This is a genomic window from Microbaculum marinum, from assembly GCF_037855135.1.
Taxonomy (GTDB): domain Bacteria; phylum Pseudomonadota; class Alphaproteobacteria; order Rhizobiales; family Tepidamorphaceae; genus Microbaculum; species Microbaculum marinum.
Map to the genome: position 1 here is coordinate 1 of NZ_JAZHOF010000012.1, position 57,050 is coordinate 57,050.

Here is a 57,050-nt window from a genome sequence, read left to right on the forward strand (position 1 = left end):
GTCTTGCCATGGTCAACATGACCAATCGTCCCGATGTTGCAGTGCGGCTTCGTCCGCTCAAACTTCGCTTTGGCCATCGCCCAGAATTCCTGTCTGCCTTGTCGCCCGCACTCGAACGTCCGCCCGGGCCTCGTTTCGTTTCATCGCCGCCGGCGGTCTGTTGCCGACATTTCGCCCCGTTCGATCACACCGCAACGTGGAGCGGGTGAAGGGAATCGAACCCTCATCGTCAGCTTGGAAGGCTGCTGCTCTACCATTGAGCTACACCCGCGTAAAACCTCACTGGTCCAATGCAATGGTGGAGGGGGTTGGATTCGAACCAACGTAGGCTAAGCCAACGGGTTTACAGCCCGTCCCCTTTAACCACTCGGGCACCCCTCCGATTTGCATTGTGATTCGAAGACACAGCAACCCGCCCGCGGCAACCGCTCGGCGCAGCGTGGGGCGCTTTATGGGAATGATCCGCAGCGTTGTCAACAGCCCCCTTCCGGAATCTCGCCGGACATGCGCGTAATCGACCCATGACCACTGACAGAAAGCCTCACCGCCACCGAAACCGCCCGGGGGGCGGCAGCCGCCCCGCGAATCGGCCCGGCCGCCGGTCCGGATCCGCCCCCGCGGCGGATGCCGACCACGTCATATATGGACTCCATCCGGTTTCTGCAGCCCTCGCCAATCCGCGGCGGGTTCGGCGCCGGCTGGTCGCCACGGCAAATGCGCTGCGGCGGCTGACCGATGCCGGCGCAGTGGTCGACGTCCCCGTTGAAGAAGCCAGCAGCAACGCGATCAGCCGCCTGGTCGGCGATGAAGCCGTGCATCAGGGCTGCGTCCTGTACTGCGATCCCCTGCCCGAGCAGCCGCTCGCGGATCTCGATCAGCCGAACCGGCTGTTGCTGCTGGACCAGGTGACCGATCCGCACAACGTCGGCGCGGTATTGCGCAGCGCCGCCGCCTTCGACATGGGCGCGGTTGTCGTGACCGCCCGGCACAGCCCACGCGAAACCGCGGTGCTGGCGAAATCGGCGGCCGGAGCCCTCGACGTCGTGCCTCTCGCCAGGGTGCGCAACCTTTCGGGGACGATCGAGGAACTGAACGGCCGCGGCTTCACCACGATCGGCCTCGATGCCTCCGCGGACTCGACGCTCGAGGCGCTTGCGCCCACAGAGCCCTACGCGCTTGTGCTCGGCGCGGAGGGAAAAGGCCTTCGCCAGAAGACCCGCGAGACCTGCAGCCACCTTGCCCGCATCGACATGCCTGGTCGAATGCCGAGCCTGAACGTGTCGAACGCCGCCGTGCTGGCGCTCTACATTGCCGACCGTCTCGCCCGCCGCCCCTGAACAGGCCCGGGTTCCGCCGGACTTGCTCCGGCGGCCAAATCGCCGGAAAGTGGGATCGCGTGGTCCGGTGCCAAGGCCAATCGGCGACATGCGCGATGAACACCGAAGTTCGGGAGAGGGTGACATGCACTTGCCTGGAATGGTTCGGGCCGCCTTGGTGGGCGGCATGATCATGCTGTCGGCGACCGGAACGGCAACGTCCGACCCCGCAGGTCCGCCGGCGACCGCGCCCGCCGATCGCAGCGACCTGGAGAATGCCTATCTCCAGTCGATCTTCCAGTCGGCGGTGAAGCGTCCCAGCTACCGCAAGCGGCTCGTCCCCATCAACGCAACCCGGCGCAAGGTGACGGTGATCACCCTGGCCCGCACGGCCGACGTTCCCGACGATTTCGAGAACCCGTTCCCGCACACGAAGGGCATGCTCAGGTTCGCTTCGCGCGACGACGACACCGCCGTTCTGGGCCACGACACCTGGATTTCGCTGCCCCGGGAAATCGGCCCCAAGTGCAAGGCGGCCGCCGATCCGCTCCTGAAACTGCACATGATCCTGGGCATGCCGCCGCAAACGGGCGGCTGGGAGATGGTCCGGTTCCGGGTCTCGCCGCAGTACATCTTCAGGCCCTGCGCCAGCGACCCTTCAATCACCACGCGCCACTGCTCCTTCGATATCCCGGCACGACCGTCCGGGCCGATCGGCCTGGAAGGCACGCAATCCTTCGTCTTCCAGCAGATCTGGTCTTCCTACACCGAAGGCTTCAAATGGCCGGGCTACCCGTTCACCGGCATGGGGTGGAGCTACAACTGGGATCCGGATGCCCGCACGCCCTACGGGATCTCGGAATATGTCGTGCGGGCGGGCTCGCCGGTCAGCAATATCAGGACCTTCACGCCGAAGGGTTTCTGCGCGGCCTCCTGACGCAAATCCGTCGGATGCGACCCGAGGAGCGGCGCTGCCCTCACCCCGGAAAGTCGGGCTACCGGTAGCCACCCGCCTTCTGGTTCGCGCCGTAATAGTAGCGGTATTGCGGCACCGGCGGATAGTAGACGAAGCGCTGCGGCGGCACGACGAAATACGGCGGCGGCGCGTAGACCGCGTCGCGGTACTGGTACCAGTGCCGCCAGTTCGGGCCGACATAGATGTAGCCCCCGGCCGGCGCGTACCAGCGATAATAGGAGACGGGATAGCGGTAGGCACTGGTGTCGCGGACGTACCAGTAGCCGGTCGGATGGTACTGGTAGCCATAGGCGAACGGGAACAGCGCGCCGAGCGCCAGACCGGCGACGCCTGCCGCCACCACGCCGCCGTCGGCTCTTGCCGTTTGCACAGGCCCCGCGGCGGCGCCGACCGCCAGCACCGCCACGGCCGTTGTGAGGATGCGTTTCATGGGATTGCCACTCCTGTCGCAATTCTCCGCCCCGCGGGACAATCATCCTACACGGATGCGGGTTACGGAAAGCCGAATTCGCAAAGCCCGGGCGATTTTGCCGACGCGGGCAGTCGACAGGAGTCCGGCGATCGGTCTATTGTCCGCCCGCCCGACGAGGGCGCGCAGCCGTAAACGAACGGCTTCTGTCCGCAGGCCGGCTTAGCTCAGCTGGTAGAGCAACGGTTTTGTAAACCGTGGGTCGGGGGTTCGAGTCCCTCAGCCGGCACCAAGGCCCCAATCGCTGCAATCGCCAATTTTGCATTTTCTCCGCCAATCCACCGGGTGGCGGCGGTAGCAAAAAGGGGCCACCGGACCCGGTCAGATCCAGCGCTTCCTGCGCTTGAAGGACTTGAGGTTCTTGAACGAGTGGCGCTCGGCGTCGCTTCCCTGGCCGAGGTAGAACTCCCGCACGTCCTCGTTGCTGGTCAGCTCTTCCGCCGGCCCGTCCAGCACGATCTTGCCCTGCTCCATGATATAGCCGTAGTGCGCGGTGCGCAGCGCCATCTGCGCGTTCTGCTCGACCAGCAGGACGGTCAGGCCGAGCTCGGCGTTGAGGCGCCTGATGATCCGGAACACCTCGCCGACGAGCAGCGGCGACAGGCCCATCGACGGCTCGTCGAGCAGCATCAGCGAGGGCTTGGCCATCAGACCCCTGCTGATCGCCAGCATCTGCTGTTCGCCGCCGGAGAGATAGCCGGCAAGGCCGGTGCGTTCCCGCAGGCGGGGGAAGTATTCGTAGACCTTGTCGATGTCGGCGGCGATCTGTCCCCTGTCGGTTCGCGTGAAGGCGCCGAGCTTGAGGTTCTCGAGCACGGTCATGTCGGCGATGATGCGCCGGCCCTCCATCACCTGGAAGATGCCGCGCCGCACGATGTTGTCCGGCTGGAGATCGTTGATGCGGTGGCCGCCGAAGACGACGCTGCCGCGCGTGATCCTGCCGTCCTCCGACTTCAGCAGGCCGGAGATGCTCTTCAGCGTCGTCGACTTGCCGGCGCCGTTTGGGCCGAGCAGCGCGACGATCTTGCCCTTCGGAACGCTCAGGCTCAGGCCGCGAAGCACCAGTATGACGTCGTTGTAGACGACCTCGATGCCGCTCACGTCGAGCAGGTTGTCGTCTGCCGGTTCCGCTTGCGCTGCCGCGTTCACATCGTCCTCCCGTCGACGGAAGCGCCGGCCGACCCCGACGCGGGGACCGGCCGGCGTCTGCTGCCCGTGCTCAGTGGCCGTGCCAGTCGTCGCGGCGCGGAAGCTCGACGGTGGCGATCTTGTCCATCTTCACCGCCCCGCTCTCGATCGCCTTGTTCAGGTCGTTGTCGGGCTGGCCGGTCACGTGGATCTGGTACAGCGAGACCTCCGCGGTCGGCCGGTGATCCGTATCGGTCCAGGTCATCGGCTTGCACACCCCGTCGGTCCCTTCCGGGAACCAGTCGGCCTGGGCGTACATCGCCTTGCGGACGTTCTCGCCGTCGATGCCGCCATTCTCGTCGGCCCACTTCAGCGCGTCGCGGACGAACAGCGCCGAGCAGATGCCGGCAAGGTAGTGCACCGGGCGATACTGCTCGCCGGAGCTGTCAGAAACCTTGGCGACCTCCTTCATGACCGCAAGCCCGGGCGCCTCGTCGGTCCAGACGGCGGCGGTGCGGACGGGAATGACGACGCCATCGGCAGCCGTGCCGGCGGCCTTGGCGGCCGCTTCGTCCATGCCCCAGACGTTCGACAGGAACTGCACGTCGGTGCCGACCGTCTCGCAGGCCTTCAGCAGCGACACGCTGGAGTTGGTGGTGTTGGCGATGAAGGCGTAGTCGGCGCCCGATTCCTTCAGCGACAGGCACTGGGCGGTGAAGTCCGCCGGCGCCAGCGAGAACTGGATGGCCGGCAGCACCTCGAAGCCGAGTTCCTTGGCGTACTCCTCGGCCGCCGCCTTGGGCGAGTTCGAATAGGGATGGTTGGCGCCCATGTGGACGTATTTCGGCGTGCCTTCGCCGCCCTTGGCCTTCCAGTCATCCGCCGCCCACTTCACCAGCGCGCGGGCCGCGTCGGAGTACGAGGGGCCGTAGAAGAAGTTGTAGGGTGCCGCCCGTTCCGCCTTATCCCCGACAGGGTCCGTCAAGGTCGCCGCGTAGGATCCGGAGAAGTACGGCACCTTGTCCTTGGTCACGAAGGTGATCAGGGCCTCGGTGTCGGCGGTTCCCCAGCCCATGATTGCCGCCACCTTGTCGCGCTGCGCCCACTTCTTGTAGGCGGCGATGGCGCGGGGGACCTGATAGGAGTAGTCGATCGTTTCGATGTCGACCTTCTTGCCGTTGATGCCGCCGTTCTCGTTGATGTATTCGAAGGTATCCGCGACGCCCTGGCCGTAGGGCATGCCGACATCGGAGGTCGCCCCGGAATAGTCCGCCAGATGACCGATCGAGATTGTTTCCTGGGCAAGAGCGGGGCTCGCCAGAATGTATCCCCCGGCAAGCACCACAGCAGTCCATTTAAGTATGCTCATCGTTCACTCCCTAGTTTTCACCTGTTTTCGCGTTTGTATTTTCAGTAAGAGAAAGGATAGAGCTTCCAGTAGGCCTTGATTTGCCGCCACCGGTGCGCCAGCCCGTCCGGTTCGAGGATGAGGAACAGGACGATCACCAGGCCGATCGCCATCTCGCGCAGAAAGGCGGTACCCTCGTTGAGGTGCAGCGTGGTGTCGATCCAGCTGCCGTCGAGGGCGGCCGTCAGCCACTCCATGACCTGCGGCAGCAGCACCATGAAGGCGGTGCCGAGGATCGAACCGGACACCGACCCCAGCCCGCCGATGATGATCATCGCCAGGAACTGGATGGAGAACAGGATGTCGAAGCCTTCGATCGAGACGTAGCCGAGATAGTGGGCGTAGAGGGCGCCGCCGAGCCCGGCATAGAAGGAGGAGATGCCGAAGGCGAGCGTGCGGTAGTACCGCAGGTTGATGCCCATCATCTCCGCGGACAGGTAGTGGTCGCGCACCGCCACGAAGGCGCGCCCGTCGCGGGTGCGCAGCAGGTTGGTCACCAGAAGCAGCGAGAGCACGAAGAAGACCGCCAGGACGTAGAAGAACTTCTCGTCGGTGTCGGCGACCCAGCCGAAGATCGTTATCGGCTCGGCGATGCTGCCCGACACGCCGCCGGAGAACCAGTGCGCCCGAGCGAAGAAGTCCTGCAGGATGAACTGGGCGGCCAGCGTCGCGATCGCCAGGTACAGGCCCTTCAGCCGCGCCGCCGGCAGACCGAAGACGAGACCGACCAGCGCCGTGGCGAGCGCCGCCAGCGGGATCGAGAAGATGACGGGAATCCCGAGCCGGTTGTTCAGGCAAGCCGAGGCGAAGGCGCCGAAGCCGAAGAACACCGCGTGGCCGATCGAGATCTGCCCGGTGAAGCCGACCAGCAGGTTGAGGCCGAGCGCCGCAATGCCGAGATAGCCGATCTGGATGAGCAGGTTCAGGGCGTAACTTCCCGCAAACAGCGGCACGAGCGCCAGCACGATCAGCGACAGCACCGCCGCGTAGCGGGTGTTGCGCGTGCGGAAGATCTGGGTGTCGAGCCGATAGCTCTGAACGAACTCGCCGCTGGGGCGCAGCATTGCAGTCATCGGCCTTACAGTCTCTCGATGTCGCGGGTGCCGAACAGGCCGTAGGGCTTGACCATGAGGATGATGATCAGCACGTAGAACGGCACGATCTCGTGCAGGTTGCCCCAGTTCAGGAACTGCCGGTCGACGTAGTGGGCGAGGTTTTCCAGGATGCCGATCACGAGCCCGCCGATCACGCCGCCGACGATGGAGTCGAGGCCGCCGAGGATGACGGCGGGGAAGACCTTGATGCCGTAGAGCGACAGCCCGGCCGACACCCCGTTGACGACGCCGATGACGACGCCGGCGACGGCGGAGACGGCCGCCGAGATCGCCCAGGACAGGGCGAAGACCTGGCGCACCGAAATGCCGAGCGACTGGGCGACCTGCTGATCGAACGACGTCGCCCGCATCGCGAGGCCCATCCGGCTGTATTTGAAGAAGTAGGCGAAGCCGGCCATGATCACGGCGCTGGCGAGCGTCGAGGCCGCGTACTCGGTCTGCACCTGCAGGCCGAGCACTTCGATCGTCCCCTTGCTGAACACCGGCGGGAACGGCTGCGCCGAGACGCCGAAGATCCACTTCATCAGCGCCTGCAGGAAGATCGACAGGCCGATCGTCGCCATGATCACCGAGATGATCGGCTCGCCGATCATCGGACGCAGCACCACGACCTGGATGAGAATCCCGAGCACGACCATGAACGCGAGGGTGATCGGAAAGGCGAAGTAGAACGGCAGTTGGTACTTCACCACGAAGAACCAGCAGACCCAGGCGCCGACCAGCAGCAGTTCGCCCTGCGCGAAGTTCACGACATGGGAGGCCTTGTAGATCAGCACGAAGCACATCGCGACGACGCCATAGAGCGCACCGACCATGACGCCGTTGACCATGAGCTGCAGGAAGAGATGGCCGTCCATGTGATGTCCTTTCTCGGCTAAGCGGCCTGCTCGCCGGAGGCGCCGGTCATTCCGGTTTCCACCGTCTCGACCTTCAGACGCGTGCGGATGCGCTGGTTGGTGCCGTCCTGGAACGTGATCACGGTGTCGATGTCGATGGCGGGCTCGCCGGCGTAGATCGCCGAGATGATCTGCCCGTACTTCTCCTCGATGACGCTGCGCCGCACCTTGCGGGTGCGCGTCAGCTCGCCATCGTCGGCGTCGAGCTCCTTGTAGAGGAGCACGAACTTGGCGATCCGCTGATTGGGCTGGAGCGTCGCGTTGATCCGCTCCACCTCGTCCCGGATCAGGCGATAGACCGCCGGATTGGCGGAGAGGTCGGAGTAGGTTGTGAAGGGGATCTGCTTTCGCTCCGCCCACTTGGAGACGATCGAATACCGGATGCAGATCAGCGCCGAAATATATTCGCGGCCCTTGCCGAGGGTCACCGCCTCGGCGACGTAGGAGCTGAACTTCAGCTTGTTTTCCAGGAACTGCGGCGAGTAGCGGTCGCCCGAGGCCATCACCGCGAGATCGGCCATCCGGTCGATGACCACCAGGTGCTGCTTGTCGTCGAAGTAGCCGGCGTCGCCGGTGTGGACCCAGCCGTCCCGCATCGTCTCGGCGGTGCTCTTCTCGTTCTTGAAGTAGCCGGCGAAGCGGTTCGGGTGGCGCGTCACGATCTCGCCGACCCCCTGCCGGTCCGGCGCCTCGATCCTGACCTCGATCGCCGGGTCGATGACCACGCCGACAGTGTCGAAATCGACGTCGTTCTCGCGATGAAGCATGTAGGTGCCCATCAGCTCCGTCTGGCCGTAGACCTGGCGCAGCGGCACGCCGAGGGCGTGGAAGAAGCGAAAGGTGTCGGGGCCAAGCGCCGCGCCGCCGGTTCCCGCGGACCGCAGGCGCGAGAACCCCAGCCGGTCGCGCAGCGCCCGGAAGGCCAGGAAGTCGGCAAGCCACGACCGTCTGTTGCGCGCCGCGGCCTTCTCGTTGATCGACAGCGCCAGCGCGAACATCCGGCGCTTGAACCAGGAGGCGTCCATCATCCTGGCCCGGATGTCGGCGGCGATGCCCTCCCACACCCGCGGCGCCATCAGCAGGAAGGTCGGCCCGATTTCCCGCAGGTCCGCCATCAGCGTCTCCGGCTCCTCGGGGAAGCTGACCGGCATGCGGCACAGCAGCGCCTTGCCGAACACGTGCACCTGCTCGACGATCCACGGCATCGGCAGCACCGAGACGTACTGGTCGTCGGGCCCCTTCGGGTCGAACTGCAGGTACTTGCGCGCGTGGTCGATGATCCGCCCGGCCGGCAGCATCACCAGCTTCGGATGGGTGGTGGTGCCCGACGTGGTGCAGAGCACGGCGACGTCCTCTCCCGAGACGGAGTCGATCATCTCGTCGTAGAGCGAGGGCCGCTGCCTGGCGGTCCGGGCACCGGCCGCATCCAGCTCTTCAGCCTTCATGAGGCGCGGATCGTCGTATTTCCGCATCCCCCTCGGATCGGTGTAGACGATCGCTTTGAGGTTCGCCGCCGCCTCGCCGAGATTGAGGATCTTGTCGACCTGCTCTTCATCTTCCGCAAAGACCAGCGCGGTACCCGAATGGGTGAGCAGGTAGGCCACCTCGCTCTCCAGCGAGTCCCGGTAAAGCCCCAGACTCAGCGCGCCGACGGCGTGAACGGCGATCTCGCTGATCACCCAGTCCGGCCGGTTGTCCCCGATGATCGCGACGACGTCGCCGCGGCCGATCCCGAGGTCACGCAGTGCAAGCGCGCGCGTGCGAACCTTCTGGTCGAACTCGGCCCAGGTCATCGGATGCCAGATGCCGTAATCCTTTTCCCGCAACGCGACCTGCGAGGCGAAGGCCTTTGCGTTGTGGCGCAGCAGCTTCGGGAAGGTGTCGAGGCGGTCCCGGCCGGCCGTCGTGTCGGTCATGCCGCCCTCAAGCTTCTTCCAGTTCGTCGTCGCCGAGATAGGCGCGCTGCACGTCCGGATGGGCCATGACCTCCTCCGGCACGCCCTCGGCGATCTTCTTGCCGAAGTCCAGCACCGTGATCCGGCTGGAAATGTCGGTGACGACCGCCATGTCGTGCTCGATCATGATGATCGTGATCCCCCATTCGTCGTTGAGGTCGACGATGTAGCGGGCCATGTCCATCTTCTCCTCGAGGTTCATGCCCGCCATGGGCTCGTCGAGGAGCAGGAGCTTCGGCTTCAGCGCGACGGCGCGGGCCAGCTCGACCCGCTTGCGCAGGCCATACGGCAGGGTGCCGGCGGTGGCGTGGCGGATGTGCTGGATCTCGAGGAAATCGATGATCTCCTCGATCTCGCGCCGCTGCTCGAGCTCTTCCTTCTGGGCCCCGCCGATCCAGTAGAGCGACCCGGTCAGGAAATTGTTGCGGACGAGGTGGTGGCGGCCGACCAGGATGTTGTCGATGACGCTCATGTGGCCGAACAGCGCGAGGTTCTGGAAGGTCCGGCCGATGCCGATCGCGGCGCGCTTGTCGGTGCGCAGCCGCGTGATGTCGCGCCCGTCGAAACTGATGGTCCCGAATGTGGGGAAGTAGCGACCGGAGATGCAGTTCAGCAGAGACGTCTTGCCGGCACCATTTGGCCCGATGATCGAGTAGAGCTCGCCCTCCTCGACCCCCAGGTCGACTTCGGACAGCGCCGTGACGCCACCAAACTGGAGCGACACGTTCGACAGTTCGAGCAGCGGTGACGTCACCGCGCAGCCCCCGCCGATGCCGCCTCGAAGCCTGCACATGCCGCAACGGCACCCGTCACCGCCGAAGGTGCCGAATCGTCGTTGAGCATGTCCGGCCGGATGTCTGACCGCCGATCCATCTGCCGCGTTTCCCCTGATGTTCTTGTCCCGCGCCGCGTTGCGTCCGCAGGTTTTTAGTAGCTTGCTTAACTAGACCTACTGTCTGATGCCTTGTCAAGACGCCCGGCGCCGGTGCCGTGCAACGGACCGGGACCGGGCGCCAGTTGCCTGACGCCGCCACCGGCGTCGGGCATTGACACACGGGAAATGAAAAGTCTAGTTAAGCAAGCTACTGGATGGAGCCAGCAGCCGTCTGCGCTCGGGGCAGGTTGCCCCCGCCCGGTTCTGGCCAAAAACGACGCGACGGCATTCGCCGGCCGCGCATAAAACGGGAGTGGAAAGCGCCTTGCCGCCGTCGGACGGTACCATTCGCCTTGATGTGGCCGATCGACTCGCGGTCGTGACGCTGGATCGCAGCGACCACCGCAACGCGATCACCCTGGCGATGTGGCACGAGATCGGCCGCGTCTTCGCCGACCTGTCGGCAACCCCCCCATCACAGGTTCGCGCGATCATCCTGACCGGCGCCGGCGACCACTTTTCCACCGGAGCCGACATCGCGGAATTCGGCGCGGTGCGCAACGACGCCGGACAGGCGCGCGCCTACGAACGCGCCGTCGAGGAGGCATCCGACGCCATCTTCGGCGCGCCGCAGCCGACCATCGCCACCATTCGGGGCTACTGTCTCGGCGGCGCCTGTCATCTGGCGATGGCGTGCGATTTCAGGGTCGCGGAGCCGGGCGCCCGGATAGGCATCCCCTCGGCCAAGCTGTCGATCGTGTACGGCATCAATTCGACGCGCCGGCTGGCCGCGCTGGTCGGCATTCCCGCGGCGAAGCGGATCCTCTTCGGCGGCGCCCGGTTTGATTCCGAGGAAGGCCTGAAGCTCGGCTTCCTCGACCGGCTCGGGTCCTCGGCTGACGACGAGGCGCGCGCGCTGGCCGCCGAGTTCGCCGACAGTGCGCCCCTGTCGATCCGCGGCGCCAAGGCGATCCTCAACGGGCTCGCCATGGACGCCCTCGACATGCGGGCCGTGGAGGACCTGATCGCCCAAGCTTCCGACAGCCGCGACTACCGGGAGGCGCGCGAGGCGTTCGCCGCCAAGCGCAAGCCGGTCTTCGAGGGACGCTGATGAAGCCGGCGGCGTTCGAGTACCTGCGGCCGACGAGCCTGGACGAGGCCCTCGAGGCCCTGCACCGGCACCGCGACGACGCGAAGATTCTCGCCGGCGGCCAGAGCCTGGTGCCGCTCCTGAACTTCCGGATGCTGCGTCCGGCGATGCTGATCGACATCAACGGTCTTGAGGAACTGCAGGTCCTGCGCGTCGACGACGGCGGGGCGCTGCGCATCGGCGCCCTCACCCGCCATGTCACGCTGGAAACCTCGGCCCTGGTCAGGGAGCGCTTTCCGGTGCTCGGCGAGGCCGTTCGCCACGTCGCCCACCTCGCCATCCGCAACCGCGGCACGATCGGCGGCAGCCTCTGCCATGCCGATCCGGCGGCCGAACTGCCGATGATGATGGTCCTGCTCGACGCCCGCCTGCACACCCGCAGTACCGCCGGATCCCGGGTGCATCCGGCGGAGGAATTCTTCGAGGGCCCGCTGATGAGCGCCATCGAGGAGGACGAAATCCTGACCGGGATCGAGGTGCCGCCGCTGCCGGCCGGCGCCGGCTGGGCGTTCGAGGAGTTTTCCCAGCGCAGCGGAGACTTCGCCATCGCGGCGGTCGCTGCAATCGTCGAGCTCCGGGAGGGCACCGTGGCCGAGATGCGGCTGGCGGCGATGGGCGTCGGGCCGACGCCGCTGCGCCTGCACGCGGTCGAGGAGGCGCTGGTCGGGCAGCCGCTGACCGAGGCCGCGATCCGAGACGCGGCGGCGCACGCGCGGCAGGAAGTCGATCCCGAGACGGACCTCAAGGCCTCGGCCGACTACCGCCGCCACCTCGTCGAGGCGCTCACGGAACGATGCCTCGAGGTGGCCGGGGCGCGTGCCGCCGGCACGCCTGCCGCTGCGGGCGTCGACGCATGAGCGGCCTGCGCGCCATCGAAACCACGGTGAACGGCCGGCGCTACCGGCGCAGCGTCGAGCCGCGCCTGCTGCTGTCGGACTTCCTGCGCCAGGAACTCGGCCTCACCGGCACCCATGTCGGATGCGAGCACGGCGTCTGCGGCGCCTGCACCGTGCTCGTCGACGGCCACAGCGTCCGCGCCTGCCTGATGTTCGCCATCCAGTGCGACGGCGCCGCGATCGAGACGGTCGAGGGCCTCGGCACGCCGGCGTCCCTGTCGCCGCTGCAGGAGTCCTTCCGCGCCAACCACGGACTGCAGTGCGGCTTCTGCACGCCCGGCATCCTGATGACCTGCGTCGACCTGCTGCGGAAGCACCCAACGGCGAGCCGCGAGGAAATTCGCGAAGGACTGTCGGGCAATCTCTGCCGGTGCACCGGCTATGAACACATCGTGGCGGCGGTCGAAGCACTCATCCGTCGGGAAGGAGGCCAGGAGTAATGAAGATGCATGCCCTGTCCGGCGGCCGCCTGCGGGTGCGCAAGAGCGTCTACGACGCGGACGCCGATCGCGGCGCCACGATGGAACTGCCGGTCTCGGCGTTCCTGCTGCGTCATCCGCAGGGCAACGTCCTGTTCGACGCGGGCTATCATCCGGCCGCAGCGGAGGATGCCGCCGCGCGCTGGGGCGGCATGGCGCGGATCATGGCGCCGATCGCTGCCGCCGACGACACCGTCGTCGACAATCTCCGGGACGTCGGCGTGGGGCCGGAGGACGTCGACCTCGTCATCTGCTCGCACCTGCATTCGGATCACTGCGGCTGCACCGCCTTCTTCACGCGGGCGACCCTGCTCTGCCACGCCAGCGAATTGGCCGCGGCCCGCGCGCCCGACAGCGACCGGTCCGGCTACGTCAGGGACGACTGGGACCAGCCGCTGCCGCTCCAGGAGATCGACGCCGAACATGACGTGTTCGGCGACAATCGCATCGTCGTCGTTCCCCTGCCCGGTCACACGCCGGGAACCGTCGCCGCGCATGTCGAGCTCGACAGGTCCGGCTCCTTCCTGCTGGCATCCGATGCCGTCAGCTTCCGCGACAACCTCGAGCAGGGCACCGTCCCGCGCAACACCTGGAACGTCGAGGAGGCGACGCGGTCGCTCGCTCTCGTCCGGCGGATCGCCGCCGACGGCGCGACCGTCCTCTTCGGCCATGACGACGCGCAGTGGTCGACGCTGAAGAAGGGCGCCGACGCCTATGAATGAGCACCCGCCCCTGCTCGCCGACCGCGCGGACACGGTGGCGCGCGATCGCCGCCCGCGCCGCGTCGGCAGCAGGGTCAAGCGCTTCGAGGATCCGCGCCTCCTGTCCGGTCGCGGAAGCTTCACCGACGACAAGGCGCCGCCCCATGCGCTGCACGTGGCGTTCCGGCGCAGCGACCAGTCGCACGCCCGGATCGTCGATATCGATACCGGGGCGGCGGCGGAGATGCCGGGGGTCGTGGCGGTCTTCACGGCGGAGGATCTGGGAGACATCGCGCCGGTCCGCGCCACCTCGCGGATGAAGAACTACCACGCCACCTCGCTCTTTCCCCTCGCCAGGCACAAGGTCCGCTACGTCGGCGAGCCCGTCGTCGCGGTCGTCGCCGAGAGCCGCTACTGCGCCGAGGATGCGCTGGAGCATCTCGACGTCCAATACCGGCCGCTGCCCGGCGTGGTCGATCCGGAAGCCGCCGCGGAGGGGGACGCGCCGCTTCTGCACGAGGAGGCGGGCACCAACGTGCTGGTCGAGCGCGTCTTCGCCCGCGACGACGCCGACGCGGAGATGGCGGCGGCCGCGGTGCGGGTCGGCGGTCGTTTCAGGATGCGTCGCAAGACGCCGATGGCGATCGAGGGGCGGAGCTACCTCGCCGAATACGACGGCGGCCGCAATCTGCTGACGCTGACCTCGTCGACGCAGATCCCGGGCATCATCCGCGACCTGCTGGCGGAGCTGCTCGACGTCCCCGCCCATGGGATCCGCGTGGTGGCGCCCGACGTCGGCGGGGGCTTCGGCGGCAAGGGATCGCTCTACCAGGAGGAACTTCTCGTCGCCCTGCTGGCGCGCCGGCTCGACCAGCCGGTCAGATGGACCAGCGACCGCCTCGAGGACCTGATCTCGACCAGCCAGGCGTTCGACGAGATCGTCACCGCCGAACTCGGCGTCGATGCTGAGGGACGGCTGCTCGCGCTGACCGCCGAGGTGCTGGGCGACATCGGCGCCTACTCGATCTACCCGTGGACCGGCGCGCTGGAGCCCGTCCAGGTGGCGAGCTTCCTGCCCGGCCCGTACCGGCTGCAGGCCTATCGCGGCCGCACGCGGGCGGTCTGCACCTCCAAGGCGCCGACCGGCCCGTACCGGGGCGTCGGCCGGCCGATCTCCACCTTCGTCATCGAGCGGCTGATCGACATGGCCGCCCGCCGCCTCGGCCTCGACCCGGCCGAGATGCGGCGGCGCAATCTCGTCGCCCCCGACGAATTCCCCTACCGCACGGCCTCCGGCATCGTCTGGGACCAGTCGTGCTTCACCGAGAGCCTAGAGGCAGCGCTCGACGGCGTTCGCTACGGCGAGCTTCGGGCGATGCAGGCGAAGGCCCGGGCGGAGGGCCGTCTCTACGGCATCGGCATCGCCAGCTACGCCGAACTCACCGGCATCGGCACGCGGATCTCGGCGGCGCCGGGCATGCCCATCAACACCGGCACCGAGCAGTCGACGATCCGGCTCGATTCGACCGGCTCCGTCACCGCCGCCTTCGGCGTCGCCTCGCACGGCCAGGGCCTGGAAACGACCCTCGCCCAGGTCGTCGCCGACGAACTGGGCTGCGACATCAACGACGTCCGGATCGTCCAGGGCGACAGCGCCGCGGTGGCGCACGGAACCGGGACCTACGCGAGCCGGAGCGCCGTCCTCGGCGGCGGGGCGGCGACGCTGGCCTCGCGCGACCTCAAGGCGAAGATCCTCCGCGTCGCCGCCTTCGTTCTCGACGCCCCGGTGGAGGAACTCGAGGCCTATGACGGCCAGATCTCCCGGACCGGGACGAACCGGTCGCTTTCGTTCAAGGACATCGCCAGGGCCGTCTATGTCGACGTCGGCCGCCTGCCCCCCGATCTCCGCGAGGAGATGCAGAGCACCAGGGTCTACGACCCCTTCGTCGGCACCGCCACGTCCGCCACGCACATCTGCACGCTGGAAATCGATCCGCGCACCTACAAGGTGACGCTCGACAGGTTCTTCGTCGCCGAAGACTGCGGCCGGATCATCAACCCGATGATCGTCGACGGCCAGGTGCAGGGCGCCGTCGCGCAAGGCATCGGGGCCGCCCTGTTCGAGGAGGTCGTCTACGACGGCGAGGGACAGATTCTGACGGCCAGCCTCGCCGACTACGTGGTGCCGACCGCCGCCAACGTTCCCGCCGTCGAGATCGTCCACCTGGAAGCCTCCTCACCGCAGACGCTTGGCGGGTTCCGGGGCATGGGCGAAGGCGGGACGATCGGAGCGCCGGCTGCGATTGCCAACGCTCTCGCCGACGCCCTGTCGCACCTCGACGTCGACATCAACGAGCTTCCCGTAACCCCGGAACGCCTGTTCCGGCTGATCGAAAACGCAAAGGCCGAGGAAACGTAACGATGGATTTTCAACTTGGTGGTCGCGTCGCCCTGGTGACTGGCGCGACGAGCGGCGTGGGTCGGGCGATCGCGCAGACGCTCGCCCGCGAAGGCGCGTCCGTCGCCGTCAACTACAACTCCTCGGCTGACGCGGCGAACGCCATCGTGCGGGAGATCGAGGAAGCCGGCGGCAAGGCGAAGGCCTACCGGGCCGACGTCTCCGACTGGGCCGCCGTGCAATCGGGGGTCGGCAAGATCGTCGAGGACTTCGGCTCGCTCGACATCCTGATCAACAACGCCGGCTTCGTCGAGCGCAAGGCCTTCGAGAGCACCACCCCGGAGGACTGGCAGAAGCAGATCGGCAGCTGCCTCTATGGGGCCGTCCACTGCTGCCATGCCGCCGCCCCGCATCTGAAGAAGAGCGGGCACGGACGGATCGTCGGCCTGATTGGCGACAGTTCCCGCGTCGGCGAGTCCGGATTGGCTCTCGCCGCCGCAGCGCGCGCCGGCGCCGTCGGGCTGATCAAGTCGCTGGCCCGCGAGATGGGCCGCTACGGGGTCACCGCCAACGCGATCTCGCTCGGGCTGGTGGAAACCGGGCACGGGCAGGAATGGCTCGATGCCAACCGCGAAAAGCTGGTGAAGTTCTATCCCACGCGCCGGCTCGGCAAGGCCGACGACGTGCCGCCGCTGGTGGCGCTTCTCGCCTCCGACAGCGGCAGCTGGATTACCGGCCAGACGATCAGCGTCAGCGGCGGCTACTGCATGGTCTGAACCGGATCGAACGGACGAACCGGAAAACGAACCGATGATACGAAAAGACCTGATCGCTCCCCTCCCGGAGCTGCTCCGCCGCCAGGCGGAGGCACGGCCCGACAAGGTCGCCTTCTCGGACGACAGCGGCGAGGTTTCATACCGCGACTTGTATCGGACGACCGCCAACCTGGCGGGTCATCTCGCCGAGTGGGGCATCGGCGACGGCCGCGCGGTGGCGGTCATGCTGCCGAACTCCGTGCCGTGGATCCAGGCCTGCTTCGCGGCGGTGCGGGCCGGCGCCATCGCCGTCCCGATCAACTACGACGCCCCGCTCGCCGAAGTGGCCTATCGCCTGGAAGACGCCGGCTGCCGGGTCCTGGTGACGACGGACGAGCGGTACGCGCTCGTCAGGGACACGGTGCTGGCGCTCGGGATCAGCCTGATCCTCGTCGACCGCGCCGGCCACGCTCCCGTCGGCGAGGCGCGCTTCTCCGAGCTGGCCGCCGAGGCGCCGGGCCGCGCTGCGCCCGATCCCGACCGCCTCCACGACCCGGCCTTCATCGTCTACACGTCCGGCACGACGGGACGCGCCAAGGGCGTGCTTCTGACGCTGCACGGGATTCTGTGGGTCACAGCAAGCTGCTGGGCCGTGCGGATGGGGCTGACGGAAGACGACCGGTTCCTGTCGACGGTGCCGCTGTTTCACTCCTACGCCCTGAACACCACCGTGCTGACGGTCGTCGCGCTGGGCGCATCGGCCCGGCTCTGCGAGAGGTTTTCGACGCAGGAGACGATCCGGCTTCTCGAAAGCGGCGAGTTCACATTCTTCCCGGGCGTGCCCACCCAGTATCACTATCTGCTCAACGCCACCGGCCCGGACCATCCGCCGTTTCCGAACCTGCGGATGTGCATCACCGGCGGCGCGGTCATGGCCGCTTCGGTCGTCGACGCCTTCGAGAAGCGGTTTCAGGTGCCGCTGCTTGACGGCTACGGCATCACCGAGACATCGACCTTCGTAGCGATGAACGCGCCGGCCGGCGGCCGCGTCCCGGGCTCCTGCGGCCTGCCCTTCGCCGGGCTGTGCGTGCGGATCGTCGATCCCGCGGACGGCCGCGACGTCGAGCCGGAGACGGTCGGCGAACTGATCGTGCGCGGCCCGACCATCATGCCGGGCTATCACAACAAGCCCGAGGAGACCGCCTCGGCGATCCGCGACGGCTGGTACCACACGGGAGACCTCGCCAGGTTCGATCGCGACGGCTTCATCACCATCACCGGGCGCCTCAAGGAGCTGATCATCCGCGGCGGCCAGAACATCGCCCCCGCCGAGATCGAGGAGGTCGTCGTACGGCACGAGGGCATTGCCGACTGCGCCGCGGTCGCCTGCCCGCATGCGGAGCTGGGGGAAGTGCCGGTGGTTTTCGTCGCACTCGCCCCGGATGCGGAGATCTCGGCCGAGGCGCTGATCGCCCACTGCCGCACCTACCTCTCCGCCTACAAGGTCCCGGAAGCCGTGCATGTCGTTCCCGACATCCCGCGGACCGGGTCTGGAAAGATCATGCGCTTCCAGCTGATCGAGAAACTCAAGGACATCCGCGCCGGCGGGTCGTGAGATCCGGCCGGGCCACCACCGATCCTCGCCAACACATGAGGCAATTCCAATGAGCGTTAACGGCAAGACTGTACTGATCACCGGCGCGGCGCGCGGCATCGGCCAGGAGGCGGCGCGGATCTTCGCGGCGGCCGGCGCCAATGTCGTGGCAGCCGACATCAACGACTGCTCGCAGACGGTCGAGCTTGTCGGGAAGGAGGGCGGCAAGGCGCTGGCCGTCGAGCTCGACGTCACCGACGCAGCCTCCGCTCTCGCGGCGGTCGAACAGGCGGTCGGCGAGTTCGGCCGGCTCGACGCGCTGATCAACAACGCCGCCCTCTACGGCGCTCTCAGGGGCGGCCGGTTCGACGCCATCGCGGAAGCCGACTGGGACGCCTCGATGAATGTCAACGTCAAGGGCATCTGGAACTGCTGCAAGGCCGCCGTTCCGGCGATCCGCCAGCAGGGCGGCGGCAGCATCGTCAACATTTCCTCGCTGGCCGCGACCTTCGGCATGCCGTTCAGCCTGCACTACACCACCTCCAAGGCCGCGGTCATCGGCCTGACGCGGGGCCTCGCCCGCGAGCTCGGCCGGGACAACATCCGCGTCAACGCCATCGCGCCAAGCGCCGTGCTGACGGAGGGAACCAAGGAATTCTTCGCCGACAAGACGGAAGTGGCGCTCAAGACGGTCAAGGCCGGACAGGCGCTGCAGCGCAATCTCGAAGCCGTCGACGTCACCGGCGCTATGACCTGGCTCGTGTCTGACGACAGCCGCTTCGTCACCGGACAGACCATCGCCGTCGACGGCGGCACCGTCTTCCACTGACGTCATCCGCCGGGACCACGCAGCACTCGACTCACTCCAAACGGGAATAAGCATATGAACGTCGCAGCAGAGACCCCGCCGCCCGCCCTGTCGCAGGCGACCACGGACTTCCTCTCCGCCCGGCACGGCCTGGTGATCGACGGAGAGGCGGTGGCCTCCGAGTCGGGGCAGACCATGGCCGTCATAGACCCCGCCACGGGCGAGCCGATCGCGCACGTGCCGGCTGGGACGGCCGCCGACATCGACCGCGCGGTCAGTGCCGCCCGTGCGGCCTTCGAGGGCAAGGACTGGTCGGCGCTGCGGCCGGCCGACCGCGAGCGGCTCCTGCTGCGGCTGGCTGACGAGGTCGAGGCTCAGACGGATGTGCTGGCCGAACTCGAGTGCCTCGACAACGGCAAAACGCTGGCGATGGCGAAGCGCGTCGACGTCCGCGGCGCCGTCGAGTTCTTCCGCTACATCGCCGGCTGGGCGACCAAGCTCGAGGGCTCCACGGTCGACGTCTCCTTCCCCCGCCCGCGGCAGGGCGAATATTTCGCCTTCACCCGCAAGGAGCCCGTCGGCGTCGTCGGCGCCATCATCCCGTGGAACTTCCCGCTGCTGATGGCCGCCTGGAAGATCGGCCCCGCCCTCGCCGCCGGCTGCACCGTCGTCCTCAAGCCGGCGGAAGAGACGCCGCTGACGGCGCTCTACCTTGCCAAGCTGCTGGAAAAGGTGGGCTGCCCGAAGGGCGTCGTGAACGTCGTCACGGGAACCGGCGAGGTCGCCGGTGCCGCGCTCTCAGCCCATCCGGACGTCGACAAGGTCGCCTTCACCGGCTCGACGGAGGTCGGCAAGCTGGTCGGCAAGGCCGCGATGGACAACATGACGCGGGTGTCGCTGGAGCTCGGCGGCAAGTCGCCCGTCATCGTCCTCGACGACGCCGACACCAGGTCGGCGGTCTTCGGCGCCTCCAACGCGATCTTCTTCAACCACGGCCAGGTCTGCACCGCCGGCTCCCGGCTCTACGTCCACGACAAGATCTTCGACGCCGTGGTCGAGGGCATCTGCGAGTACGCGGACAAGGTCCGGCTCGGCCCGGGACTGGACCCCGACACGCAGATGGGGCCGCTGGTCTCGCAGAAGCAGCTCGACCGGGTGACCGGCTACATCCGGAGCGGCCTCGAGGACGGCGCCAGGCTCGCCGCCGGCGGGTCGCCCGACCGGGAAAAGGGCTATTTCGTCCGTCCGACCGTTCTCGTCGATGCCGGTCCGGACACCAAGGTCGTCCGCGAGGAGATCTTCGGCCCCGTGCTGGTCGCCTCCCGCTTCTCCGACATTGATGACATCGCCCGGGTCGCGAACGACACCCCGTTCGGTCTCGCCGCCAGCATCTGGTCGCGCGATTTGAGCAACGTCCACCGGCTCGTGCCGCGGCTGAAGGTCGGGACCGTCTGGGTCAACTGCCACGGCCTCATCGACCCGGCGCTGCCCTTCGGCGGCTACAAGCAGTCCGGCATCGGGCGGGAGATGGGCCGCGCGGTGATGGACATGTACACCGAGACCAAGTCGGTGTGCATGCTGGTCTAGCCGGCGAAAGATCCGCGGCCCCGGGAGCCGCCGCCGGCGACGCTCGCCGGGCGTCCTCCCCGGGGCCGGACCTCTGACAGACGGGAATGAATCGGATGACGGCGCCACTGCTGGATGGCCTGCGGGTAGTCGAGGTGTCGGCCTTCGTGGCCGCGCCCATCGGGGGCATGACGCTTGCCCAGCTCGGGGCCGACGTCATCCGCATCGACCCGATCGGCGGCAACATCGACTACCGCCGCTGGCCGCTCGCCCCGGGCGGCCGCAGCCTCTACTGGACCGGACTGAACAAGCACAAGCGCTCCGTGGCGCTGGACCTGCGCAGCGACGCGGGGCGGGACATCGCCCGGGCGCTCATCACCGCCCCCGGCGAAGGAGGCGGCATCCTTCTCACCAACCTGCCGGCGAGCGGATGGATGGGGCACGAGGAGCTGGCGCGCGACCGCGAGGACCTGATCTCGCTGCGGCTGACCGGCAACTACGACGGGACGCCGGCCGTGGACTACACCGTCAACTGCGCCAGCGGGTTTCCGGCCGCCACCGGGTTCGGCGGGCCGCCCGTCAACCATGTGCTGCCTGCCTGGGACGTGGCGGCCGGGCTCTATCTCTCGGTCGGCCTGCTCGCTGCCGATCGCGCCCGCCGCAGGACCGGGACGGGACGCGAGATCGCCCTGTCGCTGTCCGACGTGATGCTCGCGACGGTCGCCAATCTCGGCTACGTCGCCGACGTCCAGGTCAACGGCGCGGTGCGCCAGCCCGCCGGCAACGAGGTCTACGGCGCCTTCGGCCGCGACTTCGAGACCTCCGACGGCCGGCGCGTCATGGTCGTCGCGATATCGAACCGGCAGTGGCACGCCCTGCTTCGGGCCACCGCGCTGACGGAGACGTTCGAGGCGGCGGGCAGGGCCCTCGGCCTCGATCTCGACAGCGAGGGCGGACGCTACCGCGCCCGCGACATGATCGCGGCCCTCCTGAAGCCCTGGTTCGCCGGACGGTCGCTGGCCGACGTGGGCGACGCCCTGTCGCGCGAAGGCGTGATCTGGGGTCCCTTCCAGGACTTCGGGCAGCTCGTCCGCGAGGACCCCAGATGCTCGCCCCGCAATCCGCTCTTTTCGCTGGTCGAGCAGCCGGACGTCGGGCAGATCCTGATGCCCGGCTCTCCGTTGCGCCCGCCCCCGGCCGAAGCGCTGCCGCCGAAACCCGCGCCGCGTCTGGGAGAGGACACCGAGGCCGTCCTGTCGGAGATGCTCGGACTGTCCTCTGCCGAAATCGCCCGCCTGCGCGCGCAGGGCGTGGTGGCGGGCGAACCGGCGGCGGAGCAGCAGGAGCAGGGACGAAACTCGGAAGGGACTGCCGTTCCGGCGCCCGGAGCCTCGGTGGCCGGCGCGCCATGAGGTCGCCGGGGCGCGCAGGACGCCCTCCTTGCGGCGGCGGACTGCTTCCGACATATAGACACCTCCCGATTGACGCGCCTCGCGCCCGAGGCGCGATAGCCCGCGGATGCCGATCGAGAAGAGCGAAATGGCGGAACTGCAGACCCCATCGGCGGACGGCCAATCCCGGCGCCCCCGCGCGGTGAGGAAGAAGAAGGCGGCCGAGCCCGGCGGTCATCTGGAGCGCAACTGTTCCGTCGCGCGCACCATGAACATCTTCTGCGATTCCTGGGCGTTCCTGATCATGCGGGAGGCGTTCTTCGGCGTCCGCAATTTCGACGGCTTCCGCAGCGCGCTGGAAATCCCGCGGCAGACCCTGACCAGCCGCCTTCGCCTGCTCGTCCAGGAAGGCGTCCTCAAGAAGGTCCTGATGGAGGGCTCGAGCAAGCGCTACGAGTACCGGCTGACCAAGAAGGGCTACGACATCTACCCGAGCTGCATGGCCCTGAAGCGCTACGGCGACACCTGGCTGAACGACGACGAGGCCAAGGTGCCGCTGGAATTGCGTCACACGACCTGCGGATGCGTGTGCGAGCCGGTCGTCGCCTGCTCCAGCTGCCTGGAGCCGATCTCCGCTGCGACCGTCACCTACCGGGACGGCCCGGGGGCGGGTCACGAAGCCGGCAGGCCAGGCCGCAACGCCCGGCGGGCCTACAGCAATTCCCGGTTCCTGGTCGGCCGGCCGAGTTCGGTGTCGAAGACGCTGGAGATCATCGGCGACAAGTGGAGCTTCATGGTCGTGCGCGAGGCGTTCTTCGGCGCGCGCCGCTACGAGCAGATGCAGTCCCGCCTGACCATCGCGCCGAACATTCTCACCGACCGGCTCGCCCATTTCGTCAGGCACGACGTTTTCGTCCGCCGCCAGTACAGCAGCTCGCCGCCCCGCTACGAGTACGTGCTGACCAGCAAGGGCCGCGATCTCTACGCCCCCTTCATCGCGATGTTCGCCTGGGGCGATCGCTGGCTGTCGCAGGGCAAGCCGCCGTTGATCCTGACGCACAAGACCTGCGGAAACGACTTCAACCCGGTCGTGATCTGTCCCGAGTGCAAGCAAGAGATCGACGCCGGTTCCATGCGCTACCGTCTCAACTACGATCCCGAAAGATACCACGCACCGACCAACGATCACCTGGACGACGGCTGACCCGGACGCGAGCCCGTACGGCGCCGTCCCGCAGATCCGCGTCACGGATCGCAGTCTTGTTGTCGGGGTGCACAACACTGACACAGGTGCCGTAGCTGCGGGCACTCGAACACTGAAGCGGCACCCCTACGCCTCGGACGCAGCCGCCGCTTGAGTCCGGCGCCGCCTTTCCGCCCTGCTACCCTACTGTGACGCTCCCGTCCGCCGGTTCCCGATGTAAGATATCCTGATCGGTATCGGGGGTTGCTGCAGAATGAACCTTCGCCAGATCGAAACGTTCGCGGCCGTCATGAAGTGTGGTACGGCCTCACGCGCCGCCGAAGTGCTCGGTGTCTCGCAGCCGGCCGTCAGCCGAAACATCATCGAACTCGAACGATCGGTGGGATTTCCCCTCTTCGCCCGCATCCGCAATCGGCTTGTGCCGACACCGGAAGCGCGCATCCTGTACGACGATGTCGAGGCGTCCTTTCGGGGTATCGACACGATAAGGGCATCCGCCGCGCGCATACGCGACCGGGGCGGCGGCGAGATCCGGGTGGCGTCGATGCCGACACTCGGCCATTCAATCGTCCCGACTGCGATTGCCGCATTCCTCACCCAGCATCCGGACGTGCGCGTCAGCTTGCTCGTGCTGCCTTCCCGCGATGCACGCGATCTGATTGCCTCCGGCCGGTTCGATATTGGTTTGGTTGCGGATCTGATTGACGTCAGCGGTGTCCTTCATCAGACCTTCTTGTCGCGCGATGCCCTGTGCGCGATACCGTGCGGACATCCGCTCGCGGACAGAGAGGTGATTGGGCCGAGCGACCTCGATGGGGAGCCGTTCATTGCCTACAGTCCGGAGGATCCTGCCCGGCGAAGGCTCGAGGAAGTTCTGGCAACAGTGGGGGCACTTCCCCGCATTGTCGTCCAGACGATGTCCGCCACGACGGCACTGGCGTTGGTCGCGGCTGGCGTTGGCCTGGCGCTGGTCAGTACGCATTCGATCGGGTGGTTTGATCGGACCAGGATCGTTCTGAAGCCCTTCGAACCCGGTGTGCAGGTAAGGACGCTGCTGTTGTTGCCAGCCGATCGGGCCAAGTCGCAGTTGGTTCGCGAATTCATCGACGCCTTGATGGCCGCACGCTGATCTGCGTGGCCCGACCGTCCATAAGGATTCGGTATAAACCTATTCCGTCACGTCAATTGCGCACGGCGCCCTGAGAAGTATCGTGTCGGATGTCGCGGCAAGAGCCGCCCTCTCCTGACGTAAGACGCAAGCCGATGCGCTCCCGGCGATCTGGCCGCCATCCGTGGCATGGCCACGGCGCCGGCTGTGCCGACACGGAACCGAAGAGATGAACATCAACTCGAACCATGCCGGTGCCGTTGTCGCCGCCGGCGAAGCCATGGCAGGCGAGATCGGTGTTCCGATGAACATCGCCGTGCTCGATGCCGGCGGCCACCTGAAGGCGTTCTCCCGCATGGACCGCGCTCTTCTGGGGTCGATCGACATCGCCCTGAAGAAGGCGAAGACTGCGGTGCTGTTCGGAATGAATACCGAGGACGTCGGGGAATTCTGCAAGCCCGGCGCGTCCTCTCCGGGGCTCGCCGCCACCAACGACGTCCTCGTCGTCTTCGCCGGCGGCATCCCGATCCGCGACGAGGCGGGCGGTGTCATCGGCGCCGTCGGTGTCTCTGGCGGCGCCGTCGATCAGGACCGTGTCGTGGCCGCCGCAGCCGCGGCCGCCGCAATCCCTGAATGACCGAACCTTTCATCCAGTGGAGACCAATATGAGCAAGACGATACTGATAACGGGTGCCGGCTCCGGCTTCGGCAAGGCCGCGGGCATCGGCATGGCTAAGAACGGCCACCATGTCATCGCCACGACCCAAGTCTCCTCCCAGGTCACCCCGCTTCGCGAGGAGGCGAAGGCCCTGGGGCTCGACAATCTTCGGGTAGAGCGGCTCGACCTGACCGATCCCTACGACATCGCACAGGCCCAGACGTGGGATTTCGACGTGCTGTGGAACAATGCCGGCATGGGCGAAGCCGGTCCGGTCTGGGAGATACCGGTCGATCTCGTTCGCAGGAACTACGAGGTGAACGTCTTCCTTCCGCTCGTCCTCACCCAGGGCGTCGTTCGCAAGTGGGTGCGCGATGGGACGAAGGGAAAGGTCGTCTTCACGTCATCGATGGGCGGCCTGTTCACTCCCGCCAACTGGGGCACCTATGTGTCGACGAAGCATGCGCTGGAAGCGTTCGCGGAGGCGATGCAGCAGGAACTGAGCCCTTACGGGATCAAGGTCCAGACGATCAATCCGGGCGCCTATTACACCGGCTACAACGAGACGATGGCGGACAATCCGTTCCGCTGGCTGGACGACAGCAAGCATTTCACGAAACGGGCCGACCTGCGGAAGGGGTTCGACGATTTCTTTGCCACCCCGGAGGGCAAGATGGATCCGCAGGAGATGATCGACCGGATGATCGAGATCGTGCCTGCCGAGACCGGCAAGTTCCGCAACGTGGTTCCGAAGTCGATCGAGGACATGCTCAAGGCCCATCAGCTCGCAGCGTGGGAAAACCGGATCTGAGACCATCCGGCAACGAAGGCGCAACGGGGCGCCCGCCGGCGAAGGGGAAAATCGCTATGCCCGGATTCATCGCAAGTGTGGCACTGCTGGCCGCAATCGTGATCGGAGGTTCCGCCATGGCCGAAACGGCAGAAGACATCGAAACTCGCAACGTGGCCGCCGTGGAAGCAAGCTTCAATGCGTGGGCCGACGGAACAGGAAGCCCCTACGACCTGCTCGCGGAGGATGCGACCTGGACCATCACGGGCAACTCGCTGGCCTCGAAAACGTACAACGGCCGCGAAGCCTTCATGAGTGAGGTGATCAGGCCGTTCGTCGGCCGGATGAGCGTCGGCCTCAAGCCGGTCATCCGCGAGATGTACGCCGACGGCGATACCGTCATCGTCTTCTTCGACGCAGCCGGCACCGCGCGCGACGGGCAGCCGTACGAAAATACCTACGCTTGGTTCCTCGAGTTGGACAACGGCAGGATTGTCAGGGCCTCGGCATTTTTCGACAGCATCGCTTTCAACGATCTTTGGGAGCGCGTCGCACCGGTCCAGACGAAGTGACGCCGGCAAGCCCGTTCCGAGAATGGCTCGGCTCCTTGCCCCGGGGCGGGGCGGCTTCCGGAGAAGTCGCCCCTGCCTCTTGCTGCTGCCTTGGTCGCGACGACGAGACAACTGCTCGTGTTCTCCCTTTTTATCCCGCCTTCGATATCGTGCCGTAGATCGAGCAGACGCCAACACCGCCGGCCAGACCGCTCATCAGGATGATGACCTGCTCACCGCCCTTGAAATAATACGGGCCCGCTCCGTTGGTGGCGGAAACGCTGTCGTTGATGGCCGGGATGACCGCCACGACCGACGTTTCCAGATCATCCGGGTCGGGGGAGTTGGTCAGAACGGCACCGGGCGACATGCCGGTCGTGAAGCACGAGATATTCTGCAGTTCGAGCAGCCTGTTCGCCCGAACCTTCTGGAGGAGGAAGGTGCAGACCTCCTCGGTGTTGCACAACACGCGCTTGGTCTGCCGGAACGGCCTTGAGTCTTTGGGCGCCGGCAGCGTCTGGGCGGGCTCGTAGACTTCGGCCGCCGCTCCCGCTTGTCCCGGCTGCCCCTTGAGATGACTGAACACACTGTCCGACTTGGCCTGCGCCGCACCGGCAGACGCGAGGGTGATCGCCGCCACGGCCGTGGCGGCGAGTGCGGCGCGGACGTTGAAGTTCGTATTGAAGGAAGTTGGCATTTCAAACCTCCAGGTTGATGTGACCCAATGAGGCTTCATGCCCTGCAGCGGTTTCACTCCAATGTCCCGCCACCGCAAAATGGTTTCCGGAATATTTCAGCAGCGAATCCCGAACTGACTTGCGGGCTCCCGGGTGTTGGGGATGGATTAATCCGCCGGCGGGAGGCCACGCCACGATACCGACAGAATTGAAGCGCCCAATGCTTCCCATGATGGTTAATCTGGCTTCTGCCGACACGCCGATCAGGCCCGTCCGGGTGGCGATCTGCGGTCGCACCTACAGCGTGGACACTGCGGAGAAGGCAATCGTGACTGCACAGGATGCCTGGTTGGCAGGTATCGAACCGGTAAACGATTGGATTGCTGTCGAATGCGAACTGCTCGCCGCCCTCGAACACCACGAGATCGGTGAGCTGCGCAGGGCGGTCAGCCATTTCAAGCGACTGACCAGGGGCAATTTCCGTTCCGTACGGTGACTGTGCTCGGGTCCGGACTGTCTTGCCGCGTCACGACGCGCCCTGCCGCGCGGCGAAGCTGAACATGCCGCCCCGGAAGGTCCTTGGATCTCGATTCCCGAAGCGGTCGGGGCGCCCGACTAATTGTTGCACACCAGTCGCTCCTGTGAGACATTTTTCAAGGTCATCGGATGTGGGACTGCCCCGGTTGAAGCTTCTGCTGGTTGCGCCACGCCATGAGTTGAGGAAGGGGGAGGACAGCCCTCTCAACGCGTTCGATGCCAGCATCGGCGGCTATGAGATGTCGCCGTCGACCTCTATAGCGACGGTCGCGGCGATGGTGCCGGATGGCATCGACGTCGAACTTCTGAACGAAGCCACGCAGACGCTCCCGCCCGACAGCGACGCCGACGTTATCGGCATCACCGCCAACGTGTCCCAGGCTCAGCGCGCCATCGAGATTGCCGACGCCTTCCGCGCCAGGGGAAAGACCGTGGTGGTGGGCGGCCCCCATGTCTCTCTGCTGCCGGAAATGTTTGCCGACCATTGCGACAGCATGGTGGTTGGCGAACTGGAGCCGATCGCCGAGACCTTCTTTGCCGACATGGCAGCAGGTACCCTGCAGCGCCACTATGCGGGCCGCGCTGCGGATATGCGGACATCGCCTGCCCCGCGCTGGGATCTCTATCCGCACGAACGGCTGGTGAGCGGCGTGGTGCAGTCGAGCCGGGGCTGCCCCTTCACCTGCAACTTCTGCGATGTGATCCAGTATCTGGGCAACAGGCAGCGCCACAAGGACCCGGGCCAGGTAATCGACGAAATCCAGCGCCTGTACGACCTGGGATTCTCCTCCATCCTGATCGCCGATGACAACTTCACCGCCAACCGCAAGGTGGCGAGGACCCTGTTGCAGGCGATCATCGACTGGAACGGTGCGGACGGTCGGGACCCGGTGTCGTTCCAGACCCAGATGTCGATCAACATGACCCGGCACGATGACATGCTGGCGGACTGCCACCGGGCGGGAATCCTCACCAACTTCGTCGGCATCGAAACCAGCGACCCGCTGGCGCTCGAGGAGTGCGACAAGCGCCCGAACAAGGGCTTCGACCTGATAAGCCAGTGCGAGAAGTCTGTGAGAGCGGGCATCAAGATCGAGCCGGCCTTCATCGTCGGCTTCGACAGCGACACCCTGGAGTCGTTCGAGCAGCAGTTCCGCTTCGCGATGGCGCTGCCGGCGGGGTCCGCCCGGGTCGGTCCGCTGGTCGCTCCTGTCGCGACCCCCCTCTTCGACGAAATGCGGGAACAGGGGCGGCTGCTCGAAGACCCCTCGCTCAAGTCGGGGGCGCCGCCCTATTTCACCTCCAACTTCGAGCCCGCGCAGATGACGCGCGAAGAATTGTACGTCGGCCTGCGCTGGCTGATCAGCAGGCTCTACCATCCTGACAGCTTCCTGATCCGGCTGGAGAAGATCGTACGCCTCCTGGCGCCGCCGCCATGGGCGGATCAGGGGCCCCGCCGCGGTCGCAAGCCGCGCCCGCTCGCCACCTGGCTGGCCTCGACGGTCATCCGCGAGGCCGTCAAGCTCGACCCGTCCTTCCGGGGCGTGATCGACGAGGCACTGGCTTCCGCCCGCCACCGGCCCGAAATCGGCAGTTCGGTGAGCGAAGTGGTCATTCGCTACCTGGCGATCCTCGTGAACCTGTCGAAGAACGGCATGTACGACCCTGCATGGGCCAAGATGGACGCCCCGCCCTTCGACATCGGCTTCAGCGACGACCGCATGGCGCGGCTGCAGGCCTGGCAGCCGATACGCATCCCCGAGCGGATCGCTCCCTGACAGAACGCGAGCGGAGCGTCAGGCCGGATCCTTTTCCACCAGCAGGTCCTCCACGAGCACGGCATCCAGCCCGGTTGTCATCAGCACCGCCATCGCGTCTTCCGCGGAATGAACGATGGGCTTGCCCATGATGTTGAAGCTCGTGTTCAGCACGATCGGCAGACCGGTCACGCGCTCGACTTCTTCCAGCAGCGAGGCCATCCAGGCATTGGTGCCCGCGGCGACGGTCTGCAGGCGGCCCGTGCCGTCCGCATGGACCACGGCGGGCACGCGATCCTTCACGGTGCCGCGCCACGGCAGGGTGAAGGACATGTAGGGCGACGCCTGGTCCCGAAGGAACCACTCCGCCACGCGGTCGGCGGGAACGACCGGTGCGAAGGGACGGTATGCTTCCCGCCCCTTCACCCGGCCGTTGATGCGATCCTTCATGTCGGCCGGCCGCGGATCCGCGAGGATGGACCGGTGGCCGAGTGCCCGAGGCCCAAGCTCCGCGCGGCCGCGCATGACACCGACGATCCGTCCCCTGCTCAGCAGGCCCGCCAGTACCGCGGCGCTGTTGTCTCCCGGCCTGGTGACCCGGAGCGCCCCGGCACTGGCCGCGATCTTGTCGACAGCCTGCGGCTTCGCCGCACTGCCGAGGAACGCGCTGCCGTCGCCCTGGGGCAGCGGCGCGCCCGGATTGTCCGCCTGCCAGCTCAGGAGCGCGGCCCCGACGGCGTTGCCGTCGTCCGCCGGCGCCGGCGGGACGAAGACGTTCGTGCCCGGAAAGCGCGTCGCGATCGTACCGTTATAGGAGGAGTTGAGCGCACAGCCGCCGGTCAACACCAGATCGCCGCCGCCCTGGTCGAGCACGGATGCCAGCAACCGGTCGACCAGGATCGCGTAGGCCGCCTGGCCGGATGCCGCCAGGTCCGCCGCCTTCATCACCGGCTCGTCCGGCGCCCTCGCGTGGTCGGCCACGGCGCGCCGGGCGGCATTCAAGAAGGCTTCGTCCGCAAACAGTATCCGGCCGCGGTCGACCACGATCATCCCGGCGAGCGCCTCGACGAGGGAGGGACGCGCCTCGCCGAACGCCGCCAGGCCCATCACTTTCCATTCCTCGCCGGCGCGCCAGTCGAAGCCGCACTGGCGGGTAAGCCAGGCATAGAACGTGCCCAGGCTCCCTGGTCCCCATGAGCGCCAGCTACGCTTGAGCACCCGGTCCTTCATGCGGAACAGCGACGCCGCGCCGACGTCGCCTTCGCCGTCGATGACCAGGCAGGTGGCATCGGAGAAGGGTGCGCCATGGCAGGCGGCGGCCGCATGGCACAGATGATGGTCGAACCGCCGCACCTGCGGCATCGTCTCGCTTAGGCCGAGCCGCATCAGCGACGCCCCGGCGTTTTCCTGCGCGCTGCGTTGCAGGCAGCGCAGCCACTGTCCGTCCGATGCCGGCAACAGCGCGCCGGAGACCTGGACGGGAATGTCCGCCTTCACGCCCGACCAACTCGAGGCGACGGTGAGCTGGTCCTGGCCGAAGTCGAAGCCCACCGTGGCCAGGGCGGCCTCGAGATGCGGCACATGATCGGGGGCTATTCCCCACGCCCGCTTGTCCTGCAGGAACCGTTCGCTCGCTTCGGCGAAGGCGACGCGGCCGCTTTCGTCCACCAGGGCGAGCGCCGGATCGTGTCCGGAGGTCGAGAGGCCGAGATGCCAGCGCCGCATCAGGCCTCCACGAGGCCGATGACTTCCTGCGCAAATCCCCCCAGCGCCTCATGCTCGAAGATTGACGACGGGTTCAGCTCGATGCCGAACTCGTCTTCCACCTCTCCGCAGACAAGCACCGCATCGATTGACTGCAGGCCCAGTTCCACGAGCACCGATTGCTCGGTCACCTGCTCCGGCGGGATCCCGATGCGCGCGGCAATCCTTTCCTTCAGGAACGGGAGTACCCGTGCGGATCTGTCTGCTTCTGACGTCACTTCAGCGCTCTCCTGGATGGGACGTGTCACGGCGATAATTTCCTGCATTTCAGCGACTTCAACGCAACAGACTGCGAGTAGTCGGAATAGACGTGTGCCTGCGGCTCCAGCGCCAGATCCGGATGGCGTCGGAACAACGCCGGAATCGCGAGTTTCAACGTCAGCCTGGTGAGGGCGGCGCCGACGCAGTGATGAAGTCCGCGACCGAAGGAGAGATGGCCGGAGGGCAATGCGCGATTCACCTGAGCGAGATGGATCCTCGCCGTGTCGCGTGCCGCAAACGCCATTCCATCGATCTCGACGTCGCGGCGCGCCATCCGGTAGATGAACTTCGGGCCCCCGAGCAACGACAGGATGGTCTCCATCCTGTCCGCAATCCAGGCGCTCTCGTGAACGCCCCGCCGGTCTTCCGCCGGCAGCGACAGGATCCAGTGCAACGCGTTCGACAAGGTGTGGGCCATGTTGAAGCCAGCGCCGTACAGGATGAGCGCAAGGGCCCGGCCGTCTTCCGGATCGAACTCCGGATGCCGCGCCTCGACAAGCGCCTGCAGCAGGCCCTTTGGCATTCCCTCCCCCGCCGGCGCCTCCAGCGGCACGAGAGCGATCGTCTCCGCCATCACCTCCTGCAACTCGAGGATTTCCCTGAGCGACAGCATCGGCTCCAGCAGTTTGTGGAATTCCGGGGCGAGGCGGTCGAACCTGTCGAGGTCGGTCGGGTGAAGCCCGAGCACATGCCGGTTGACCACCCTGCACAACGGCTCGGAAAAATCGCTTACCAGATCCGGCTTCGGCACTGCGGACAGGCTGACGATCGCGGCGCCGATCGTGGCGGCTACGTGCGGCTCCCAGTCGGCGATGCGGCTGCCGCCGAGCGTATGAGCGACCAGTCTGCGCGCGGTGTCGTGCCGCTCTCCGGACAAGAAGAACAGGGCGTTGCGTGCCATTCGGATGGCGACGTCGAGATCCAGCCCCCCGGAGCTCGCCAGCGCCGTGAGATGATCGACCATCTGGGGCGGACCGAACGCGTCGTCGTCGGTGACGATCCTGCGCGCGGCCGAGGCAGTTTTCACCTGCCATAGCTTGCTGCCGGCCTTCTCGTTGCGCGACCACAGATCGCAGGGAAGCGCGCTGGGGGTCTGGATGACATGGGTCCTGAGGAAGCGTACGGCCTCCCGCTCGAGCGTCAGCCTGGGGAAGGCGCCCGCGAGCGCCGGAACCGCCCGGCCGATCACGAGACGGGCCAGCGCCTCGCCCGGGCATTTATGGGCGCCGGTACCGAACGACATGATCTGCCCGGCCTTCAGCGGACACTCGCCGGTCTGCCCGGCATCCGCCGCCCGTGCCCTGATCCGATCGTTGATGGCCGGCATATGCAGGGTGACGGTCTGTCCCGCATGGACCGGGCACCCGGCCACCTCGCCGTCCCGATCCGCCACGCGGTACAGGTACAGCGTCGAAGGATAGAGGCTCAGGAGCCGTTCGAGCTGCCTCTCCCTCCACCCGTCAGTCGCGGCATCCTCCCAGAGTGCAGGCTCCCGGCTCAGCAGTCCCCACAGGGCGAAGGCCAGGCTCTCCGCCATCGTGTGGGCCGCGAATACCAGTGTGGCGATGGTGGCGACGATCGATACCCCGTCCGGCACCGGCGGCTCGTCCTCGGCGATGACCTGGGCAAGCGGCCGTGGCCGGACGTCCGGGTCGAATCCCTCCGTTGGAACGAGTGCCATGATCTCGCCGAGCGCAGCCTGCATGGAACGCATCTGACGCAGCGACAGCAGTGGCTCGGTCAGCACCCGGGTTCTCGCAACCATGTCCACAAGGTCCGTCGCCGGCCCCGGGCGGCAGCCGATCAGCCTGCCGATGATCCCGGCGAAAAGCGGGTCTGTGAAGTCGCGCACCAGGTCCGGACTCCGGCTCGCCGCCAGCCGTCCGACCTGGGCCTCGATCTCCGCGTCTATCGCGTCCGACCACTCGGAGATCGACCTTTCCCCGAAGAACTTCGCAAGGACGCGGCGGGTCTGCAGATGGCCGCTGCCGGACTGATAGATCAGCGAGCTTTGGATGACCTCCCTGAGGGTTGCGAAATCCTCGCCCGTAGCCTCCTCCAGTCTGTCGAGATGGGACCCGATATTGGCGACGCTGTAGCCGCGGTCGCGCAGGACGTCTACGGCGGCGGCCGGATCGGACACCACCACGGGAGGCGGCACGGGGATCGGCGCGCTCATGATCCGGCCGCTTTCATCGAGGTGGCGGTATCGACGCAGCCCGCACCGGCGCCCTGCCGCTCGGCCCGCCAGTCGGCGGCAATGGCCTGGCGGCGGATCTTGCCGCTGCTCGTCCGCGCCAGCCTGCCGCGCGGCAACACGCGGATCTCGTCGAGCGTGATGCCCCACTCCCCGGCGACGGCCCGGACGATCGCGTCCTTGACGCCCTCCGGATCCTCGATCACCGCCCTGCTCGATTTCCGTTCGATTATCAGCACCGCGTGCCCGCCCTGGGCGGGATCGGTCATGAACGCCGCGGCGGCCGCCGGATTGAGCGCATCGTGCTGGCTTGCGGCCAGCCACTCCAGTTCGCTCGCGGCAATCTTCCGGCCGTTTGCGATCAGGATGTCCTTGATCCGGCCCGTGATATAGAGCCACTCACCGACGATCATTCCGATGTCGCCGGTCCTGAGCCAGGTTCCGTCGCTCTCGCAGCCCGCCGCGGCGACCCCGAATGTCGCTGCGCTTTCCTCGGGAAGGTTCAGGTATCCGCGACCCGTCGATGGGCCCCGCAGCCAGATCTCGCCCCTGGCTCCCTCGGCGACGGGCAGGCGGCTGTCAGGATCGAAGATCCCGATCACCGCCCGCGTTTCGGCGCTCAGGCGGCAGGGGCAGGTGTGCTCGGCAACCTCCGGCGGTAATTCGGCCGCGCTCTCGCCGGCAGCATAGAGCGTGTATTCGGCAAGGCCGTAGCAGGCAAAGACGGCATCCGGCCGCAGCCCCGCCCTCCCGAAGCGCTTGCGGAACGCGGGCAGCAGATCTGCCGGAACGGGTTCGGCGCCGCAGAAGGCGGTCGCCCAGGAAGACAGGTCCAGTCCGTCGCAGTCGCGCTCGGACACATGGGCAAGGGCGTGGGCAAAGGCGAACGCCGGGCCACCGCTCACCGTTGCCCGCAGGTCGGAAATGGTTCGGAGCCAGAAGGCCGGGCTGCGGACCATTTCGTGCGGGCTCATCTGGGCGCTGAAGCCGCCGCGCAACAGGGGATACAGAATCCCGCCCATCAGGCCCATGTCATGGTAGTGCGGCAGCCAGTTGACGAAGCGGGTGGTCTCGCAGAGACCGAACCGGTCGCCGCATAGAGCGGCATTGGCGAGTATCTGTTCGGCGGATATCCGCACCCCCTTCGGAAGACGCGTGGAGCCGGAGGTGTACTGGACGAACACAGGCGGGTCCGGATCGGGGGACGCAGGCACCCTCGCCTCCCGGGCCGGCTGAAGGGCAGCCGCCACCGCGGCATCGGCGCCAAGCCCGACGACGGGACAGGGCAGATCCTCCCGACCAGCGTGGCTCAGGCTTTTCCCCAGGTTGTCGATCTGGCCGGCTTCGCAGAAAACGGCAGATGCGCCGCTGTCCCTGACGATATGGCGCGTGCGATCGGACTGCGACCCGGGCCTCGGTATCGCGATGGGGACCATGGTGATGTCTGCCAGCAGCCCCGCGACGAGCGAGCTCAGGAACAGCTCGCCGCAGCCATAGGCGAGCACGACCGTCTTCGGTCCCGGCCCACAGGCCTGCTCCCACACGGACAGCATCGCCCGGGCCCGCTCGATCAGGTCGGCGCCTGTGAGATGGCTGGGTTGGCTGGCGCCAAAACGGCGGACGACGGAGAAGACGGCGTCGTTCTCCTTCGCGAGAAGCCGCTGCGACAGGCAGGCCGTCAAAGACACCCTCATCAGGAGTGACACAGTCCCGTTCGCCGAAACCCCGGCGGTTTTTTAATCAGTGGCTTTGTCGCCATTCACCATCAGGTGGCGCCAAAGAGGCGCCGCACAGTTGATGCTTTGAGCGCGCCCCTTCATCGCGGCTTCCAGCCGCGCGAGATAGGCTGCGGCCCACCTGTTGTGCCATGCAGTCTTTTCCTCCCCCTCTTCGAAGTCGGGCATGCGCTGAATGTCATAGCGAATATGTCTGTCCTGCCAGTAGCTGAAGACCCAGAAGCTCGGTCTTTTAAACTCGCGCGCAAGCCGCGGAATGGTGTCGGGAATGCGGGTGGGAACGCCGAACAGTCTGCCGGTCGCGGCGCTGACCGGCATCGACGACATCATCGACAGGGAAGAATTGTCCAGGGGCAGTATGATCGTTTCACCCTGCCGCAAGGCCTGCACCAGTCGCGCTGCGGCGCCTATCCTGTCGCCGCCCAGGGACAGGTTGCGGCGATCGGGATCGCCGGCGCCGTCGAGTGTGTTGCTCACCGTTACGAACCGCAGTTTCGGAAAGTAGAGCGACATCAGGTGTTGCGTGAAAAGACCCTGATGACTGCAGGCAAGCAGCACGGGATGGCCGCCGTCCGAGAACGGGCGCAGAACATCGAAGTCCGAGGCGACCGTCAGTTGCGCGACTTCCTGCGCACTCACCAGGGGTTTCGGCACGAAGAGGCAGTTGCTGGCAGTCGACCGGAAGACCGCTTCCAGCCACTCCCTGTACGGGGTGCCGTCGGGCTCCCGCACGGTCCAGGCAATCCTCAGATTCTGGCGTATTCCCAGGGCGTCACTTGCACGTGGCTCCAGTTCCTCGAAAAGGACCCGAACCTCGTCCGCCGTCTTCGGTGGGCCCGCTTGTTCCTCCTCCCGCGCCGCCGGCAAGCCGCAGGGTGAGCCCCCTCGCCCCCGTCGTCCTCCGAACACCGCTTCCAGATCCTCGAACAACTGGGCGACCATCGGAGACTGGTCCATCCAGTCCTCCCAACGCCCTGCATATTCCCAGGCTTCGGCCGCCCGTTGCTGTCGCATCAGCAGCCTTGCATAGGATATTTCCGGGCGCTCCACCGCTAGCTCCGCGCAGCGCTCCAGCAGCCTCTCCGCCCTGTCCTGTTCGTCTCGCAGCAGATGGTCCTGGGCAAGACGCACACCCACCGAAACGCGGTGCAACCCGCCGAGCGTCAGCAGCCGCGACCTGATCTCCAGGGATTTCGCCCAGTTCCCGAGGGACAGCTCCAGTTCGGCCAACAGTTGCAGGGCAGGTACGCTGTCCGGAGCAGCCTCGAGAACGGCGCCGATGCACTTTCGCGCGGAGGTGTCATCGATCAGGAACAGGTGGCATTGGGCGATCTGCACGCTGCGTCGATTGGAGGTCTCGTCTTCGAGCCCTGCGGACCGCCACCAGTCGAGCGCGCCATCATAGTCGCGCTCCTGAAAGGCGAGGTCACCCAGTGCCAGGCGGTATTCCTCCGGCCGGCCCGTCCCCGACTCCAGTCCGGTTTCGAGGCGAGCCCGTGTCTCCTCGGCCAGGGTCTTCCACTGCGGTCCCGACAGGTTCACCGCGGACGCCGTCTCCAGCCGGGCGAGCAGCGTCGCCGGATGGGAGGGAGACAGGTCCAGATTGGCCTGACAGTGCGCCTCCCCGGTTTGCCAGTCTCCCAGCGCGCCGGCCAGCCGCGCCCGCGATATGCGCAGGCCAAGGTTCGCGGGATCGCGATCGAGCGCGTCGTCGAGCACCGCCGCTGCATCGACCTGGCGCAGCATCGCGTTGAGCACGGATGCCCTCTTCAGAAGAATGCCGGTGTTTCCGGGATCAGCCGCACATTCTAGGTCCGATACCCGAAGCGCCTCTGTGACCCTGCCGCTGGACAGCAGACTTTCGACCGACGGCGCGAAACCCTCCCGGCGCACGGACGTTCTGCCGTCGGCCCGGATCGTGCGACGGTCCAGCGTCTCGGGAGGGGCGGCCGTTCCAGCCATTCTCAGTACATCCGGGCTAGCCGCCTGCAGCCGTGGCGCACCCGCGCCGCTCAGCAGGAGAATAGACTCCCTCGCCTGCAACCCGGATTGCACCAATCAATCTTGGAGGCAGCCTTCGATCCCGAATCTGGGGACCGAAGACGTCGAAATTTTGGCGCCTCATGAACGGATCTGCAATAGGCTTGTTGAAGCCAAGCACGAAAACGGCGGCGTCGCGATGACGCCGCCGCTCGTGCTTTGCGACAGGGCCCCGGTCGGGTCGCTGTCAGTTGGTCGAGGCGGCCGCGGCAGAGCGCAGGCCGGCACCGAGCGGGCTGGCACCCGACGGCACCTCGAGGGGGGTCGTCGCCGGTCCGCTTGCCACCGCGATGTCGGCAGCCTTGAGTTGTGTGGCCTGGACGTAGTTCACGAAGTACTTGTGACTCCTGTCATTGCCGGGGCTCGCCATGACCATCGCGACGTCGCCCGTCTTGAACGTCGCATCCGCGGCGCTGCACACCTCCCTGTTGTTCAGGATGAACCTGTGGACTCCGCCTTTGCTGACCACCTTGAGCTTGTTGTAGCGCTGCTCGTTGATCCTGACATTGTCGGTGAGGCAGAGCAGGTCGTTGTCGCCGCCCGAGTCGGTGATGCCGTTGTGGCCGGCGACACGCCAGATCACCGCCTGGCCGCGCTTCCGGCGGCCCCTGTCGTCATACTTGTTGTAGGCGAACCACAGGCCGGACATGTTCTTGTCGTCGTCGATGCGCGAGTACAGGAACAATCCGCTGTTCCAGTTGGTGGCGGTGTCCTTGTCGATGCGCTTGACCTTGGCGACCACCCGGATACCGCTGGCGCAGAAGGGGCTCGTGGCGGCAAGCCAGACATTGTCGCCGCCACCATGGACGTACAGGTTGTTGCCGCGACGGCGCCAGTTGCCGAGTTCGTCTTCCCAGTCCTTGACCTGGCGATTGTTCTTGAACGTCCAGGTCTGCCTGTTCTTGGAGCGGCGCAGCACCCGATAGGCCTTGAAGACATCGATGCGGGGTTTGGTGATGCCGGCCCGCTCGACCTCCTTGCCGGTGCAGGCGAGCGCGCGCAGCACCTCATGCACCTTGGCCTTGGGCTTCGAGTGCTTCATCAACGCCCACGCGCCCGCAACGTGCGGCGTGGCCATCGACGTGCCGCTCTTGACGCCGAGCTTGTTGCGCTTGGGCACCGGCGCCTCGATGTCGCTGCCCGGCGCCATCAGGTCGACGAGCGCGCTGTGGTTCGAGAACCACGAGACCCCGTCGCTCTTCGTCGTGCTGCCCACCGCGATGGCGGAGGAAATGCATGCCGGCGAGCTGATCGCACCGTCGTAGCCGTTGTTGCCGGAGGCGATGACGACGGCCACCTTCCGGGAGACGAGATTGTCGATGACCGGCTTGATGGAGGCCGAATCGCACGGTCCGGTATAGGCGCCACCCCCGAGGCTCATGTTCACCGAGGCGATCTTGAAGCGCTTGCGGAGCTTGTAGACGCGCTCGAGCGCCTTCATCTGGTCGCTGTCGTAGCTCTTCACGCAGGTGCCGGAATCGCCGCACTGCGTCGACCCGGTGAACTTCGAGAAGACCTGGATCGGAATGAGGTCGGCCTGCTTGGCGACCCCCTTGTAGCGGTTCCTCGGCTTTCCGACCGCGATGCCGGAAACGTGCGTTCCGTGGTCGCAACCGGTGATGCTCAGACTGCAGTACTTGCCGGACCGGCCGCCCACCGCGCTGTCCTTGCCGCGCGGGCAGACGGAGGTCGAGTTCTGCACGGCGTTGGTGGTGGAGTAGCAGGCCTGCGAAACGATCTTGCGCCGGAAGGCCTGGTGGTTCAGGTCGACGCCGGTGTCGAGCACCGCGACCACCCAGCCCTTGCCGGTCTTGTTCTTGCGCTTCCACAGTTTGTTGGCCTTGATGATCGGCACGCTGTCCACCAGCGTCGGCGCCTTCGCGGTGTCCTCCGCGATCTTCACCACGCTCGGCAGGTTGAGCAGCGACCTTACGCCCGCAGCGTTCACGGTCAGGGCCAGCGCCGGTATCGTGTCGAACCGCTTGACGTTGTCTTCGCCGCCGACGCGATTGAGCACGCTGTCGGCCATGCTCGCAATCGCCACCCGCTGGTTTGCTGCCTGGAAGGACGACAGCTCGCCCTCCGGGGCGAAATCGAGATCGAAGGTGACGATGACGGGCACTTCGCCCTGGCTTTCGGCCTTCTGCACCAGATAGGCGGGATCGGTCCTGACCTTGCCGCCGTTGCCGTCGGCGACGAAGACCTGCGGCGTCGCGATCGCCGCTGCGGCCGGAGACGACGCAACGCCTGTCGCCGCAGCCACCGCCGCGGCGCAGGCCGCCGCCACCGCGACGCGCAAGCGCCTGCCCGGGGACCGGCTGCGGCCCCCTGCATCTGCAATCGTGGACATTGTGAAAAGCTCCCTGGCTGGAGGCGGTTCAGGTGAACAAAACCGCCGCCAGCGCGGCGCCCCCGGCACCCCCGTGCGACCACCTCGGAAATATCGAGCTTCGACGGCACGGAATCGAAATTCAATGGCCAATTTCTAACATATATTCGTCATTTTTCAATCAAACGCGATATTTGTCGCCAATAAGCAAAATATAATATGATATAATTGTAACGTTTCTGAACTTACAAATCTCAATAAGTCAAAATACATATCAATTTACACGGTTGATTTATATCTCAAAAGGAAATCAATATAATTCTTATGTAATAATTTTCTTCAAATGTATTCGATTGAGAAGAAAAATCTGTTCTTGACCGTGAGTCTCGGTACTGCAGGTCTATCTATTCGACGTCTGCGCACGAATCCGGTCGATCGATCGGCCGCGTTTTTCACCACTCGGGGCAACCGCTTTTCTTACGCGAAAACCGGCAGGTTTCGGGGGATCCGGGTGCCGCTCGACCTCGCCGGCAAAGCGATTCCACTTATTCCCGCACCTGATTTCGCAGGGCGCCGAGGCCGGCGCCAAGCGGCGACGCCACAAAAAAGGCGGCGCCGATCGGCGCCGCCCGAACTCTCCAGGGGCCCGAACTCTCCAGGGGCCCGAACTCTCCAGGGGATGGCCGGTCAGCAGCCGTTCTTGACCTTGCCGTAGGCCTTCAGCACGTCGATGCGCGGCTTCCCTGGTCCACGATCGCGAACCTTCTTGCCGGTGCACTCCAGCGCCTTCTCGATCTGGCTGACGCTGGCATTCTTGTGGCGCTGCTTGAGCACGGCCCAGGTGCCCGCCACATGCGGCGTAGCCATCGAGGTGCCGCTCTTGGTGCCGTAGCTGTTCTTCGGCACCGGGGCGTGGATATCCGAACCCGGCGCCATCACGTCGACCAGCTTGGACTGGTTCGAATACGGTGCGATCGTGTCGTCCTTGTCGGTGGCGCCGACGGCTATTGCCTCCGGGATGCAGGCCGGCGCGCTGATCGCGCCGGTAGCAGAATTGTTGCCCGAGGCAATCACCGTGGCGATCTTGGCGGAGCGCAAATTCTGGATGATCGGACGTAGTGGATCCGTCTTGCAGGCGCCGGTCACCGGACTGCCGCCCAGGCTCATGTTGACTGAGGCGATCTTGAACTTGTTGCGAAGCTGGAAGACTCGCTCCAGCCCGGCGATCTGGTCGCTGGTGAAGCTGAGGGCACACGGATCGCCGAAGGTGCAGAATGAACTGTTCTCGAAGCGCGTGAAGACCTGGATCGGGATCAGCTTCGCCCCCTTTGCGACACCCTTGAACCTGTTGTTCGGATTGCCGACGGCGATCCCGGCGACGTGCGTGCCGTGGTCGCAACCCTCGACGGCGAGATCGCAGTACTTGCCCGATTTCCTCTTCGTCGAGGCGCTCACGCCGCGCGGGCAGACCGACGTGGCGTTATCTACAGGGCTGTTCGTGGAAAAACAGGCTTCCGAGACGATCTTGTTCCTGAACGCCCTGTGTCCGCGGTCGACGCCGGTATCGAGGACCGCGACGGTCCAGCCCTTGCCGGTCTTGCCCTTGCGCTTCCAGACCTTGTTGGCCTTGATGATGGGAACGCTCTCGTCGAGGGTCGGCGGATGGGGAATGTCCTCGTGGATCGCGGCCACGTTGGAATCCGACAGGAGCGCCTGCAGGCCGCGCTCGTTGACGGTCATCGCCACCATCGGGACGGTTTTGAAGGTCTTCACGTTCTCTTCGCTAGGCACCCGGGCCAGGACCCGGTCCTGCAGGCTGGCGATTGCCGTGCGCTGGTTGGCGGCGGCAAACATCGAAAGCTCGGCTTCCGGCGCGAAATCGGTGCGCAGCGTCACGATGATCGGGATGGCGCCGCGCGTTTCCGCCGCGGCCAGGAGCCGGTCGGCGTCGGAACGGACCGATCCGCCCTCACCGTCGCCAACGAAGATCTCCGCGCGTGTCATCGCCCCCGCGTTTGCCGAACCGGCAACGCCGCCTGCAATCACCGCGATCGCCACTCCTAATCCGGCGAGCCCGAATCTGGCTGTTGTCCTGGCACCCGCGATCTCGCGGCCGGCCCGACCTGAATAAGACGTCATCAACTTCACCCCTGTATCGCGCGGACTGGTTCGCCGGCAGTCGCCCGCTCGGCATGCCTTGCAAACCCCGTGCTGCCGCAATTGCTCATCCGTATGGCACGGTTCTTGAAACAGTTCATGAACATAGCCATGCCGGACCGGTTGGACAACGGCAATCCGGGAACCTCCCGCAAGCGTGTTCGCGAGTTTACGGGGACGTTCGTTTCGTTTGTGTGTCCGGAACGGCCGGCAGTGACCGTGCACGCGCCGTCAGTACAGGCTGCAGAAAGGCGACGGCAAGCCTACTGCACGTCCTCCGGCACCGGGGGCGCGGGGAGCCATTGCGCCGCCCGCTGCTGCACGTCATGCAGTTCCTGGGGGCTGAGCTGCGTCTGCACGTAGCCGCGCCGGGTGATCACCAGTTCGCGCTCGTCGCCCGGCGGCAGGCCGGCTGCGGCGAGGTTCAGCCACAGATGGGCTTCGATGTAGTCCTGGCTGACCCCCTGCCCCATGAAATACAGGTAGCCCAGCAGGCCCTGCGCGTAGGGATAGCCCTGTTCGGCGGCCCTGCGGTACCAGACCACCGCCTCGCCGTAGTCCTGCGGCACGCCCTGGCCGTGATAGTAAGCAAGGCCGAGCGCCGTCTGCGCCTTCGGGTCCCCGGTCTCCGCCAGCGGCCGCCAGTGCCTGACGGCGCTGAAATAGTCGCCGCGGTCATACGCCGCGATGCCGACCTCGAAGCCGCCGGCGGCCGCCTCGCCGCTCGTCCCGAGCACCACCGCCGGCACGAGCAGTGCAATCGCCGCCGCCAGGCTCCGCAGGCGACTTCCGCTCGGCTGCTGAATGCTCATCCGTGGAATCATCGGCACGTACCCAGGTTCCGTCAACCGTTCCCGGCGATCTGCCAGGCAATCCACACTGCCCAGATCGCCGGTGCCAGAAACGCCCCGAAGGCCAGCCGCCGCGAGGCGTCCCACCTGCGCCCGCGCAGCGCGGCTGCGCCGACGAAGCCGAGCGCCCCAGCCGCCGCGACGACCACGGCGAAGGCGAAGGCCTCCCAGCCGAGCCAGGCGCCCCCCGCCGCAGCGAGCTTGACGTCGCCGAAGCCGAGCCCGTCGACACCCCGCAGCCGGTAGAATGCCTCGCGAACCGCCAGGAACGCGCCGCCGCATACGATCGCGGACAGGAGCGGTATCCCCACCGCCGCCGGCAGGCCGTATTCGGAGCGCAGCCGCAGCACGACATTCCACGCGATGCCCGTCACCAGCGCCCCGTAGACCCAGCGGTCCGGCACCCGAAGCCGCAGCGCGTCGTCGTAGGCGATGGCGGCCATCGCCGCGCACAGCACCGCGGAGCCGAAGACATGGGAAGCCGGCAGCAGCGGCGCCGCGGCCGCAGCCCCTGCAGCGGCCCCGATCGCGGCGGCGGCCAGCTGCCGGCGCGCCGACGGCGACACTCTCGCCAAACCTGCAGTCACTGGTTCGCCGAACGCTGCATGTTCCACATCCGCGACCTCAGTTCCTCGGCGACATGCTGGGCATCCTGCGCCTGACGGATCACCGTCGGCCGGATCAGCACGATCAGTTCGTTGCGGTCGGAGCGCTTCTCGGTATTGCCGAACAGGTCGCCGACGCCCTTCAGGCGATGCAGCACCGGAATGCCGGTATCGTTGCTCTCCCGGTTTTCGGCGATGAGTCCGCCCAGCATGACCGTCTGGCCGCTGGCGATCGACACGGTGCTCGAGATCCGCCGCTTGGTGAACGTCGGCGACAGCGTCGAGGCGCCCGACGACACGTCCGAAATCTCCTGCTGGATGGTCATCGAGATGACGCCGTTCTCGGCGATCCGCGGCGTCACGTTCAGGATGATGCCGGTGTCGCGGTATTCGATCTCGTTCACCGTCGGTGCATCGGGATCGATGTTCGACTGCGACTGCCGCGTGGTGACCGGCACTTCCTCGCCGACCTGGAGCGTCGCGGCCTGGTTCTCCAGGACGACGAGCGACGGCGAGGACAGGACCGAGACGTCGGTGATCTTGTCGAAGGCCGAGATGATCACGTCGGGGCTCTGTTCGCTGCCGATCACGAAGTTGAAGCCGGGCAGCTCGCGGCTGATCGTGTTGGCGACGGAATTGAAGAGGCCGACCGACCCGACATTGTCCTTCAGGCCGACGCTGCCGCTCTTGACGAAATACTGGACGCCGTAGCGCAGTTCGTCGTTCAGCCGTATCTCCGCGATCACCACGTTCACGGCGACCTGCAGCGGTGGCACGTCGATCTGCCGCAGCGCCGTCAGGATCTTCCGATAGGTCTCTCCGTCCGCGTAGATGACGATCGAATTGTTCGCGGTGTCGGCGCTGAAGCGCGGTCCGCCGGTTCCGCTCGAGGTCGGCGAACTCGCGAACAGGTCCGTTCCCCCCAGCGACGGCGGCGTCTGCGTGACGAGATCGAAGGTGTTCCCTTCAGAATTTGCGGCCTGATCGACTTCGAGGTCCTCGTCGTCCTCCGGGAACCCGTCTTCGGCGCCGGTGCCGCTTTGGAACGCCTCGAGGCCGGGCTGGACCTGTGCCCCGGGGCTCTGGGCGCTGGTGCTGACGACGGAGCCGCCGAACACGCCGCTGAGGATTTCCACCAGCAGCTTCGCATCCCGGTACTTCACCCGGTACACGTAGACGGACTGCTCGACGGCGGGGCTCACCTGATCGAGGCGCTTGACCCAGGTTCCCGCCCGTCGGATGAGGTCGTTTCGCTGCGATACCACCAGCACGGCCTTGAGGCGCGCCATCGGAATGAACTGGATGAGATTTGCGCCAGGCTGCCCGTCCTGCGTCTCGAAGATCCTCTCGAGTTCCGGGATGATCGTTTCCGCCCGCACCGACTGGACCGGATAGATCGCAACCGATTGGTCGGCCATCCAGTCCGTATCGAAGCTCAGGACCGTTTCGACGGCCGTTCGGCGTTCCGACGCCGTGCCGGCGATCAGCAGCAGGTTGCGCGACACCTCGACCTTGATCGACTCCGGCCGGGTGACGAAACCGTCGATCAGGCCCATCATCGTCTGCGCGGAGACGTGCTGCAGCGGCAGAACCGTCAGGCCGAAGCCCGCATCGGGCTGGCCGCGGCTGATGCTGAGATTGCCGACATCGGTATCGTAGACGACCCGGTAGACGGCGCCTTCCGTAACGAGAGCGGCCTCGTTGATGCGCAGCATCGACTCCAGGATCGGGATCAGGTCATCGCGGGACACCGGCCGGGCCGATGCCAGCGAGACACGGCCGGACACTTCGGGATCGATGACGTAGTTGACGCCCAGCGCATCTCCGAGAATGGCGCGCACGACGTCCTGGATCTGGGCGTTCTCGAAATTCAGCCGGTAGCTGCCGCCGCCGCCAGGAGCGGCCTCGCCCTGGCCTGCGGGATAGGTGCCGCCGACGGTGCCGCCCGTGCCGGTGCCGGGGTAGACCTGATCGTAGACCTGCCCGGTGGCGTCGACGCGCTGTATCCCGTAGCCCGTCTCGGCGCCGGGATCGGCCTGGCGCGCGTCGAGGTCGGCATTCAGGACCGAGCCGAACAGCCGCGGCCCCGACCCGCGCACGGAGAGCAGGTCCTCGGTCGTCTGGCAGGACACCGCTGACAGGCAGAGAGCGACAAGCACTAGGAGACGAGATACGAACCTCAGGTGCATTTAATCCTCTGTCACCTCCTCACCTGAGGAAGAACCCGCTGCTGGGCCTGGCAAAACTCGACACGTACTCAACCCTCTATGCCCGGCCGGATATCCGCCGACCAACAAATGGAATCGCGGACAACAGCGTTTAACGACATCGGGCGGGCTTGAAAACAAGCGCCCCGAATCGCAGACCAGATACCTGAGAAGCCCCGATGAAATGTCAGTCCGAGAACAGATGTTTGTTATTCTGGCGTTCTTGTGGCCGTCGCTTCCCCTGTCACACCGGTGAAAACACCCCGCCCTGTTTTATTGCCACGTCGTCGTCTGCGAACTATGTGTGTAGGCGGACGCAACGGACCATCTGTACTCGATCGCGATGATAGCGAACCCGGCTCTGGATGTCGACGACACCTTCGTCGCTTTCCTGAGGAATTCCAGAGAGTTTTCCGACCGTGTCGATTGGGACGCACTTGCGCGCCTCGACCCTGCGGCGCGGCAGTCCTACGCCACGCTCTGGGAAGAGGGAATCCTGACCGGCACCGATCTGGCAGATGCGATCGCCGCGTTCCACGGCCTCGAGAGGGTCCGCGTCGACGCGGTGACCGGACGGCCCGCGGTCAAGAAGGGCCTGTCCCGGCGATACCTGCGCGATGCCTGGATCTTCCCGTTCGAACAGGACGGGCAGGTCGCGCTCGCCATCGCCGATCCGGCGAACGGGGAGGCGGTCCGCGCCATGAGCCTGGCGCTCGGGCGCAAGCCGTCCCTCCACGTCGTCGCCTTCGAAGACATCGCCATGCTGTTCGAGCGCGACACCGAGCGGCCCGGCGAGATCGCCAACGACGACGAGGCCGCCGCCGCCGAATATGACGGTGAGGCGGCGAACGACGAGAACCTCGAGCGGCTGCGCGACCTTGCCCGCGGCGCCCCCGTCGTCCAGGCCGTCGATGCCATGCTCGAGGCGGCGATCGACCTGAATGCCACCGACATCCATATCGAGCCGGCTCGCGATGCGGTGCGCGTGCGGCTGCGCGTCGACGGATTCCTGCGGCCCCATCAGACCCTTCCGAGCCGGATGGCGCGCGCCATCGTCTCGCGCGTCAAGATCCTGGCCGGCCTCAACATCGCCGAACGGCGCCTGCCGCAGGACGGCCGCGCCCGGGTGAAGATCGTCAACACGGAAGCCGACCTTCGCGTGGCCACCGCGCCGACGCTGCACGGCGAAGCGGTCGTCATCCGTATCCTGGTCAAGGAATCGCGCGCGCTCGATCTCACCAAGCTCGGCATGGCGTCGCACGACCTGAAGGCGCTCGAGCAGCAGCTCGCCGAGCCTTACGGGATGATCATCGTCACCGGCCCGACCGGCAGCGGCAAGACCACCACGCTCGCCGCCGCGCTGACCTACCTGAACGACCCGCAGCGCAAGATCATGACGGTCGAGGACCCGGTCGAGTATCAGGTCCCCGGCATCCACCAGACCCAGATCAAGCCGGCCATCGACCTGACCTTCGCGAGCGCGCTGCGATCGTTCCTGCGCCATGACCCCGATATCATCATGGTCGGCGAGATGCGCGACTCCGAGACGGCCTCGATCGGCATCCAGGCGGCGCTGACCGGCCATCTGGTGCTCACGACGCTGCATACCAACAACGCCGCCGACGCGGTGGCGCGTCTGCTTGACCTGAAGGTCGAGAGCTTCCTGCTGGCGTCCGCCCTGCGCTGCGTGGTCGGGCAGCGCCTGGTGCGTCGCCTTTGCGAGCGTTGCCGCAAGCCGGCCGATCCGGACGACGCGGCCACGGAATCGCTTATCGAGCGGGGCCTCCTGAAATTGCAGGAGGGCGAGACCCTGTACCAGGCCGGCGGCTGCGACTGGTGCGGCGGCACCGGGTACCGGGGGCGCATCGCGATCTTCGAGGTCATGAAGTTCGACGCCAAGCTGCGGCACTACATCCACGACGAATCCGACACGGCGGAAATCCAGCGCGTCGCCCGGGAAGCGGGCATGACGCTGATGCTGGACGACGGACTGGCCAAGTGCCGTGCCGGACAGACCGCCGTCGCCGAGGTGCTGCGCGTCACCACCTGATCGCGCCTGCGGCTATCTCCTGCGGCCGCGCCGCCGCCGGCCCCGGTTGTCGAACGGCAGCTGATTGCCGGCTTCGTCCTCGGGCTGGAACATCTTGTAGACGCGCCGCTCGTTCTTCAGCTTCATCTCGATCGAATTGGCGTTCATCTTCGACAGCGACCACCCGTCGAACTCGTCGCCGACGCCGAGCCGGCGCACGTTGCGTTCCTTGTCGATCAGCAGCGCAAGCTGCTGTTCGTCGGTGATGACGATGCCGACCAGGCGCAGCGACGGCGGCTCCGGCGGCTTCTCCTTCTTCACCTTCGGCGCCTTGGGGGGAGCCGGCGGCGGTGGCGGCGGCGGTGGTGGCGGCGGCAGCGGCGGATGCCGCGCCGGCGTGAACAGGGGCCGCTCCCGGGTCGACGTGAAATCCTCCAGGCCCCGGTCGCCCATGATCCCGATCAGCAGTCCCGAGTTCGCATCGGTCGCGGGGGCCTCTTCCTGCTCCTGCTCCCGCTCCTGCGCCCGGTCGCGCGACTGCCGTTGTTCGCGCGCCTGCTCCTGCCGGCTGCGTTCCTGCGCCGGCGCCTGGACGGGCCAGGCAAGCATCGGCCAGGCAGCCAGGGCCGCGATCAGGGCAAGGCCCGCCGGGCCGACACGGGAGGACGTCGGACGGCTCATTCTTCGTCGGCCGCCCAGAAGCCGGAAACGACGAGCGAGATCTGCAGGGTCGGATTCTCGTCCTCGGCGTTGCCGGCGCCGCGCCCCGTGAAGGAGCGGGCCGACATCGACCGGATCATCATCATCGGCAGATGCGTCTCGATGTTGTAGAGCGCCGCCTGGAAGGCATCGATGTCGGCTTCGAACGACGCCCGCAGGTCGATGCGGTGGGCAGGGTCGGCGCCCTGCTCCACCGGCAGGATCTGGCTTTCCACGACGCGTCCGCCGGCGTCGTCGACGATCTCGTCGACGGTCCTCTGGACGGCCGCCGCCGCGATCGCCGGGGTGTCGCCGGCGAAATAGACGCTGATCTTCGTCTCCGGGCCGTCGGCGCCGCCGCTGGCGAACAGCTCTCGGGTGCGCTCGCTCAGCGTCTCGAGCTGGGCGCGCTGCTGCTCTGTGCGTTCCTCGATCGCGCCGATGGCGAGCGTCGCCCAGACGATCCAGATGATGCCGGCCAGCAGCAGCACGGCGAGCACCGCGACGGCGGCGAAGCGTCGGCTGTCGAAGGAGGCGCTCACTGGCCAGCACCCGCTGCAGCATCGACGGGGGCGTCGGCCGGCGCACCGATCTGCGCGACGATCTGGAACGTGTCGGACTTGCCGCTTTCGGCGCGCGTGGTCGGCGCGGCGAAACGGGCATCGACGAGCGCGTCCGCGTCTTCCAGCAGCGAAATGAGCGCCGGCGCCTCCCTCGATACGCCGTTGATCCTGACCGTGTTGCCCTCGACGTTCAGTTCGGTGAGGTAGGTGTTGTCGGGGATCGTGGCCGACAACTCGTCCAGCAGCACGACCATCGGCAGCGAAGACGACTTGCGCGCCGACAGCGCCCGGTACTCGTCGGAGGCGGTGGTGCGCGCCACCGCCTCGGCGATCACGGCGCGGCGACGGTCGACCGCGTCCTGGACCTCGTCGAACTCTTGCGCGGCGACGTAGGCGCGCCAGCTCTGCAGGCCGCCCAGCGCGATCAGCACGACGGCGGCGGCGGCCAGCGACAGGGAGACGGTCCGCCGCAGCGCCGACACGCGCTCCGCCTTGCCGGAATCCTGAAGATCCACCGGGCTTGCCTCGCCGACCGGATCGCCGGCGGTGCCGACGCGCTCCAGCCTGACGCCCGCCTCGGAGAACGGGCGGATCGCCTCGGCGACCGTACCGCGGGCGGTGGCGACGAGGCGGATCGGCACCTGCCCGTCACTCGCCATCCCTTCGCCGACGACGTAGTCGAAGGCGACGTTGTCGGCCGACCAGGGCGTCAGCCGCTCGATCTGGTGCCGCAGGATCGCCTCGATGTACTGCTGTCCCGCGGCCGGCAGGCCGATGTGCTTGTCGAGCACCTGATCGGGGTCGAGGCGCAGTTCGACCTGCTGGTTCTTCATCTTCTTGAGCAGGCTCGCGCCGGCGGCCGACTGCGGGTCGAGCGGGCCCAGGTCGTTCATGCCCTTGCGGCCGTGGCGCAGCACGCCGTATCCGCCGCCGGACTGGACGACGACGTAGGCGGGGCGGCCGCCACTGCGCTGGACCAGCGGCTCGGCGATCCGCGCCAGTTCCTCGATCCACCCGTTGTAGAGACCGCTTACGCTGATCATCGCCGACCGTCCGCCCGCCCGAATCCGGGCGCAAGATATCCGAGCCGTCCGCCGCGCTCCAGTTCAGCGCAGGGACCTGCCGGGCAGACGAATGGCTCGGCCCTCGTCATGACGCACCCGTGACCGGGGTCTGTTCGGGCAGCGCGAGCGCGCCGGGAATATCGCGCCAGGACAGCGTCCGATAGGGAACTTCCCTGTCGCCGGCCATGATCACCGCCTCGGCGGACTTGGCGAAGCCGTTCGTCAGCCTGGCCTCGACCCTGACGCGGTAGACCTCCGGCGCCTCGGGGGTCAGGAAGGTCCGGAACGGACGGATCTGCTGCCTGAATTCCTGCGGGCTGGCTTCCGGGTTGCGGGCCATCTCGACGATTGCGGTGGCCTGCCCGGGGGTCATCCCCGGGATCGCCATCAGCACCGGCGTGTCGGCGCTGGCGGGATCGATCAGGCCGTCCGGATTGAACACCGTCAGGTAGGGCTCCATCGCATCGGCTTCCTCTTCGGTCATGCCCGGCAGGAACCGCAGGTCGCTGACCGACTGGAACGGCGCGTTGCGCGGGCCGTAGGCCAGCCCGAGCCCCTGGTACTCGTCGCGTTCGGCGCCGCCGCCCGGCCGCGCCTTGTCGTCGGTGTCCCGCCAGTCGAGGATGCGCGCGGCGAATGTCTGCGGCGGCATCGCCCCGCCGCCGGCCAGCATGTAGACGCCGGCGAGCAGCTTCGGGTGCGCCCCGTTCAGGTCGATGCGGCCGGCCTCCGACTTCACCGACAGCCGGATCGCGCCGGTTTCGAAGGGCAGGATCTGGCCGTCGACGTCCTTGATTGTGGTCTTGCCCGCGAACAGGGCGTATCCGACCGCCGCGACGCCGGCCTCCAGCAGGCCGTTGACCTGCAGCTCGTCGGCATTGATCACCGCCTGGCCGAAGCTCGGCCTGGAGACGTGCAGCGTTGCCGAGACCAGCGCGGCGAGCAGCCCTGCGACCGTCAGCACGAGCACGGTCACATAGCCGCCATCCCGGCGCCTGTGGCTCAGAACCCGCACGGACCGGCCTCCTCGTTGATGCAGCCCGCATCTCCGTCGACGCGCAGCTGCACGATCATCGGGGGAAGCACGCGGATGCCGGTGGCGAAGTTGAGTACGTCGAGCCGGATGGCCAGCGGAAGCTGTTCCACCGACTCCCAGAACTCCAGCCACTCGAGCTGCCCCTTGTTGTCGCGGGCGTAGTAGAACTTGTAGCGCCATGGACCGTCGAGAAGGATCACCGGATCCTCCAGCTTGATGTCCTCGAAGCCGTCGGTGCCGGGCTGATAGGCGATCGAGCCGCGCATCAGCTTGGCGCCGGCCTCCTCGTTGACGGCGGTGAACATCACGATGCGGTCGCCGCCGTGTTGTCCCGGCGCCGTGCGGACGGCGCCTGCCGGCAGGATCAGACCGAGCGTCTCCGCGTCGCCGCGAAACGCCATGGCGCCGTCCTCCCGGCGCTTGCCGGGCCAGCGCGCCCGCTGCAGGACCGACAGTTCGCGCCGCACCACGGACAGGCCGGTCGACAGCCTGTCCAGCGTGTCGGAACTGGACGTCGCCTTTTCCCAGTTGCGGATCAGCAGGCCGGAGGCGACCGGGACGGCGGCCAGCACCAGCCCCGACAGGGCGAGCGCCGCCAGAGCCTCGAACAGGATGTAGCCGCCGCGCCTGTCGCGCGCCCGTCGGGCCGCCGATGCCCTGGAACAGGAACTGGTCATCGTCCCTTCCCCAGCCGCAGGGTTTCGACCTTAAGGCGCGCCCCATTCGGGATCGTAACGGCCACGCTCACGTCGTAGGGCACCCAGCCGCGGCCCTTGTAGGCCTTCTCGAGGTCGACGCGCGGCCGCACCATCGAGGCCCACTGATAGCCGTCCAGTTCGCCGCTGCGCGCGCCGGGCTGCAGGTTCTGTCCCGAGAACTCGTTGACCAGGACGGCCTCGACGACCAGCCGCGCGCCGACGATATCGGCCGACTTCTGGATGGTCTTGCGCGACATCACCACGCCGGCCGGCAGGACAGACAGGATGAACGCCATCAGCGTCACGCCGACCAGGGTTTCGAGCAGCAGGAAGCCGCCCCGGCCCCTCAGCCGGCCGGCCAGTCCGGCGCCGGCCCGCCGCAGCAGCCTGGTGGCCCTCGCATGGGTCATCATTGCATGGCCACCGCGGCCACCGGCGACACGTCTACCGCGGCGGTCAGCCAGTTGACGCTGATCCGGTAGCCGTAGGTGCCCCTGTGCAGGGTGACGGCGCCGCCGGACGCCTGACCGTCGGGATAGAAGCGGATGCCTCCGCCGCCGGGCACGACCTCCGCTTCCGACTGGACGAGGTCGATCGCCACGGTGTCGGGCACGCGGACCGCATGGCTGCGCGATCCGGAGATGGCGATGCGCCGGTCGAGATCGATCTGGCTGACGATCTCGCGTCGGCCGAGCATCGCCGCGTTGCGGTCGTCCCTGAAGATGGCGGCGATCTCGTAGGCCTTCGCCTCGAGCGCCGCGGGCCCCGGATCGCGATCGACACGGGGCAGCACGAGGCTCGCGACGAGGCCGAAAATGGCGAGCGCCACCACCATTTCGATGAGGGCGAAGCCGTCGTCCGGTCGGAAAGGTCTACTTGCTCTGTATATCCGATGCATCCCCGGAACCTCCCTTTCGGCCGTCGGAGCCGAGAGAGATGATTTCATAGGGACCGTCATCACCGGGTGCCCGGTACTCGTAGGGATTTCCCCAGGGATCGAGCGGAACGGATGTCTGGGAGAGATAGGGACCGTTCCACCTGTCCACGTTCGGCACGCGCGTCACCAGGGCATCCAGGCCCTCCGCAGTGGTGGGGTAGCGTCCCGTATCGAGATAGAACAGATCGAGTGCCGAGGTCATCGACTCGATCTGGAGTCCGGCCGATTTCGACCGGGCATCGGACAAGTATGAAAGGACCCTCGGCCCGACAAGCCCGAGAATCAGACTCAGGATGACGAGCACGACCAGAAGCTCGATGAGCGTGAACCCACCGCGCTTGTCCCGCTTCGTTTTATTCGCCCCCGTCTTCCGCCATTTGGGTTGCGATATCTTCAGCACGCTCAAACCAGTAGATCGTTGACACTTATTAGGGCGGTGATGACGGTCACGATGAGCCAGGCGATCATCAGGCTCACCATCATTAGGATAGTAGGTCCGAGTATGGATGTCAGGCGAGTGAGTGCCCTGTCAAGTCGGTCTTCGTAGAAACCGCCGATCCTCAGCGCCATGGTGTCGAGTTCGCCGGCCTCCTCGCCCACCCGAAGGATCGGAATCACGTATTGCGGCAACAGGTTGAGCCCCGCCAGCGAATCGCTGACCCGGTGCCCCTGCCGCACTTCGGCGATGAGGTGATCGACCTTCTCGGCGGCGCGCGGATCCCTGAACAGGTCCCGCACCAGCCGGAGCGAAGACGTGATGTCGACGCCGCTGCCCAGAAGTGTGCCGAGGGTCGAGCAGAAGAAGACCGTCTGCTGGTACTGCACGATCAGCCGCGACCCGGGAATGCGTCCGAGCATCCGGATCAGGAATCCGATGAAGGTCTTGTTGCGGAACAGCAGCAGCCCGCCGCCCAGTATCGAGGCGAGGACGATGCCGAGCACGTCGAGGTTGCCGCGCACGAAGCGGGACATCGCGAAGATGGTCTTCGCCGATGGATCGAGCTTGTCGGCGAAGCCGGACAGCGCCCGTTCGAACTCCGGTATCACTCCGGTCATCACGAAAATGAAGACGCCGCAGGCGGCCACGACCAGGAACGCCGGATAGGTCAGCGACGACGTGACGCGCCGGCGCAGCGCTTCGGATCGGGCGCGATCCTGGGCGATCGTCTCCAGGGTGGTCTCGAGCGTCCCGGAGGATTCGGCCACCTCGACCATCTTCACGTAGGTCGGCGGAAACACGTCGGGATGCGCCGCCAGCGATTCCGCGAAACTCTTGCCTTGCGCAATGTCGCGTTGAAGGGTGGACATGAGGTGCCGCGCCGGCGCCTTGCCACCCATCTGCGACAGCAGTTCCAGCGCCTCGTGGAGACTGACGCCGCCCTTCAGGAGCATCGACAGGTCTCGCGTGATTTCGGTGATTTCATCGCGGCCGGGCCCGGACCCGAGCAGCGATCCGAACAGTTTGAAGCCGCCCGCCTTCGAGCCGGCCCCGGCCTTGAGCTCGGTCGCCTCGATCGGCATGTGGCCAAGCGTTTCCAGGCGTCCGAAGACGTCGCCGCGGGAATCGGCGTCTATCTCCCCGGCGAGCAGTTCACCGGAGGCATCGAGGGCCTTGTAACTGAACTTCGGCATCGGGCGCGGTCTGGATCCTTGTTGCGCGCAGACACTGACCCCGTTTGGAAACGAAGTCGAGTTTTGCCACCATGCGGGCGCCATTGCCAGCCCGTGCGGGCCCGGCGGCTAATGGCCGGAGGCATATCCGCGTGTCGTAGCGCCCGGCTAGCCTGGGCCAGCCGGCGCTGCACGCGTTCAGTCTACCCTGGGAATGCGGACGCGATTGGCATTGTCGATGCTGCGCTGCACGTCGTTTGTCAGGCGCTGCTGCTGCAACTGTCTGCTCTGCAGCGTCTGCTGGCCGCGCATGATGGAGATGTCGGCCTGCGGCGTGCGGTTCACCGAGGCGTTCGGCACCACCACCGTGGTCCCGACGCGTGGCGCCTGCGTCGACTGCGCCGAAACGCCCCCTGCCGAAGCGAGAAACATCGCCGCAACGAGGACTGCCGCGGCCCCGCGCACATGGCCGCCGGCAGGCGCGGGGAAGCCCAGGTTTCGGTGGCTCAGCCAGTTTGTCATGGCACCTATCATCGCCCGTTGTCCCGGTAGCAGCCTGTCGTCGGCATCGTATCGTGGATATGGGGCTGCGCCCCCCGGTTGACCAGTTCGGTCGTCCGGCCGGATGCCGCCTACTTCCCCTCGAACCGGCCGAACACGATATCCGGCGCGCTGGTGTTGTGGCGCGAAACCACGTTCCGGCCGAGCCACAGTTCGCGCACGTCGGCGGCCGATCCGAATTCCGGCAGCGGCTCGACCGTCCAGAACGGGTCGTCGGCACTTCGCCAGCCGACCGCGGACACGTCCGCGTTTCCGGGCGCGACGTACATCGAGCGCAGGGCCGCGAACGTCTGCCGATCCAGGTCGCCCGGAAATTCCACGTCCTCCATGGCGACGTTCAGCACCGTCCCGGACTCCTCCGCCTCCTCGATGGAGATCGTCGCCCTGCCGCCGCGGTCGAATGTGAGCTCGAAGGCGCGGGCCTGCGGATCGAAGGTGACGCTGCTGATCTCCACGACCGGGCGGCGCTTCTCCTCGACCGGTCCGATCAGCACCGAGCTGCCATAGGCCGTCTGATGCAGGTGCTCCGGCGTCAGCGGCCGCAGCCGCCAGTAGCCGTCCGGGGGATAGAGCACCAGGAACTCCTCCGGCCCGCGCGGCCCCTGGCGCCAGAGCTGGATCATGTGCAGGCCGTGCTCGACGCGGTCGCCCACCCGCACCGGCACGTCCTTGGTCAGCCAGTACCGCTCGTAGACGTAGCCGATCAGCCAGATCGAGCGGTCCTCGTAGAGCGTCACCCGCCTGGTGTCGAACTCGAAGTACTGCTCGGCCTCGCGATTGCAGTTGGCATGGTCCGCCGCCGAGGAATCCGCGACGATCGTGCCGATATAGGCAGGATGCTGCGCCGTGACGGTGAACCGGTCGACGTCGCCGCCCGCCAGGGTGACGTAGACATTGTCGACCTCCGCGCACAGCGTCGGCCTGCTGCGGTTCTCGACATCGACGCCCGGTCCCTGTGCCGCCGCATGGCTGCCGGCGAAGGCGGCGACGAGGGCGGCCGCGGCTGCGGTCATTGCACGACGATGGATCAACGTGTCCCCCCTTCCGCCGGCGGTCGCGGCGATGCTTGCCGGCGCCCCGTGTGGCGACATGCCGGAATCCTGTTAGGCTGGCCGTCCTTGCGACCACAGAGCATCAGGGCGCCAACATGATCCGACGCAATTGTCCCGTGGCCGCCGGTCGTCCCGGCACCGCCCTAGCGATCTTCGCCGCGATCGCGCTGGTCGTCGCGCTGGCGGCCGCGGCGCTGCCCGGCGGGCCGGCGCACGCCCAAACCGATACCGCCGGCTCCGGCGCCGTCCTCGACAACGTCCGGGCGATCCTCAGCGACGAGAAGCGCCAGGCGCTGCCGATCGAGAACCGCCGGCTCGACCTGATCCGCTACTACGCGGCGGACGACGCCGAGCTGCTGTTCGTCGGCACCGGCCGTGCCGACCAGCTGGTCGCCCGGATGATCGACGCCGAGTACGACGGCCTCGACCCGGGCCGGTACTCGATCGAGTTCCTGGCCGATCTCGCAACGGAAATGCAGACCGCCTCGCCGGAACGGCTGGCGGAGATCGAGATCTGGTTTGCCGCCCACTTCCTGCTCTACTCCGCCGACGTCAAGGTCGGCCGGGTGCTGCCGCGCAAGGTCTATCCGGACCTCTACATGCCGCGCAAGGAGATCGACGGCGAGAATGTCCTGCGGGCGCTGGCGCGGTTCGACGACATCGAGTCCTTCATGGCGGCGTGGGAGCCGTACAACATCGAGTATTCGCGCCTTCGCAAGGCGCTGGCCAACTACCTCGACATTCGCGACCAGGGCGGCTGGGGCAACCTGCCTGGCGGCGTCGACGTCGCCGTCGGCCAGCGCGACGAGCGGCTGCCGGCGGTCCGGCTGAGGCTCGACATCGAGTACGGCTACGAGGCTCCGTCCGACGACGCCGACATCCTCGACTCCGAACTCGAGATCCGCCTGCGCGCCTTCCAGCTCCATCACGACGTGCCGGTCACCGGCCAGCTCGACAAGAGCACGCTGCTGGCGCTCAACGTCCCGGTCGAACGGCGCATCGAGCAGATCATGCTGTCGATGGAGCGGCTGCGCTGGATGCCCGAGGAAATCACCGAGCGGGTGCTGATCGCCAGCAAGGGCGACGGCCTGCTGCGGCTTCTCGACGAGGGCGGCGCGGTGCGCGAGTGGCGGATCCTGCCGAACTGTCCGCGCGACAATCTCGCCATCGTCGCCGGCCGCATGCGCACGATGGTGATCAATCCGAGCTGGGACGTTCCCTACGACTATTTCCAGACCGTGCTGTTCCCGCTCCTGCAGAAGGATCCCGCAACCGTCGCCCGGCGCGGCTTCCAGCTCCTCTACCTGGACGCGGCGATGCCGGTCGACGCCCTGCCCTGGGGGTCGCTGCCGAAGTCGTCGCTGTCGCGCGAGAAGGACAAGTTCCGCTTCCGCCTGATGCCCGGCGCCGAGAACCCGTACGGCCGGTTCGTCTACCGCCTCGACGGCGTCGACGGCGCGTACCTGTTTGACGCGCCGGCCGACGCGGCCGCCGAG

At 66.8% G+C, this 57,050-nt stretch carries 51 protein-coding genes, 3 tRNA genes and 1 pseudogene (1 of these 55 running past the window's edge); 24 read left to right on the forward strand and 31 right to left on the reverse strand.

Annotated elements, in window-relative coordinates:
• The coding region (locus V3328_RS23345) for a hypothetical protein (protein ID WP_340332141.1) at positions 1 to 209 on the forward strand (209 nt) is incomplete at its 5' end.
• On the opposite strand, the gene V3328_RS23350 is transcribed toward V3328_RS23345, so the two are convergent.
• Positions 198 to 271 (reverse strand) — tRNA-Gly (locus tag V3328_RS23350). The genes V3328_RS23345 and V3328_RS23350 overlap by 12 nt on opposite strands.
• A 25-nt stretch (positions 272 to 296) precedes the next feature.
• Positions 297 to 381, reverse strand: a tRNA-Tyr gene (locus V3328_RS23355).
• Between the two features lie 140 nt (positions 382 to 521).
• Here V3328_RS23355 and V3328_RS23360 point away from each other — a divergent pair.
• The 3 genes and pseudogenes from V3328_RS23360 to V3328_RS23370 all read left to right on the forward strand — a co-directional run.
• A pseudogene (locus V3328_RS23360) lies at positions 522 to 791 on the forward strand (23S rRNA (guanosine(2251)-2'-O)-methyltransferase RlmB); the annotation flags it as partial.
• A gap of 21 nt (positions 792 to 812) precedes the next feature.
• Positions 813 to 1,337, forward strand: coding sequence for a TrmH family RNA methyltransferase (locus tag V3328_RS23365; RefSeq protein WP_340332298.1), 525 nt, complete (start codon positions 813 to 815; stop codon positions 1,335 to 1,337).
• 124 nt (positions 1,338 to 1,461) lie between these two features.
• A complete protein-coding gene (locus tag V3328_RS23370; RefSeq protein ID WP_340332142.1) occupies positions 1,462 to 2,253 on the forward strand; it encodes a hypothetical protein in 792 nt (263 codons plus the stop codon).
• Between the two features lie 58 nt (positions 2,254 to 2,311).
• Here the strand turns inward: V3328_RS23370 and V3328_RS23375 are convergent, their stop codons facing one another.
• Entirely contained in the window at positions 2,312 to 2,722 is a 411-nt protein-coding gene (locus V3328_RS23375; RefSeq protein WP_340332143.1) for a hypothetical protein, read from the reverse strand.
• A 195-nt stretch (positions 2,723 to 2,917) separates the two neighbouring features.
• Between V3328_RS23375 and V3328_RS23380 the strand changes: the two genes are divergently transcribed.
• Positions 2,918 to 2,993, forward strand: a tRNA-Thr gene (locus V3328_RS23380).
• 89 nt (positions 2,994 to 3,082) lie between these two features.
• On the opposite strand, the gene V3328_RS23385 is transcribed toward V3328_RS23380, so the two are convergent.
• From V3328_RS23385 to V3328_RS23410, 6 genes are all read right to left on the reverse strand, one after another.
• Complete coding sequence (locus V3328_RS23385; RefSeq protein ID WP_340332144.1) at positions 3,083 to 3,910, reverse strand: ABC transporter ATP-binding protein; 828 nt, start codon at positions 3,908 to 3,910, stop codon at positions 3,083 to 3,085.
• Between the two features lie 70 nt (positions 3,911 to 3,980).
• Positions 3,981 to 5,258: an ABC transporter substrate-binding protein gene (locus V3328_RS23390; RefSeq protein WP_340332145.1), complete on the reverse strand. Its 1,278-nt coding sequence runs from the start codon at positions 5,256 to 5,258 to the stop codon at positions 3,981 to 3,983.
• A gap of 41 nt (positions 5,259 to 5,299) precedes the next feature.
• Entirely contained in the window at positions 5,300 to 6,370 is a 1,071-nt protein-coding gene (locus V3328_RS23395) for a branched-chain amino acid ABC transporter permease (protein ID WP_340332146.1), read from the reverse strand.
• 5 nt (positions 6,371 to 6,375) lie between these two features.
• The gene (locus V3328_RS23400) at positions 6,376 to 7,269 is read right to left on the reverse strand and encodes a branched-chain amino acid ABC transporter permease (protein WP_340332147.1); all 894 of its coding nucleotides are present in this window, start codon (positions 7,267 to 7,269) and stop codon (positions 6,376 to 6,378) included.
• A 17-nt stretch (positions 7,270 to 7,286) separates the two neighbouring features.
• Positions 7,287 to 9,224 carry an AMP-binding protein gene (locus tag V3328_RS23405; RefSeq protein ID WP_340332148.1) on the reverse strand — a complete coding sequence of 646 codons (1,938 nt, stop codon included), beginning with the start codon at positions 9,222 to 9,224 and terminating at the stop codon, positions 7,287 to 7,289.
• Positions 9,225 to 9,231: 7 nt separating this feature from the next.
• Positions 9,232 to 10,056, reverse strand: a complete 825-nt coding sequence (locus V3328_RS23410) for an ABC transporter ATP-binding protein (RefSeq protein ID WP_340332149.1) — start codon at positions 10,054 to 10,056, stop codon at positions 9,232 to 9,234.
• A gap of 439 nt (positions 10,057 to 10,495) precedes the next feature.
• Between V3328_RS23410 and V3328_RS23415 the strand changes: the two genes are divergently transcribed.
• The 15 genes from V3328_RS23415 (at position 10,496) to V3328_RS23485 (ending at position 26,207) form a co-directional block, all read left to right on the forward strand.
• Entirely contained in the window at positions 10,496 to 11,248 is a 753-nt protein-coding gene (locus tag V3328_RS23415) for an enoyl-CoA hydratase-related protein (protein WP_340332150.1), read from the forward strand.
• On the forward strand, positions 11,248 to 12,144 hold the full coding sequence (locus tag V3328_RS23420; RefSeq protein ID WP_340332151.1) for an FAD binding domain-containing protein: 897 nt from the start codon (positions 11,248 to 11,250) through the stop codon (positions 12,142 to 12,144). The genes V3328_RS23415 and V3328_RS23420 overlap by 1 nt, the downstream gene beginning before the upstream one ends.
• Complete coding sequence (locus tag V3328_RS23425) at positions 12,141 to 12,623, forward strand: (2Fe-2S)-binding protein (protein ID WP_340332152.1); 483 nt, start codon at positions 12,141 to 12,143, stop codon at positions 12,621 to 12,623. Before V3328_RS23420 ends, V3328_RS23425 begins: the two co-directional genes overlap by 4 nt.
• Entirely contained in the window at positions 12,623 to 13,384 is a 762-nt protein-coding gene (locus V3328_RS23430) for an N-acyl homoserine lactonase family protein (protein ID WP_340332153.1), read from the forward strand. Before V3328_RS23425 ends, V3328_RS23430 begins: the two co-directional genes overlap by 1 nt.
• Entirely contained in the window at positions 13,377 to 15,782 is a 2,406-nt protein-coding gene (locus tag V3328_RS23435) for a xanthine dehydrogenase family protein molybdopterin-binding subunit (RefSeq protein WP_340332154.1), read from the forward strand. Before V3328_RS23430 ends, V3328_RS23435 begins: the two co-directional genes overlap by 8 nt.
• Before the next feature lie 2 nt (positions 15,783 to 15,784).
• Positions 15,785 to 16,537: an SDR family NAD(P)-dependent oxidoreductase gene (locus tag V3328_RS23440; RefSeq protein WP_340332155.1), complete on the forward strand. Its 753-nt coding sequence runs from the start codon at positions 15,785 to 15,787 to the stop codon at positions 16,535 to 16,537.
• Positions 16,538 to 16,571: 34 nt separating this feature from the next.
• A complete protein-coding gene (locus V3328_RS23445) occupies positions 16,572 to 18,131 on the forward strand; it encodes a class I adenylate-forming enzyme family protein (protein ID WP_340332156.1) in 1,560 nt (519 codons plus the stop codon).
• Positions 18,132 to 18,180: 49 nt separating this feature from the next.
• Positions 18,181 to 18,939, forward strand: a complete 759-nt coding sequence (locus tag V3328_RS23450; RefSeq protein WP_340332157.1) for an SDR family NAD(P)-dependent oxidoreductase — start codon at positions 18,181 to 18,183, stop codon at positions 18,937 to 18,939.
• A gap of 54 nt (positions 18,940 to 18,993) precedes the next feature.
• The gene (locus V3328_RS23455) at positions 18,994 to 20,505 is read left to right on the forward strand and encodes an aldehyde dehydrogenase family protein (RefSeq protein ID WP_340332158.1); all 1,512 of its coding nucleotides are present in this window, start codon (positions 18,994 to 18,996) and stop codon (positions 20,503 to 20,505) included.
• A 95-nt stretch (positions 20,506 to 20,600) separates the two neighbouring features.
• Entirely contained in the window at positions 20,601 to 21,896 is a 1,296-nt protein-coding gene (locus V3328_RS23460; RefSeq protein WP_340332159.1) for a CoA transferase, read from the forward strand.
• Between the two features lie 106 nt (positions 21,897 to 22,002).
• Positions 22,003 to 23,079, forward strand: a complete 1,077-nt coding sequence (locus V3328_RS23465; protein WP_340332160.1) for a winged helix-turn-helix transcriptional regulator — start codon at positions 22,003 to 22,005, stop codon at positions 23,077 to 23,079.
• Between the two features lie 253 nt (positions 23,080 to 23,332).
• Positions 23,333 to 24,208: a LysR substrate-binding domain-containing protein gene (locus V3328_RS23470; protein WP_340332161.1), complete on the forward strand. Its 876-nt coding sequence runs from the start codon at positions 23,333 to 23,335 to the stop codon at positions 24,206 to 24,208.
• Between the two features lie 208 nt (positions 24,209 to 24,416).
• Positions 24,417 to 24,824: a GlcG/HbpS family heme-binding protein gene (locus V3328_RS23475; protein ID WP_340332162.1), complete on the forward strand. Its 408-nt coding sequence runs from the start codon at positions 24,417 to 24,419 to the stop codon at positions 24,822 to 24,824.
• Between the two features lie 28 nt (positions 24,825 to 24,852).
• Positions 24,853 to 25,656, forward strand: coding sequence for an SDR family oxidoreductase (locus tag V3328_RS23480; protein WP_340332163.1), 804 nt, complete (start codon positions 24,853 to 24,855; stop codon positions 25,654 to 25,656).
• Positions 25,657 to 25,772: 116 nt separating this feature from the next.
• A complete protein-coding gene (locus V3328_RS23485; RefSeq protein ID WP_378759016.1) occupies positions 25,773 to 26,207 on the forward strand; it encodes a nuclear transport factor 2 family protein in 435 nt (144 codons plus the stop codon).
• A gap of 130 nt (positions 26,208 to 26,337) precedes the next feature.
• On the opposite strand, the gene V3328_RS23490 is transcribed toward V3328_RS23485, so the two are convergent.
• Positions 26,338 to 26,940 (reverse strand): hypothetical protein, encoded by a 603-nt coding sequence (locus V3328_RS23490; RefSeq protein ID WP_340332165.1) that lies wholly within the window; start codon positions 26,938 to 26,940, stop codon positions 26,338 to 26,340.
• A 143-nt stretch (positions 26,941 to 27,083) separates the two neighbouring features.
• Between V3328_RS23490 and V3328_RS23495 the strand changes: the two genes are divergently transcribed.
• Both V3328_RS23495 and V3328_RS23500 read left to right on the forward strand, forming a co-directional pair.
• Complete coding sequence (locus tag V3328_RS23495; RefSeq protein WP_340332166.1) at positions 27,084 to 27,359, forward strand: hypothetical protein; 276 nt, start codon at positions 27,084 to 27,086, stop codon at positions 27,357 to 27,359.
• Positions 27,360 to 27,546: 187 nt separating this feature from the next.
• Positions 27,547 to 29,178, forward strand: coding sequence for a B12-binding domain-containing radical SAM protein (locus V3328_RS23500; protein ID WP_340332167.1), 1,632 nt, complete (start codon positions 27,547 to 27,549; stop codon positions 29,176 to 29,178).
• Between the two features lie 18 nt (positions 29,179 to 29,196).
• On the opposite strand, the gene V3328_RS23505 is transcribed toward V3328_RS23500, so the two are convergent.
• From V3328_RS23505 to gspD, 10 genes are all read right to left on the reverse strand, one after another.
• Entirely contained in the window at positions 29,197 to 30,882 is a 1,686-nt protein-coding gene (locus tag V3328_RS23505; RefSeq protein ID WP_340332168.1) for a carbamoyltransferase family protein, read from the reverse strand.
• Positions 30,882 to 31,187 carry an acyl carrier protein gene (locus V3328_RS23510; RefSeq protein ID WP_340332169.1) on the reverse strand — a complete coding sequence of 102 codons (306 nt, stop codon included), beginning with the start codon at positions 31,185 to 31,187 and terminating at the stop codon, positions 30,882 to 30,884. Before V3328_RS23510 ends, V3328_RS23505 begins: the two co-directional genes overlap by 1 nt.
• Complete coding sequence (locus V3328_RS23515) at positions 31,166 to 33,361, reverse strand: cytochrome P450 (RefSeq protein ID WP_340332170.1); 2,196 nt, start codon at positions 33,359 to 33,361, stop codon at positions 31,166 to 31,168. The genes V3328_RS23510 and V3328_RS23515 overlap by 22 nt, the downstream gene beginning before the upstream one ends.
• Positions 33,358 to 35,073: an AMP-binding protein gene (locus V3328_RS23520; RefSeq protein WP_340332171.1), complete on the reverse strand. Its 1,716-nt coding sequence runs from the start codon at positions 35,071 to 35,073 to the stop codon at positions 33,358 to 33,360. Before V3328_RS23520 ends, V3328_RS23515 begins: the two co-directional genes overlap by 4 nt.
• Before the next feature lie 42 nt (positions 35,074 to 35,115).
• Positions 35,116 to 37,077, reverse strand: coding sequence for a hypothetical protein (locus V3328_RS23525; RefSeq protein ID WP_340332172.1), 1,962 nt, complete (start codon positions 37,075 to 37,077; stop codon positions 35,116 to 35,118).
• A 265-nt stretch (positions 37,078 to 37,342) separates the two neighbouring features.
• Positions 37,343 to 39,505 carry a S8 family peptidase gene (locus tag V3328_RS23530; RefSeq protein ID WP_340332173.1) on the reverse strand — a complete coding sequence of 721 codons (2,163 nt, stop codon included), beginning with the start codon at positions 39,503 to 39,505 and terminating at the stop codon, positions 37,343 to 37,345.
• A 666-nt stretch (positions 39,506 to 40,171) separates the two neighbouring features.
• A complete protein-coding gene (locus V3328_RS23535; protein ID WP_340332174.1) occupies positions 40,172 to 41,542 on the reverse strand; it encodes a S8 family peptidase in 1,371 nt (456 codons plus the stop codon).
• A 362-nt stretch (positions 41,543 to 41,904) separates the two neighbouring features.
• Positions 41,905 to 42,453: a tetratricopeptide repeat protein gene (locus tag V3328_RS23540; RefSeq protein WP_340332175.1), complete on the reverse strand. Its 549-nt coding sequence runs from the start codon at positions 42,451 to 42,453 to the stop codon at positions 41,905 to 41,907.
• A gap of 32 nt (positions 42,454 to 42,485) precedes the next feature.
• Positions 42,486 to 43,079, reverse strand: a complete 594-nt coding sequence (locus V3328_RS23545) for a prepilin peptidase (RefSeq protein ID WP_340332176.1) — start codon at positions 43,077 to 43,079, stop codon at positions 42,486 to 42,488.
• Positions 43,076 to 45,286: a type II secretion system secretin GspD gene (gspD, locus tag V3328_RS23550; RefSeq protein WP_340332177.1), complete on the reverse strand. Its 2,211-nt coding sequence runs from the start codon at positions 45,284 to 45,286 to the stop codon at positions 43,076 to 43,078. The genes V3328_RS23545 and gspD overlap by 4 nt, the downstream gene beginning before the upstream one ends.
• A 361-nt stretch (positions 45,287 to 45,647) precedes the next feature.
• Here gspD and V3328_RS23555 point away from each other — a divergent pair, with 361 nt between their 5' ends.
• Positions 45,648 to 47,354: a GspE/PulE family protein gene (locus V3328_RS23555; RefSeq protein ID WP_340332178.1), complete on the forward strand. Its 1,707-nt coding sequence runs from the start codon at positions 45,648 to 45,650 to the stop codon at positions 47,352 to 47,354.
• Positions 47,355 to 47,366: 12 nt separating this feature from the next.
• On the opposite strand, the gene V3328_RS23560 is transcribed toward V3328_RS23555, so the two are convergent.
• From V3328_RS23560 to V3328_RS23610, 11 genes are all read right to left on the reverse strand, one after another.
• Positions 47,367 to 48,014, reverse strand: coding sequence for a hypothetical protein (locus V3328_RS23560; RefSeq protein ID WP_340332179.1), 648 nt, complete (start codon positions 48,012 to 48,014; stop codon positions 47,367 to 47,369).
• Positions 48,011 to 48,574, reverse strand: a complete 564-nt coding sequence (gspM, locus tag V3328_RS23565) for a type II secretion system protein GspM (protein WP_340332180.1) — start codon at positions 48,572 to 48,574, stop codon at positions 48,011 to 48,013. Before gspM ends, V3328_RS23560 begins: the two co-directional genes overlap by 4 nt.
• Positions 48,571 to 49,638: a PilN domain-containing protein gene (locus tag V3328_RS23570; protein WP_340332181.1), complete on the reverse strand. Its 1,068-nt coding sequence runs from the start codon at positions 49,636 to 49,638 to the stop codon at positions 48,571 to 48,573. Before V3328_RS23570 ends, gspM begins: the two co-directional genes overlap by 4 nt.
• 106 nt (positions 49,639 to 49,744) lie before the next feature.
• A complete protein-coding gene (locus V3328_RS23575; protein WP_340332182.1) occupies positions 49,745 to 50,674 on the reverse strand; it encodes a type II secretion system minor pseudopilin in 930 nt (309 codons plus the stop codon).
• Positions 50,662 to 51,372 (reverse strand): hypothetical protein, encoded by a 711-nt coding sequence (locus tag V3328_RS23580; protein WP_340332183.1) that lies wholly within the window; start codon positions 51,370 to 51,372, stop codon positions 50,662 to 50,664. The genes V3328_RS23575 and V3328_RS23580 overlap by 13 nt, the downstream gene beginning before the upstream one ends.
• Positions 51,369 to 51,806, reverse strand: a complete 438-nt coding sequence (locus V3328_RS23585) for a hypothetical protein (protein ID WP_340332184.1) — start codon at positions 51,804 to 51,806, stop codon at positions 51,369 to 51,371. Before V3328_RS23585 ends, V3328_RS23580 begins: the two co-directional genes overlap by 4 nt.
• Positions 51,803 to 52,291, reverse strand: a complete 489-nt coding sequence (locus V3328_RS23590) for a prepilin-type N-terminal cleavage/methylation domain-containing protein (protein ID WP_340332185.1) — start codon at positions 52,289 to 52,291, stop codon at positions 51,803 to 51,805. The genes V3328_RS23585 and V3328_RS23590 overlap by 4 nt, the downstream gene beginning before the upstream one ends.
• Positions 52,266 to 52,727 (reverse strand): type II secretion system major pseudopilin GspG, encoded by a 462-nt coding sequence (gene gspG / locus V3328_RS23595; RefSeq protein WP_378759015.1) that lies wholly within the window; start codon positions 52,725 to 52,727, stop codon positions 52,266 to 52,268. Before gspG ends, V3328_RS23590 begins: the two co-directional genes overlap by 26 nt.
• A gap of 5 nt (positions 52,728 to 52,732) precedes the next feature.
• Positions 52,733 to 53,962 carry a type II secretion system F family protein gene (locus V3328_RS23600; protein ID WP_340332186.1) on the reverse strand — a complete coding sequence of 410 codons (1,230 nt, stop codon included), beginning with the start codon at positions 53,960 to 53,962 and terminating at the stop codon, positions 52,733 to 52,735.
• A gap of 177 nt (positions 53,963 to 54,139) precedes the next feature.
• Positions 54,140 to 54,463: a hypothetical protein gene (locus V3328_RS23605; RefSeq protein WP_340332187.1), complete on the reverse strand. Its 324-nt coding sequence runs from the start codon at positions 54,461 to 54,463 to the stop codon at positions 54,140 to 54,142.
• Between the two features lie 110 nt (positions 54,464 to 54,573).
• Positions 54,574 to 55,515, reverse strand: coding sequence for a hypothetical protein (locus V3328_RS23610; RefSeq protein WP_340332188.1), 942 nt, complete (start codon positions 55,513 to 55,515; stop codon positions 54,574 to 54,576).
• A gap of 134 nt (positions 55,516 to 55,649) precedes the next feature.
• On the opposite strand from V3328_RS23610, the gene V3328_RS23615 reads away from it, so the two are divergent.
• Positions 55,650 to 57,050, forward strand: the 5' portion of a protein-coding gene (locus V3328_RS23615; RefSeq protein ID WP_340332189.1) for a L,D-transpeptidase scaffold domain-containing protein. It continues 279 nt past the right edge of the window; the window shows 1,401 of its 1,680 coding nt (coding positions 1-1,401); it begins with the start codon at positions 55,650 to 55,652; the stop codon falls past the right edge of the window.

What these genes read in the sequence shown, in the direction of transcription:
- V3328_RS23420 (WP_340332151.1), top strand. Translation starts at nt 11,248, where the DNA reads ATGAAGCCGGCGGCGTTCGAGTACCTGCGGCCGACGAGCCTGGACGAG.
- V3328_RS23610 (WP_340332188.1), bottom strand. Translation starts at nt 55,515, where the DNA reads ATGACCGCAGCCGCGGCCGCCCTCGTCGCCGCCTTCGCCGGCAGCCAT.
- V3328_RS23590 (WP_340332185.1), bottom strand. Translation starts at nt 52,291, where the DNA reads ATGCATCGGATATACAGAGCAAGTAGACCTTTCCGACCGGACGACGGC.
- V3328_RS23445 (WP_340332156.1), top strand. Translation starts at nt 16,572, where the DNA reads ATGATACGAAAAGACCTGATCGCTCCCCTCCCGGAGCTGCTCCGCCGC.
- V3328_RS23585 (WP_340332184.1), bottom strand. Translation starts at nt 51,806, where the DNA reads ATGATGACCCATGCGAGGGCCACCAGGCTGCTGCGGCGGGCCGGCGCC.
- gspD (WP_340332177.1), bottom strand. Translation starts at nt 45,286, where the DNA reads ATGCACCTGAGGTTCGTATCTCGTCTCCTAGTGCTTGTCGCTCTCTGC.
- V3328_RS23405 (WP_340332148.1), bottom strand. Translation starts at nt 9,224, where the DNA reads ATGACCGACACGACGGCCGGCCGGGACCGCCTCGACACCTTCCCGAAG.
- V3328_RS23505 (WP_340332168.1), bottom strand. Translation starts at nt 30,882, where the DNA reads ATGCGGCGCTGGCATCTCGGCCTCTCGACCTCCGGACACGATCCGGCG.
- V3328_RS23440 (WP_340332155.1), top strand. Translation starts at nt 15,785, where the DNA reads ATGGATTTTCAACTTGGTGGTCGCGTCGCCCTGGTGACTGGCGCGACG.
- V3328_RS23460 (WP_340332159.1), top strand. Translation starts at nt 20,601, where the DNA reads ATGACGGCGCCACTGCTGGATGGCCTGCGGGTAGTCGAGGTGTCGGCC.
- V3328_RS23430 (WP_340332153.1), top strand. Translation starts at nt 12,623, where the DNA reads ATGAAGATGCATGCCCTGTCCGGCGGCCGCCTGCGGGTGCGCAAGAGC.
- V3328_RS23390 (WP_340332145.1), bottom strand. Translation starts at nt 5,258, where the DNA reads ATGAGCATACTTAAATGGACTGCTGTGGTGCTTGCCGGGGGATACATT.
- V3328_RS23525 (WP_340332172.1), bottom strand. Translation starts at nt 37,077, where the DNA reads ATGGCTGGAACGGCCGCCCCTCCCGAGACGCTGGACCGTCGCACGATC.
- V3328_RS23600 (WP_340332186.1), bottom strand. Translation starts at nt 53,962, where the DNA reads ATGCCGAAGTTCAGTTACAAGGCCCTCGATGCCTCCGGTGAACTGCTC.
- V3328_RS23455 (WP_340332158.1), top strand. Translation starts at nt 18,994, where the DNA reads ATGAACGTCGCAGCAGAGACCCCGCCGCCCGCCCTGTCGCAGGCGACC.
- V3328_RS23470 (WP_340332161.1), top strand. Translation starts at nt 23,333, where the DNA reads ATGAACCTTCGCCAGATCGAAACGTTCGCGGCCGTCATGAAGTGTGGT.
- V3328_RS23435 (WP_340332154.1), top strand. Translation starts at nt 13,377, where the DNA reads ATGAATGAGCACCCGCCCCTGCTCGCCGACCGCGCGGACACGGTGGCG.
- V3328_RS23450 (WP_340332157.1), top strand. Translation starts at nt 18,181, where the DNA reads ATGAGCGTTAACGGCAAGACTGTACTGATCACCGGCGCGGCGCGCGGC.
- V3328_RS23425 (WP_340332152.1), top strand. Translation starts at nt 12,141, where the DNA reads ATGAGCGGCCTGCGCGCCATCGAAACCACGGTGAACGGCCGGCGCTAC.
- V3328_RS23485 (WP_378759016.1), top strand. Translation starts at nt 25,773, where the DNA reads ATGGCCGAAACGGCAGAAGACATCGAAACTCGCAACGTGGCCGCCGTG.
- V3328_RS23555 (WP_340332178.1), top strand. Translation starts at nt 45,648, where the DNA reads ATGATAGCGAACCCGGCTCTGGATGTCGACGACACCTTCGTCGCTTTC.
- V3328_RS23375 (WP_340332143.1), bottom strand. Translation starts at nt 2,722, where the DNA reads ATGAAACGCATCCTCACAACGGCCGTGGCGGTGCTGGCGGTCGGCGCC.
- V3328_RS23475 (WP_340332162.1), top strand. Translation starts at nt 24,417, where the DNA reads ATGAACATCAACTCGAACCATGCCGGTGCCGTTGTCGCCGCCGGCGAA.
- V3328_RS23540 (WP_340332175.1), bottom strand. Translation starts at nt 42,453, where the DNA reads ATGAGCATTCAGCAGCCGAGCGGAAGTCGCCTGCGGAGCCTGGCGGCG.
- V3328_RS23580 (WP_340332183.1), bottom strand. Translation starts at nt 51,372, where the DNA reads ATGACCAGTTCCTGTTCCAGGGCATCGGCGGCCCGACGGGCGCGCGAC.
- V3328_RS23465 (WP_340332160.1), top strand. Translation starts at nt 22,003, where the DNA reads ATGCCGATCGAGAAGAGCGAAATGGCGGAACTGCAGACCCCATCGGCG.
- V3328_RS23510 (WP_340332169.1), bottom strand. Translation starts at nt 31,187, where the DNA reads ATGCAGGAAATTATCGCCGTGACACGTCCCATCCAGGAGAGCGCTGAA.
- V3328_RS23495 (WP_340332166.1), top strand. Translation starts at nt 27,084, where the DNA reads ATGCTTCCCATGATGGTTAATCTGGCTTCTGCCGACACGCCGATCAGG.
- V3328_RS23560 (WP_340332179.1), bottom strand. Translation starts at nt 48,014, where the DNA reads ATGAGCCGTCCGACGTCCTCCCGTGTCGGCCCGGCGGGCCTTGCCCTG.
- V3328_RS23480 (WP_340332163.1), top strand. Translation starts at nt 24,853, where the DNA reads ATGAGCAAGACGATACTGATAACGGGTGCCGGCTCCGGCTTCGGCAAG.
- V3328_RS23370 (WP_340332142.1), top strand. Translation starts at nt 1,462, where the DNA reads ATGCACTTGCCTGGAATGGTTCGGGCCGCCTTGGTGGGCGGCATGATC.
- V3328_RS23395 (WP_340332146.1), bottom strand. Translation starts at nt 6,370, where the DNA reads ATGACTGCAATGCTGCGCCCCAGCGGCGAGTTCGTTCAGAGCTATCGG.
- V3328_RS23530 (WP_340332173.1), bottom strand. Translation starts at nt 39,505, where the DNA reads ATGTCCACGATTGCAGATGCAGGGGGCCGCAGCCGGTCCCCGGGCAGG.
- V3328_RS23605 (WP_340332187.1), bottom strand. Translation starts at nt 54,463, where the DNA reads ATGACAAACTGGCTGAGCCACCGAAACCTGGGCTTCCCCGCGCCTGCC.
- V3328_RS23520 (WP_340332171.1), bottom strand. Translation starts at nt 35,073, where the DNA reads ATGAGGGTGTCTTTGACGGCCTGCCTGTCGCAGCGGCTTCTCGCGAAG.
- V3328_RS23410 (WP_340332149.1), bottom strand. Translation starts at nt 10,056, where the DNA reads ATGTGCAGGCTTCGAGGCGGCATCGGCGGGGGCTGCGCGGTGACGTCA.
- V3328_RS23570 (WP_340332181.1), bottom strand. Translation starts at nt 49,638, where the DNA reads ATGATCAGCGTAAGCGGTCTCTACAACGGGTGGATCGAGGAACTGGCG.
- V3328_RS23515 (WP_340332170.1), bottom strand. Translation starts at nt 33,361, where the DNA reads ATGAGCGCGCCGATCCCCGTGCCGCCTCCCGTGGTGGTGTCCGATCCG.
- V3328_RS23400 (WP_340332147.1), bottom strand. Translation starts at nt 7,269, where the DNA reads ATGGACGGCCATCTCTTCCTGCAGCTCATGGTCAACGGCGTCATGGTC.